The following is a 53,255-nucleotide window of genomic DNA, read 5'->3' on the forward strand; positions in this document are numbered from 1 at the left end:
CGTTGTCCCCGGATCGTAAGATCAACCCGCATTCGCGAGCAATGTTCTTGCGGCGGGCCGGCGCCGAAGTCAACGCCGCGCCCTGCCGTCGAACTGCCGAACCTCGCCTTCGCCACCCGAAAGGATGCGCTGCGGATTTCGGCTGAGATCCGTCACCGCCTCCTCGATGCGATTGATCGAGCGGCGGCTGTCCTGCACAAGCGCCTCGACATTCTGCAGCCCCTGACCGGAGAAGCGCGCCAGATTGTCGGTGATGACCCCAAGGCGGGCATTCAGCGTATCGGCGACCTGCTTGAACGATTTCAGCGTATCCCTTGCGTCGGCCAACACGCCGTCGGCCTGGCCCGAGCCGAGCAGCTTGTCGACCTTGGCGAGGATGCCGTCGACCCGCACCGAGGCGTCGTTGAGCCGTTGCGCCAGGTGCCTGGCGTCCTTGATCGTTTGGTCGATGTCGTCGGCCCGATTGGCGATCTTGCCGGTCACCTGCGCGATATCGGCTGCCGCCTTGTTGGCGCTGTCGCTGGCCTTCTGGATGTTGGCTAGGGCCGTGCGGACCTGCGCCGGGTCGATACCATCGAGCACGCCGTCAACCTTGGCCAGTGTGCCTTGCGTCTGCTTGGCGAAATCGTTGACCGATCCCACCGCCGTATCGACGTTCTTGATCACACCATCGAGCTGCCGCGAGGTTTCCTTGAGGTTCCCCGTCACCGTATCGACATTGGCAACGATGCTCTTGATCTTGTCCTTGTCGACCGCGTTGAGCAGGCCTTCCGCCGCCTTCAGCGTGCCGTCGAGCTTTCCTGAAACGCCTTTCAGCTCATCGGACAGCGCGCTGACGGCGGACAGGAATTTGTCGATACCGTCGGAATTCCTGGCCAGTGCATCGGAAAACGTCTGCACGTTGTGCACGGTCTGCGTCAGCGGCCCGCGGACGTCCTTGGTGAAGCCTTCCAGCTCCGTCAGCACCTTGTCGGCGCGGGTGAAGATGTTCTGCGCCGTCTGCAGCAAATTGGTCACCGCCGATGGATTGGCGACGATCTCGGCGACCTTGCCTTCCTTTTCGGCCTGGTCGAGCAGCTTCACTTCCTTGGGGTCGGCGCCCTTGAGCTCGATATTGGCCTGCCCTGTGAGGCCGGCAAGGCCGATATCGGCCTGCGTCGACTTGGTGATCGGCGTCATCCGGTCGATCTCGGTGTCGGCGATGGCGACAGTCGGATTGTCGACGTCGATATAGACGCGCTTGACGTCGCCGACCTTGACGCCGTTGAACAGCACGAAGCTGCCGCGGCCGAGACCGGAGGCCGAGCCCGGAATGCGCACCCGAAGCAGCGTCGTCTCACCCCTGTTGCCGATCGCGGCCGTCCAATAGACGAAGCCGAAAGCCGCCAGGATCGCAACCAGCGTGAAAATGCCGACAATGACGTAGTTGGCTCTGGTTTCCATTGCTTCACTTATGGCTATGCACGTGCGGCAAGATCAAGTTGCCGGGCGCGTTTTCCGCGGAAATAGGATTTCACCCACGGTTCCTCGCTCTTCAGCATGTCGTCGATAGTGCCTTCGACCAGCACCTTTTTCTTGCCGAGCACCGCCACGTGATCGCAGGCGGTAAACAGCGTGTCGAGGTCATGGGTCACCATGTAAACGGTCAGGTCCATGGTGTCGCGCAGCTTGACGACGAGTTCGTCGAACTCGGCCGCGCTGATCGGATCGAGGCCTGATGTCGGCTCGTCGAGAAAGACGATGTCCGGATCGAGCGCCAGCGCCCTGGCAAGGGCGGCACGCTTGATCATGCCGCCAGAGAGCTCGGAGGGGAATTTCAGGGCCGCGTCCGGCGGTAGCCCGACCAGTTCGACCTTGAGCAGCGCCAACTCGTCCATCAGCTTCCTGGGCAAATCGAGATATTCGCGCATCGGCACCTGCACGTTCTCCATCACGGTCAGCGACGAAAACAGCGCACCATGCTGGAACAGCACGCCAAGGCGCATGTCGATGCGCAGACGCTCCATATCGCTTGCCTTGTCGACATCGACGCCGAACAGTTTGATTGTTCCCGACTGCTTGGGCATCAACCCGAGAATGGTGCGCAACAGCACGGACTTGCCGGCGCCCGAGGCACCGACGAACCCCAGTATCTCGCCGCGCTTGATGTCGAGCGACAGCTTGTCGAGAATCAGCTTGTCATCGATGGCAACGGTGACGTCGCGCACCGAAAGCACGATCTCGCTCTCGTCCGGCACCTCAGTCGTGACTCCGTTGCCTTTTGCCATGTTACTAGAACTGGATCGCTGCGTAGAACATGGCAAAAAGCCCATCGAGGATGATGACGACGAAGATCGATTTCACCACCGAAGCGGTCACGTGCTGGCCGAGCGATTCGGCACTGCCGCCGACCTTCATGCCCTCGACGGAGGCAATCGTGCCGATGATCATGGCCATGAAGGGCGCCTTGATCAGGCCGGCGAAAATCGTGCTTAGATCGATTGCGACACGCAACCGGTCGATGAATGCGGCGGGCGGGATATCGGAGTAGAGCCAGGCAGCGACAATGCCGCCGCCGAGTGCCGCGAAATTGGCGATGATCGTCAGGCATGGCAAGGCGATCACCAGCGCCACAAGACGCGGAAAGACCAGGACGCCGATCGGGTTGAGGCCGATGACTTTCAGCGCATCGACCTCCTCGCGCATCTTCATCGAGCCGATTTCGGCGGTGATCGCGCTGCCGGAGCGGCCGGCGATCATGATTGCCGTCATCAGCACGCCGAGTTCGCGCAGGATCAGCACGCCGACGAGATCGACGACGAAGATGTCGGCGCCGAAATAGCTGAGCTGATAGGCGCCCTGCTGAGCAACGATGGCGCCGACTATCGCCGACATCAGCACCACCACGGGTATCGCGCCGACGCCCATGCGATCGATCTGGTTGAAGATCGCCGCCGGATTGACGGCATGACCGCGGCCGAGCTTCATTTGCGCGCCACGGATGGTGGCGCCCAATATATTCATCGAAGCGAGGAAATCGTCGCGCATCTCGTAGACGCGCCGGCCAACCGCCTCCAGCGCCCGAATGACGATGTTGGGCGGCCGCGCCGGTCCGGATTCGGGTTCGCGCCGGACAGCTTCGTTGACCGCGTCGAGCAGGATGGAAGCGATCTCGCTCTGGCCTTGCAGCCGGACCTCGACGTTCTTCTTCTCGAAGGCGCTGACCAGCCGGTCAATCAGCCAGGCGCCGGCGGTATCGATTTTTTCGATTTTCGAAAGATCGAGCGCCAAAGTCTTGAAACCGCTTCGTTTCTCGATTTTGCGCATGTCGGCGTCGATCAGCGCCACGGTCCGTGTCGTCCAGATACCTGAGAACGCGCAGCCGAGGACATCACCCTCCTCGCCGACCGCCACGCGCGGGTCGTGGTCAGCCCCTGAGGCGGCCGTGCCGCTTGCGTCGCGTTTGCCGATGGTCAACATGGCGTCCTGTTTAACCTGATGGGTCTGACCTTGTCGATTTGCCGACAACCCTTCTCGCATCGCCGGAGCAGAAAAATATGGCGCGTGTCATTTCGGTCGAGGCCGAGCGGTTTCCGATCGCCGGAACCTTCACCATTTCGCGCGGCTCCAAGACCGAGGCCGAGGTGATCACCTGCACGATCAGCCAGGGTAGTCATAGCGGGCGCGGCGAATGCGTTCCTTATAAGCGCTATGGTGAGACCATGGACGGTGTCCGTGACGCGATAGAGGCGATGCGCGACCGGATCGCCGGCGGCATGGACCGAACCGCCCTGCTTGACGCAATGCCTGCCGGAGCGGCGCGCAACGCCATAGACTGTGCCCTTTGGGACCTTGAAGCCAAGATCAGCGGCAATCCGGTGGCGGACGCAATCTGGCCGGCCCCGTTGCATCAACTCGAGACCGCCTACACGCTGTCGCTCGGCGAACCCGAAGCGATGGCGGCACAGGCTCGCGCCAATGCCGGCCGGCCGCTGCTCAAGGTCAAGATCGGCGGCGACGACGACATCGCCCGCATCCGGGCGGTGAGACAGGCCGCGCCTGAGAGCCGACTGATCCTCGATGCCAATGAAGGTTGGACCGACGACAACATTGTCGCCAACTTCGCCTTTGCCGCCGAACAGGGAATCTCCTTGATCGAGCAGCCGCTGCCGGCGGGCCGGGACGGCATTCTGCGCCACATAGCGCATCCGGTGCCGATCTGCGCCGACGAGAGCGTTCATGAAGCAAGCAACCTCGAAGCGCTTGTCGGTCTCTACGACGCCGTCAACATCAAGCTCGACAAGTCCGGCGGGCTGACGGCGGCGCTCACCTTGCGCGACCGCGCCCGTGAATTGGGCTTTGGTGTCATGGTCGGCTGCATGGTCGGCACGTCACTGGCAATGGCGCCGGCGGTGCTGCTCGCGCAAGGAGCCGATTTCGTCGACCTCGACGGTCCGCTGCTGCTTGCTCGCGACCGTGTGCCGGGCCTCGTTTACCAGGGATCGCTCGTCTCACCCCCGGGTCGGGCGTTGTGGGGCTGAGCGCGCGGCAAGCCCGATCAGCACGAGACCAATGATCGCGATCGGGATCATCGCCAGGAACCCGTCGACGCCAAGGCGGTCATAGAGCGGACCGGAAGCCAGCGTGACGGCGGCCATGAAGAAGCCGTTGAAGAAATAGGCAATGCCTTGCGCGGCACCCGTGCGCTCTTCGGAGACGGTCTCGGCGATCATCTTCTGCAGGCCGATCAGCACCATTGCGACAGACACCGAATGCAGCGACTGCACGGCGAAGAAGCCACTGACGCCAAGGCCGAGCGGCCACACCAGCGGAAAGGCGATCCAACGCACGATCGAACCGATTCCGGCAATGAGCATGACCCGGACGACGGGTACGGAGGCGAATATGCGATTGAAAAACAGGAACATGCAGACCTCGGACACCACGCCCCATGCCCATAGCAGACCGACGAGGGAATCGCTGATGCCGATCGATTTCCAGTAGATCGAGACGAAGCCGTAGAGGAAGGCATGGCTGGCGGTGATGATGCCGACGCCAAGCGTGAAATAGAGGAAATAAGCATTGAATAGCCCCGGCGCCGCGTGCTGGATTTCCGCCGCCGACAACGGCGAGGCTTTGCGCGGCCGCCCCATGCGCGGCGCCAGCAGGCCTGCGGCGAGTGCCGCGCCAAGGGCAAGGAATATGATCACCGGAACGGCTTGAGGGCCGCTGGCCGCCAGGATGAAGCCGCCCGCGACATTGGCCAGGAGATAGCAGATCGACCCCCATTTGCGCATGCTCGCATAATTGGAACCGAAGCGGCGCACGCCCGAAAGCGCCAGCGAATCGGCGATCGGCGAATGCGGCGTCCAGACAATGGTCAGCAACAACGACACTGCCAGCACAGTCGCATAGGTCGGTGTCAGGAAGTACCCCGCGGAGAGCAGCAGCGAGGCCGCGACCAGCACGACATAGACATCGGCGCGGTCCCTGGCTCGGTCGGCGAGCGTCGTCAGCAGCGGCGTCGTCACCACGCGCAGGAACATCGGCGCCGCCAGGATGACCGCGATCTGTTCGGCGTGAAATCCCTTGGCCTGCAGCCAAAGCGGGAAATAGGGCAAATGGGTGCCAAGTGATATGAACAACGTGCCGAAGATCAGACTCATGCGCAACTCAAAACGGCTCGGCTTCACGAGTTGTTCGGGCGAAAGCGGTGGCAGCGGCATGAATCGATCCAATGACGCTGCGCTCAACGACCGGCGAGCAGCGCAAACCGATCCTTAACATGAGGAAAAACCGGGCGAAACCGGCTGGACCAGTCGATTGGCACCAGAACGTTCAGGGCCGGCTTCCGCCTCAGGCGGCCTGCACTACCCTGTCCTCGATGAGCATCGGGATGAAGGGCTCGTCAGGCGCTTCAGGCAGGATATGCGCCCATGTCAGGATTTCCATTCGGCCGTCGAAATGCTCGACCACCGCGGTGCAGCTCTCCACCCAGTCACCGGTGTTGATATATTGCACGTCGCCATAGCTTTCGATGGCGGCATGGTGGATGTGCCCGCAGATGACGCCGTCGACATGCGAGCGTCGCGCTTCCTCGCTGAGCACCGTCTGGAACGAGCCGATGAAGTTCACCGCCTTCTTGACCTTGACCTTGGCCCAGGACGAAAACGACCAGTAAGGCAGGCCGAGCAGCTGTCGCAGCCGCGTGATCACCCGGTTGACCTGCATGGCGGCGTCATAGGCATGATCGCCGAGATAGGCGAGCCAACGCTGGTTGTGGACGACGGTGTCGAACTGGTCGCCATGGATGACCAGCAGCCGCCGGCCATCGGCGGTTTCGTGGATAGCACGGTCGGCAACGACGATGCCGCCGAAATGCACGCCCTGGAACTGGCGGGCGAATTCGTCGTGATTGCCGGCGATATAGGTGATCGAGGCTCCCTTGCGCGCCTTGCGCAGCAGTTTCTGCACGACGTCATTGTGGCTTTGCGGCCAGTGCCAGCTGCGCCTCAGGCGCCAGCCGTCGACGATATCGCCGACAAGGTAGATGATGTCGGCATCGTGGTAGCGCAGGAAATCGATCAGGAAATCGGCCTTTGCCGCTTTCGAGCCCAGATGGACATCGGAAATGAACATGCTGCGGAAAGTGCGGGGCTCTTGGCCTGGCATCGCGGATCACCCTTGCTTTCGAGCAGCCTATGCCCCGATTCATGCAACAACCGTATGACGGTTACACTGTTTTAAGCCGTCTCGACGTTGCGTTCTACCAGCTAAGTGACTGAAACTGCTTTGAAAAGTATTTCAATCAACGGCGCTCTACAAAATTGGTTTTGCAAGTCATTTGGTAGTCAACGGGTCATTAACGGGTCATAACGGACCGCAGCGGTTGTCGGTTCTGTCGAAAGTACTGGCCGACGTGATCAACCGTAGAGGCTGCCTAAATCACCAAATAGCTGCTGCCGCCGCGCGTGTTCGTTCGCTGCGGATTGCTCGCGCTGCTGGCGATTCTGCATGAACGACGCGACCGCGTCACCGATGCCCGGCAGGGCCGCCACAGCGGACGGAACGACGGGTGCCGGAGCGACGACATCGCCGAGCGCGGCCGGTGCCGGCCCGGCAGACGGCGCCATGGTTGCGGCGATCGACGGTCCTGGCTCGCCGCCGATGCCCATGCGACCGGTAATGCCCGCAGCCTTCGCGCCGTACCACTGGCTCCATCCGGCGCGCTTGGCCTCGTCGAGCGCGAAGTCGATGCCGCCCTGCCAGTTCTTGCGCGGGTCGATGCCAGCGGCCACCGCCCGATCGCCAAGACCGGCACCGGTGCCGCTGACGTAAAGCTGGAAGGGGCCGAATGAATTCTCCAAGGGGCCGAGCCCCGGCGCCTGGCTGCGCGGCGCCGGCCCCTCGCCGTGCCGGAACGGGTTTTTCACGCCGCCCTCGCCGTTCGCGACGCGAAGCGCCACGTTCGGATCGATGCCGCGGGATTGCGCGGCCCGGATGATATAGTCGGTTACAGGGTCATTCGACATACGGAAAACTTCCTGTTATCCTCGACCGATGAACTGGTTTGCCGCACTCATCGTCGTCTTCATCGCCGCCAACGCGGCCTATTTCCTGTTCGGGCCGCTGCTCGAGGAAACCCGCGACAAGCGCCGCGCGGCACGACTGCGCAAGAACATCAACGCGCGCCGGCAGGGTCATAATACGTCGAACCAGTCTCTGCCGCGGACCTGAGCGCCGCATTGCCGAAGCTTGGCCGCGCGCCGCGTTCCACCGCCTGACGAATCAATTCGACCGAATGCGGATCGGTGAACATTTCCGCCAGTGTTCCGAGATTGCCCCGGAGCGCCGCGCGTTTCGTCGCGTCGCCGGCCTGGTTGATGAGGCTGCCGCCGAGCGATTTGGCGAAGGCGAACGCCGCTGCAGCGGGAGACGCCGCGCCGAGCGCTTCCTGTGCGGCCGCGTTGAACGCCGTGCGGCTGCCGACGGCCTGGCGGTTGCCCGTGGCGTGCAACACGGTCAACAGGTCATCCATTGAGACGCCGGCCTGTGGCGCGACTTCGCGCAGCACCGCGTCGAGCACTTCCCTGCGGGCGTCGTTGCCGGCAACGTCCTTGTGGAACTTCGTGCCTGCGTTATCGCGGCTATTGCCCTGCGTCTCCGTAGACGCCTTGGTGTGCCGATCGGCGATGTTCTGCCGCACAAGACCGGCGGTCGTGGCCGGGTCTTCTGCGACAAGACGCCGCGCTGCGTCGCCAGCCTCGCCGCCAGAGCCGGTGAGCGGGTTCTGCGGTAGAAGCGCGTTGCCGGCGCCGGCGGTATCCGTGGCGGCGGCCACCTGACCGATCGGGCCGGCGCGAGCCGGTGCCATGTTCGCGTCGGCACCAACTATCTTCTGCAGCCGATCGGCCACCGCCGGGTACTGCGAAAGCATGTCCTGGTTGTCACGTAGGGCCACAGCCAACGTATCGGCGTTGACTCTGCCGGATGCGTCCGTGGCCTTGTCGAGAATTTGTGTCGCGAGATGGTTTTCGAATGCGACGCGCGCTTCGGTCGGAGCGACCGCGTTGAAGTTGCGCGCCTCAGACGGCGACGAGATCGCTGCCGGTACGTTTTCCGGTGCGGTCGTGAACTGCTTGTTGTGAACGTCGCGCTCGATCGCCTTTGACATTCCCGGCGATTCGAACGGCGCAAGCGGCGTGCTCGCGGCAGCGAAATTCTTCTTCGCCAGCCCGTACTCGGGGACCGCCGCAAGCGTTGCGTCGAGGCGTTCCTGGACTTGCTGAAGCACGGCGGCGGTGTGGTTCTCGCCGGACTGTTTCGCGACGTTGATCATGTCGCCGATCTGGTGGCGCGTGGCGTCCAAGCCGGTGACGCTGGTGTCGACGCCGCCCTTGTCGAACATCGACTGCCGGACCTGGCGCAACGCCTCGCGGGCCGAAGCCTTCGTCGTCGGGGCCAGATCGTCAATGAATTTCACGACATCGCGCGGATCCGCCTGGATGGCGTTCATCCCGGTCCTGCTGGTGAGCGCGGGCGTTTCAGTCTTCGCCGGCACCGCAACGGGTGTCATCGACGTCGCGACGTCCTCACCTTCGGCAGCCGTCGGCCGGATGCTGGTGTAAGCGGGCCGAACGGTCGTCGTCTCCGGGGCCAATTCGTCGACGGGGATCGTGGGCGCCGCTTTGCGCGCCGCTGCGTAGTCCTTGTCGCCGAGAGCCGCACGCATACCTTCGCGGCGGTCGAAGATGCCCCGAAGTGGTTCCTGAATAGCTGTGCCAGCATCGAGCGCGGTCGTGCGCGGGCCGGCGCCAGTGATCGCGTCGAGCAATTCCTGGCCCTGTGGAGTGGACGAAATAGCCTTCTGCGCCGCCTGCGCAGCGCTCGGGCCAAGCGTCGACGGCTGCGGGTGCTGCGGCGCGATCTGGTCCAGAACGTTGGTGACGGCGGTGTCGACCTGGCCGGGGCGCTGCGCGAAGAACGGCGCGGTGTTCGCGCGACCTTCGACGGAGCCTTCGACGACACGCAGCAGATCGGGTAGCGCGCTGGCGCCGCCACGGGCTTCCGCAATGCTCTCGGGGCCGGACAAGGCGATGCCAGTGCGATTGCCCTGAAGGCCGAGCGCGCGTTCCCAATCGGCGGGCGTCATGTCGGTCGTGGCGCGGCGGATGAAGCTTTCCGGCGCCGAGATCGAGCGGCCAGCGGCCACGCCCGCGTTACCGGCCAAAGCGCCGGCAAAACGCGCCGCGCCTTCGTAGGGTGTGCCTTCCGCCAACTGGCCGGCGCCTTCCGACGCCAGCGCGGGCAGCACGACGTTGCCGACGGCGTTCTCGACGCCGTTGCGGACGATCTCGCGGCCCGTCGTAGCCGCAGCGCCGGCCCTGCCCGCGAGCGAACCAGGCGTAAGGAATTCGCCGACGGTACGGCCATACTTGCCCGCCGTGGTGCGCGGCGCGTACAGGTTTTCGTCCATCTTGGACCGAATGGCGTCCTGGCCATCGTACATGCGCTGTAGGAAGGCGCCGAGATAGGAATTCTTGTCGTCGGCCGCGCGCTGCGCCTGTTCTTCCGGCGTCGTGCCGGCGAGCTTGTCATAGAGCGCCATGCCGCCTTGGTCGACGAGCCGGGCCGCCGTGACGGGCAACATGCCGTATTCGACCGCGCCGCGCGGCACGCCGGCAGCCGCCGAATACAGGAAATCCTTGACGGACGACGGCTGATCGGCGGGTGCTTTTTCCGTGCCGCGAATCAGGCTTTCGATGTTGTTGCCGGTCGGGGCGGCAGGAGCCGTTGCTGCGGGCGCGTCGAATTGGTCGAACACATTGCCGGCGGGCTGCGCCGCCTGCGCGCCATAGTGCTGGTCCTGGGCCTTGTGGAGCGCTTCGGCATACATGTCGGCGTGGGCCGGCGTGTCGAACTTGCCCAAATTCTGCCCGGTGCTGCCGTACAGGTCCGCAGCGGCGCCGTCGCTCATGATCTTGCCATCCGGCGATACGGTCGGCACCAGGATCTCGCGACCGCCGTTGTCTCCGAACGACATCGAGCGCACGGTGCTGTAGGAGCCGTCGGCGTTCTTGACGATCGGGCGTGCGTTCAGGTCGATGTTGCCCTGCTCCAGCATACCGGGAAACGGCCCCATGGGGCTGGCCGGCGGCACTTTCGCCGGAGCGTCGAACTGATCGAAAATGTTCGCCACTAGCGCGCTCCCAAAATAGCCGCTGACGCGCCCGCACCATACTTCGCGTCGAACTGTGCGGCGGCGCCGGGATTGGCTTTGAGAAAGTCGACGGCCTGCTGCGGCGGGCCGCCAGCGGCCGGCGCCGGGGCTGTGGCGGCATTTTGTGCAGGAGCGGTCACGTCCAGGTTATTCCCCGGAGGAACGCCGGCAGAGATGACGGCCTGTCCTACGGCTTTGATCTGTTCCGGCGTCATGCCGGCCTTAATGCCCTCCAGGGCCAGTTTTCGCGCGTACTTCTTCTGTTCGATCAAACCGGGCTTATCCATCGGTCGCGGCAAGAAAATGTCGCCGTAAGTCTCTTCTTCCGCTGGCGGAATCGCCGCGCCCGAATCAAGCCGCAGCACGCCAGTTAGGAATAGGCGTCCCGCGTTGCTGGCTTTCTGGTAGTTCTCCGACAGCATTCCGTTACCGAGTTTGATGGTTCCCACTCGCGGCAAAGCGTCTGCGCCTGCTTGCGGGAGATCAGTCAACTCGCTGCCGAGCGCATCGATGATGGGCGATGCGCCCTCCATGCGGGTTGTGTAGGCGTCCTGCTTGCCCTGAAATTCGGTCGGGCCTTTACCGGAACCGCCGACCTGAACGACGGTGCCGTCCGGCATCGTCATGGTCGTTCCGTTGCCTTTCGGCGCGGTGTAGGGCTCCTGCCCGATAGCGTCCAGTCGGGTGGCGATGCGCGGGCCGTTAGGCGTGACGACGCTTTCGACCGGCGTGCTGCCGAACGTGATCGCGCGCTGCATCTCCGGCGTCAGACCCTGATAAACCTGGGCTTCGGCCTGGTCTTTCGTGAGCGGCCGCACGTTGCCCTGTTCGGCCGGCAGCGAGCGGTCAACGCCGAACTGGCCAGCGATGTCGGCTGGAAGCTCGGGTCGCACCTGGCCCTCATTGAGCGGCTGGTAGAACTTGCCGAGTTCTGACAGCTTGGTCCGGTCCAAGGCGCCCGCGTTGTCGGCTGCGTTGTTGGCGCGAGATGTGGCCGCCGTGACGTCCTGGCCGCGCTGCGTCGTCGCGTTGCCCTGGTCGACCGAATAGTACGACTGATTCGGTTGGTAGGCTCCGGCGGCCACGCCCATGCGGTCGAATGTCTGCTGGTCGAAATTCGGGTTGTTCCGGTAGTCGAAGAAATCCTGCAGCCGCGTGGCTTCGGCCTTCTTCGCATTGGCGGCGGCCCAGCCGGCAGCGTCCGCGCCGCTCGGCGGCTCGAACAGCGTTGCGAGGTTCGACGCTGCTTGCGCGAACTGTGGGCTGTTGAAATAGCCGTTCGACCGGATCGGCATCGCTACACTCCGTAGATGCTGTAGGCGTTGCCGACGCTGCGCATTCCCGACCACGGGTCGGCGGAAGCGATTGCGGCGGGCGCCTTCGGAAATACCTTCAACGGATCCGCGCCGGCGCTCAGGCCCTTGCCGAGCGCCACGGTGCCGCCAAGGCCGAGAATATCGCCGAACAGCTTCAGGCCGTTGCCGGCGTTGTTGGCGCTGTCCAGTTCATACGGCACGACTGCCGACGAACCGCGTTCGAAACCGCCGATCTGGCCGATCTGGCCGGCGTCGCGGGCCTGCTGACGACCGATGCCGCCCAGCAGATCGCCGAACGACCGCAAATTGCCCAGCGCTTCGCCCTGCTGCTGGCCGTAGGCATCGGCCTTGCCGCGCTGCTTCTGTTCCTCGCGCGTGACCACGTTCGACGAGGACTGCGGGACGTTCAATTCCTGCGTCGCCGCGGCATTGGCGTTGCCGTCCTCGATCTTCTGGTCGGCGAAATACTTGCCGAGCTCGGTCGCCTTCGCGTCCTGCTGGCCGCTGAAGTCCTGGTAGCGGTCCTGCGACTGCGTGTTGAGCGCGTTCGCTTCCTGCTCGAGACCGTTCTGGCGGATGCGCTCGGCGGCCATGACGTTGCTGCGCGCCTTCGCGACCTGGCTCGATGCGATCGAGTTGGCGAGGGTCGAACCGGCTGTGAGCGCTACGCCGGCGATCGTGATCGGGTCGCAGATGTTCGCCTCCTACTGGTTCACGGCTACGCGACCGGCGTTCGAAAACAGGCCGGTGTTGTAGAGCGGCTTGGCGCCGCCGGCGGCATAGGACCGTTCCTGCGCCGCCTGGATGCCAAGCCCGTTGGTGAAATCGGTGAACAACTGGCCGAGCGGACTGTAAGCGTCCGGCTGCGTCAGGGCCGACGATCGGGCGAGCGCGCTCTTGGCCGCTCCCTCCGCATCGCCGGTGGCGTTCAGCGTCGAGATAAGGTTGGAGCGGGCGTCTTCGACCGAATTGCGCGCGCCCGTCTCGTATGACAGCGCCTTGTCGGCCACGGCCTGCTTCTGCGTGTCGTAGAGCTTCTGGAGATCGCCCAGCTTGTCGCCGCGAACGGAACTGTCCAGCAGGCCGCCGCGCGCCAGCGAGAACGTCAATTGCTTGTTGGCGTCGCCGTACTGACTTTCAAGCTGCGGGTCGGCATAGTCGAGATACGCCTGCTTGCGGCCGTTGTAGAAATTATCGTCGAAGCCGGTTGTCGTGGTCTTGTTCGAAAACAGGCCGCCATTCTTCTGCGCCGCCGCGAACTGCTGCTCCGGCGTGAGCAATCGCGTGATGGAACGTCCGATGGCTCCCAATCCTGCGTTACCGCCGCGCTCGCCGCCCCAGCCGCTGACGCCGCCGCTGGCACCGCCGCTGCTGCCGCCGCTGCGAAGATCATTGCCGAAGTCCTTCAGCCCCTGGAGTGGGTTGGCTGGTGCTGCCGTCGGCGTCCAGATCGAACCGTCGGCGTTGTAATACGTCTTCGTCGGATCGTAGGCGCCAGACACGGCACCGCTGGTCGTGGTCCCGCCATCGAAAATGGTGTTGATGCGGCTGGTGCCCTGGCGAATGCGCGCTTGGCGCGCTTCTTCGTCCGCGCGGGCCTGTTTGGCCTCGTCTGCGCCGTCGTTTTTACCGCCCATCGCCGCTCTCGCCTACAAAAGCTTTTCGAGATAGTGACCAACACGCCTGAAGCCAAAGTGCTCCAAAAATGCCGCTGTCCGATCCGATTTGAAGCTGTTGTCGTTACCGCCTTCGATCTTGGCTGCGCCTATGGACTGGCTCCAGCGAACAAGCTCTTTGACGAGAAGAACGGCTGCCCGAGTTCCGCGGTGTTCCGGCGACACATAAATTACCCGCTGCGTCGTATAATGTCCATCCCGGTAGTCGAAGGCGAACATATACGCCATGGCGAAGCCGATCACCTTGCGACGATGCTCGACGACGAAGATCGTCGGCTGCGCCCTGGTGATCGAGTTGTGGAAAAGCGTGCTCAACTTGCCGACGTTGTACGGCTCGCCGGGCATCGTTTCTTCAAGGTTGGCGACGGCCATCTGCAGGAAGGCCGCTTCATCGTAATCCATGGCGAGCCTAATGTGCATCGGCCACCCACGCGAACTGGTGGAACGTCTCGCCGCGCTTGCCGAAGCCGCGAAACACCCCTTCCTCGCTCATGCCGCAAAGCCGGATCCAGCGGTGCGCCTCCTCGTATCCGGCGATCGAGATGCATTCGATCCGGTGAACGCCCGTTTCGATGTAGCCGGGGAACAGCCGGCGCTTCGTGAACCGGGCGATCGGCAGCGCCAGCTTGTTGAACAGTGGCGTCGCGAAGAACATCAGCGTGATCACGTTCGGGCGGCCTTCGACCATGGCGCCGACGCCGACCGGCGTATCGTCATCATCGCTGAAGCCGAAGGCGTGCTGGTGCGCGCCGTAGCGCTCGACCAGGCTGTCGGCCAGTTCGCCGCGGTTGCGGGCGAACGACACGGCCAGGAATTCCTCGACGTCTTTCTCGCGCATATTGTCGGCGACGTAGCGGACGTGCGCCACTGTCGGCACGTCAATCTTCATCGCCATTGGCCTCGAAATGGATTACGCACGAACCGAGCTTGGCGTAGCCGTCGTTCTGCGACTTGAAGATCAGGCTGAAATGCGTCGACTTGCCGGAGGCCGGAATGCGGCCCTCATTGAACGTGGTGTCGGCGATGACATCTGCGATCGTCCCGACTGCGTCCTGCGCCTCGAGGTTGTTCGGGTTCATGGCGACGAAGATTTTCCATTCGCCCTGCGCCGCCGCGTCGATGCCGGTCAGGTCTTTCGCCTTCCACGGCTCGTCAGCATCCAGATAGGGAATTTGCGCGACGGCTTCCGTGGCGTCGTATGTGAGGTCGTTTCCGAGCCCGCCATAAACGTAGATCGTATTGCCGGAGCGCAGATAAACGCGCCGCCCAAAGACGACCGCTTCGTCCACGGTGAAGCCCGGAAAATATTCCGACCATGCGCTGACCTTCGATCCGCTGAAGAAGGAAAAGACGAAAATCCGATCACCCATGATCAGCCAGAACCGGCCGTCTCGCGGCTCGATCAGGCCGATGATGTTCTGGCGCTGATCGCTGCTCATTCCCGACAGGACGCTCGTGATCAGCGTGTCGACGGGAACGCCGATATCGGTCGTCGACGCGGCGTTCGACGCATCGCGCGCACGCAGCGAGCGCAGCCCGCTTTCATTGAGGTAGAACAGATCATTGTCGCCGAACTGCGTGACCGACTTCGGGCTGCCCGTGCCGGTATTGTTGAGCACCTGACTTTGCCGGTTGAGCGAGGGGTCGGGATCGACATACCAAATCTGAATGACCGTCTCGGCGAACACCGCGACGGAATCCTGGTATTTCGCCAGCGACGTCAGTTGCTCCGAACCCGAAGATTCGCTCGACATGTCGATGAAGCCGGCGCCGACATTGTCGGTCGTCCAGCCGGTCGGGATCTTGATGCCCGAGAAATGCATGTTCGGGCCGCTGGTCGAATAGACCTTCGAACCGATCGTCTTGACGAACTCGCCCGGTTCGAACGTGTCCGTTTCCTCCGCGCCGCCGGCCATCGTGACGCCGCTGCTCGGCGTGACGCCGAAGCCGGACGTGACGACGACAACGACGACCTTGCCGTTCGCCGCGGTGCCCGGATCGTCAGCCAGGATCGTCACCTGGTCGTCCACGGCGATGGCCGTGTATTCCGGCGTCGTCGTGGCGCTGTTGATGGCCGCAGCGACGGTCGTTGCCGTGGCTGCGTTGCTGGTTGTCCAATTGACCGCGCCGGAAATGATCGCAACGCCGTCCACGGTGATGCCCGAGATGGTCGACGGCCCGGTGCCGTCGCCGGCGGTCACTCGGAACGACGCCCGCGCGCGGCCGTCGAACCAGTCGTCGACACGCACGCCGTCGTAGAAATGCTGGCGGCTGCCGTCGGAGAAGACGCCGACCGCGTAAATCTTGCCGGCGTAGAGATCGAACGACGGGACGCTGAGTAGGGTCGATACGCCGTCGGGGTGCTGCAGGCGCTGGTAGGTCACGCCGGCGGGCACGCCAGGATCGACGCCGCTGCCGAAGACGGCAAGGCCCGTGCGCGTGAACGCCAGACCCTTTGTGTTGGCTGGAAGGGAGTAGGCCGAAACGAACGCGGCGCGTTTCTCGAATTCACCGCCGCGCGTGATGTGGCCGTCGCTGCCCTGAATGAGGACGCCGCCGGGCGTGGTTTCGACCATGCGTCGGGCGTCAAGGCCGCCAGTAAATTCCTTGATCCATATTTGGCCCATGGATCACCGCTTGTTCCAGGGTCGAAATGCCGTGATCGTTTCGATCGCCGGCCACGTCCCGTTGAAGGTAATGGCGCGGTCGTCGATAGTGATGAACGCGGGCGGCTTCTCTTTCGGCCACAGAATCTCGTAGAAAATGTCATCAGCCCGCGTGCGATCTGCGGCCCAATGCCTTCGGAAATTGAGGCGCAGCCAACGGACCATGGCGTTGAGCCCGCCTGGCTGATTTGATCGCGATGAAAAAATGGCGATCGTGAAATGCTCACTCGCGTCCCAAATGAATCGCATCGCGCCCGGTACCGGCTCATCGGGGATAACCGCCGCGCCTTTCCACCCGCTCGTGTAGCTGTGGATGACGCCGTCAAAATCGAGGCAAAGGATTGGTTTACTCATGTCAGGATCTCGGCGGGCGGTATCGCGTGATGACGATCTCGCGCGTGCGTGCGGGCGCACCGATGCCGAACATCTTGAACTCGCGGCGCGGTGTTAGCCGACCGCGCAGCTTCGCGTAGCGGGCATTCGCCGCGTCGAGCGTCAGCTTGGCGTCCTTGGCCCCGGAAGCGGCGAGGATCTTGGCGGCGCAGTAGCCGACGAGCATGATGTCGTCGAGATCGGCCCTGTCATCGTCGGCGACGAGCGGGTTCAGATCGCGGATGCCCGTGAAGCGCAGATAACCGTCACGCGATGTCGCGTCCGCGTTCGTGTCGGGAATCGGCCACAGTTCGATATCGCCGTCTTCGTTGAACTGCCAGCGGCGCGGCGGCCAACTGCGGGCGTCTAGATCGCTGTTCCAGATGGAATAGTGTTGTGCGTCGATGCCGGGTGACAGCTTGACCCAATCGCCGTTCAGGAAGATTTCGATGCGCTCGATGCGCTCGATGTTCATGTTTTCCGGCGTCTCATAATAGCGCTGGCCTGCCTGGACCTGGGCCTGCGGATAGATGCGCAGATGCGGCCAATCGAAGTCTTCCCACAGCCGCTCTTGCTCGCGCTGTAGCGCCTTGACCTGAAGTGGCCGGTTCTGCGCGTTGTGCGCGGGATTGAGCGACAAGCGGGCTTCCGCCCGCAAGTCGTCCAGCAGCTTTACGAGCGTGGTTCCGCGCATGAGTTACCTTCAGTCGAACAGCTTGTCTTCCGCGGCCAATGCGGCCTCGACGTCGGCGGGATTCGGCTCGGGATCAGCGTCGTCCTTGTCGGATTTCTTCGCCTTGGCCGCCTTTGGTGCGGCCTTCGCAGGCTCCGGCTTCACGCGGCCGGTTGCCTTGTAGAAGTCTTCTTCGATGTAGAGTTCGTCGAGCGTCTGGAAGGCGCGCGCTGCGGCGCCAGGGAACAGCGAGGCGACGATGCCGACATCGCCGTTCGGGCCTTGCGTCTTGGCGCGGCCGTAAATTTCGTTGAGCCGGACGATCTCGTCGCGGTCGCTCCGTTTGACGTCTTCTGTCGGCTCGATCTCCGTGATCGATTCGGCGCCGTGGATGGCGCGCAGAACGGCGATTTCGGATGCGGTAATGGCGTACTTCGGGACGATGGTCCCGCTGTCGCCGCCAATGTGAACCATAACGTTTGCAGTTTGCACAGGTCGTCTCCTGGTTTGAAGATGATCGGCGGGGTCGAAACCCCGCCGGAATCGATTACGAAAGGGCGACCGAGCCGACGTTGACGATGACCGAACCGCGGCCCGCGCTGTCGAAGGCGATCATGATGAAGTCGTCACGGAGGTTGAACGTGGCGATCGTGTGAGTGCCATCGAACGTGCCGCCCGTCAGCGTGACGGTGTGCGCCGCGGTGCCGGTGGCCGACGTGTCCTTGAAGATGCGGACGGTGTTCGGCTCGACCGCGTAGGTCGCGGCGATGATCACCGACGCATGGTTCAGTTCAGTCGCCTGGGTGCCAGCGGGAATGGCACCGGTCGCGGTCAGTTCGACCGTGCGGAGCGACGGCCCGTTTGCCTGGCCGTCGGCGCCGCCAACCGTCAGGTTGTAGGAGCCGTTGCGCGGCACGGTGCCGAGCGACAGCCGCAAGGTCGCGCCCGACGGCCATGTCAGGCCGGACAGGTTGGTGATGGTGATCGTCGACGCGCCGTAGCTGACCGAGAAGCCGGGATCGGCCTGTTCGAAGATGCCGCCGGCGCCGTCGTTGATGGTCAGATCGCCCCCGACGCTACCAGTGAGCGTGAGCTTGGTCTGGCCGGTCGGATAAGCGACTGCGACGGTGCCGTCATCGGCCACGTCGGATGCGAGAACCGCAGTAACAATTCCGAGAGAGCTCATTTCCGTATCTCCATGAGAGTGCGGCGAGGACGGGGCGTTTCAGCGCCCCGTCCAGCCGGATCAGTTGATTTCGTAGACGCCCGAAGTGTTAAGCTGGCGGGCGACCATCACTCCGGTCATGGAGATGCCGTTGTACATGACCATGCGGTCATACGGCCGTGCCGGGTTGTGCTTCTTGTACTTGTTGCCGTCGGCGTAGAGCAGGCGCAGGCCGCGCTTGCCGACGTCGAGGGCGTAGCAGAACTTCGACCGGCCGAGATCGTCCATCGTCGGATCCCATTCGAGATCGACGCCGGCATGGGCCGGGGACAGCATCGCGCCGTCGGGGCGTTCCGACTTCCAGCCGGTCTGCGTGTAGTAGCCGTTGGCGCGCATCTCGGCCTTGTAGGCGTCCTGGAAGTCCGAGCCGCAGAAGTAGCGGGTCTTGGTCTGGCCGTTGGCGTACTTCTGCCGACGGCGCAGCGCCGTATCCAGCGCCGTGATCAGCACGCCGCCGCCAGTCGAGGCCGACGTGATCTTGTTCAGACCGCCGGAGCCCGCCGCAGCCGCCGTCATGGCGTCATTGCGCCACCACGTATTCGCGACGCGGTTGATGCCGCCGGTCGTGCCGATGAACGGGTTGTCGAGGATGAAGGCGCGGATGCCGGCCAACGCTTTCACGTCGGTCGTGCCGTCGCCGTGAATCAGGCGATCGAGCGAGAAGTTGTAGTCGGCGCCGAGCTTTTCGTTCTTCTCGTCGAAGATGTTGGCGAGTGCCTGGGCTTCGCGGCCCGACATGTCGCTCGGGGTCTGCTTCGAACCGGTTTCGACGATGTCGATACCGTCGTATTTGAGCTCGGTCTGCGTCACGACCATGCCGAGATAGTGTTCCTTCCACGGCATACGGAAGCGCACCGACCCGGTCGGGTTGTAGTGGGAAAGCTGATCGTCGCCGGTGAAACCGGCGAGCGTGCCGCCGCCATAGCCGGAACCGACGAGGAAGGAGACGTTATCCTTGCCCGTGGTGAAGCTGCCGGCGGCGTCCTGGAACGCCTGCAGCATCGGCTTGTTGGCTACGTCCTGCTTGAAGACCATACCTTTGTCGAGGTAGGTTTCCAGAGCCATGTTGTTGATGTCAGAGAGTTCGTCAGCCGTGAAAGGCATGGCAATATTCCTTGTCAGCCCGCCCTACGAGCGATCACCGCCTGGACAGCGTCCAAGGTGTTCTTGATCTCGGGGCGAACACTTCCGTTGACTTGCCCGCCCGTGACAGGGCGGATCGCCGGACGCTGCTGACGAACGGGAGCCGGTGCGACATAGGCCGCCGACACGGTGTCGTAGGCTTTCTGAAGCTGCGCCTTCACGCCGTCGGGCGTGTTGGGGCGGCCATCCTTCGTCTGCAGCCAAGCGATCTCGCGCTGGAGGGCAGGCTGTTTCGCGTCGAAGTTCGGGTCGCGAAGTTTCCGCTCTGCTTCCCACGACGAAACGGTTCCAAGGATCGAGTTGCGGGCTTCGATCTGCCGGCTGCTTTCGCTGCGCTGCTGGTCGAAGGCTACTCGGGCCTGCGTCGATTGAACGGCTGCACGGGAGCGGCTGACTTCCAGTGCGACTTCGGGCTTCATCTCGCCCGCCGCCACCATGGCTTTCAGATCCTCCGGCAGCAGTTCGCCCGCCGCGATCAGAACCTTTTCCACCACCGGCTTCATCGCCTTCCAGGCTTCGGCGGGGTTCGTCTTGATCAGCCCGCCAATGCGCAGGAGGCCGGCGGCTTCGTCGCCATCCAATCCCTGCTCGGCGAGGTAGTTCTCGACGTTCCGATACCGCTGCTGGTCGATCTGCGCCGTCTTCAGTTCGGAGACGACGTGTTGAAACCGTGGGTGCTTGTGGAACGGGACATCGGTGAAATTCTCGTTGTCCGGTTCCTTCGTGGAAGCAGCGCCGGTCTTCGGATCGGCTTCTGCGCTGTCGGCTGACGAGGCCGCCGGGGCGTCGGACCTGGCGTCGACCACATCGCGGACGACGGACAGGGTGTCCTTGCTATCGGCTGTTTTGGCGTCGGTCGCGGTGGACGAACTCGCGTCTGCGGATTGTTCGACCTCTTTCGAGGCATCCGCTGCGTCCAGTGCCGGTTCGACCTTGTCGATCTCTGCGGCGTTTGTGTCCAGATCGGGCACGAAGTTTCTCCTGTGTTCGACCGTAAATTACACGTTGTTGATTTTGTTGACAATAGGAGCCAACAAAATCTACGTCTGGTTGCTGCCAAAAGCCGGGCCGCTGCCTGCGGTCTGGCTCCCTTGCTTCGGGGCATTGTTCACACCCTGCCCGCCCTGCGCGTTCGGGTCGGTGGCCGGATTGCCCGTCGAAATCTGCGCAAGACCGTTCTGCGCCATGATCGACGGCATGTCGGCCGACAGCGCTTCCGTGAGATCCGCGTTGTCGTCGAGCCGGCGAACCGTCTCCCTGGCGAGCCAGTTCGGCGAGATGCCGGGCATCTGGATCAGGAAGGGCAGCATTTCCTTCCAGTTGTTGATCTCGACGGCCTGGTTTGGTTTGCCCGTCGAACCCGCTTCGACCTCGAGGTAGATTTCGTCGGCGATCTCGGCGAGCGTCATATGCGGCCAGACGGCGCCGGGGCCGCAGATCGCCATGACCTGTTCCTGTGACATCTCTTTGAGCAGGATCTGGCCGGATGCCCGCGCAACGACCGTCAGGAATGCGTCGAGATCGTCGATGCTGGACCCGTCGGATGATGCCGACGCATTCGCGGCGATGGAGCTCTCCGTCGCGGTGGCCTTGGCCGTGCCGCCGAACTGCGCTTCGGACGACCCGACAACCATCTGAATGTCGGTGAAAAGCTGGTTCGTCTCGTAGAGATTCGGGTCGACGCCGGGGACCGGGATCGGCTCCAGCACGTCGGCCAGCTTTTGCCCGGCTTGGAGATTGAATCCGGTGGCGTCGAAGGGTTCCATCGTCGCCAGTTTCTTGGCGTCTTCTTCCTCGATCGCGCCGTTCGCATAGCCCCAGCGTGGCCGCGCCGCCTTGCGGTGCTCGCGCATACCCTGGCGGGAGCGGTTGTAATCCATCTGCTGGTCGCGCATCAGCCGCACGTCGGACGGCGGGAACAGTTCTTCCTCGCTCTCGACTTCGTTGAAGGTCAGCGCGTAGAGCGGCCAGAAATCCTCGACGAAAACGTCGGGCGCGGCCGGCGGGCGCAGCCAGTTCGGGTAGCCGTCGGCGATGTAGTAGACGAGGCCAGCGGCCTTGTCGTAGTGCTTCCAGACGCAGACGAGGCCGTTGCCTTTACCGGCCGGCGCGTAGCTTGACCCTTCTTCCGGCTCGACGCGGGTCGCCGGGCGGTCTTCCTGCTCGCTCGACTTGCCGTCCTGCTGATAGCCGGTGTAACCCTTTTCCAGATCGACGCCGAACACTTCCTCGACCTCGTCACAGGTGTACATGTACTGAATGGTGACGTGGCGAGCGCCGACGAAGCCGACGAGGTTCTGGCACAGCTTGTCGGGGATGACCTTCGTGGACTGCGGGAAATCGACGATCAGGCCCTCGCGAATCACCACTTCCGGCTCGCTCTGGAGCGCCGCGATCGAGGCCGCCAGTTCGGCGATTTCGGGATCGTCGGGGAAAATCTGGTCTTCAGGGTCTGTCGTTTCTTCCGCCAAGCGCCGCAGATGATCGAGCCGGGCGCGGAAGTCGGCCAGCTTCTCCATCATAGCCGGGCGCGGCCCGTACTCGCGCTGAAAGCCGAGTTCGACGTAGCCGACGCCGGTAACGGTCGTGCGACGCACAAGCTGCTTGGCTCCGGTCTTGAAATCTACCGGCTTCTGCTCGCGCAGCGCCTGGGCGAACAGGATTTCGAGCGTCTTGCCCAGCTTCTGGATCTGCGTGCGCTTCTGCATTCCCTGCTGAAAATCGGCGAGCGTCGCCTGCGCCGTGGCGAACGCCTGCTGGTATTCGGGCGGCATCTGCGGCTGCACCGGGCCGCCCGTCGTCGGATCGATCGCGGGCTGGCCGGTCGCCGGATCGGTCGGCGGCGCCAGCATCGTCGTCGCGGTCTGGATCGTCTGCATCGCCAGTTGCAGCGACTTCGGGTTTTCGTCCCACACGGTGAAATCGATCGTCTCACGGCGGCGCGCGACGGCCTTCGGGTTCTTGGCGTAGAGTGAGGCCGTTTTCTGCTTGACGTGCCGCCCGCAGAGATTGGCCGTGTAGTTGGCGTCGGTGTACTCTTTCGTGCGGCCATGACGCGCCATGTACATGTCTTCGCGCATCTTCTCGAAAGCCTTCTCGTGATACTTCCGATCGGCTTTGACCTTGGACTGGATTTTCTTCACCAGCGCCTTGTCGGCGTCGGTCATCGGCACCTGTGCATCGGCGTTCGCCGCCGCGGGATCGGTGCCGTTCGGGTCGGGATTGTCGATTTGTTGACTGCCGTAATCCGCCATAATCAACCAAAGCCTCCTGCCGAAGCGGCGCGTTTCCGCGCTTCGGCCCATTCATCATTTCGCTTTAGCCAACCGAAGGTGCCTTCGGCGGGTTTTGGCTTGGCCGGCGCTGCCGACGGGCCGAACTGGCTCTGCAAACCAAGGCCAATATACGCGAGCGCATCGACAAAGTCATCTCGCGTGCCATTCGGAAACGCCATCAGTTCGTTGATGGACTTTTCCGTCCACCAGGACACTTTCGGCCAGTAGACCTTGCCCATGGCGACACGGGCGGCGATCGACTGCGCGCGTTGCGCCTTATCTTCCTTAGGCGTCACTTCAACGATGTTGATGTACGTGCGCGTCTCCTGCATTCGCTTGCGCAGAAATGGTCCTATCGACCCTGAGATGTGGCCGTTTTCCGCCCACCACAGCAGGGGACGCATATTCCCGCCGCCCATCGCCAGCATCGCTTCAACCGCCTTGTCGGTGGCCATGCGGCGCCAGATGCAGTCGATAATGTAGATGTTATCCTGCCTGTCGACGCCGACCTTCAGGAAACACGAGGGGTCATTGCGTTGCTTCTCTTTGACCGCGTGATCGCTGGCGCAATAGAACCGCAATTGGTCCGGCAATTGGTCAGGCGAGTAATACTGGATGGTTTCGCGCTGGAACAGAACGCCGTCGGCCACGGTAGGGCTCTGCTGGTAGAGCGCCGAGAAGCCGAGCGGATCGAGCCGCTGCTGGCTTTGCAGGAAATCGAGATCGAATTTGTCGGGGCCGTTCGGCCACAACGGTTCGCCGGGCTCGCGGCCGAGCGGATCATCTTCCTCCGCAATCGCCGGCAGGCGTATGATCTTCCATTTTGAAGATTCGATTGCGTTGTAATGCGGGTTTTCCGGGTCCGTCAGGCGCCCGATCACGTCGTCGGAATGCCAGCGGGTCATCGTCACGACAACCAATTTGCGGCCCATCCTTCGGGTCATCGCGACTTTGGTGAACCAATTCCACGCCTGATCTCGGATTGTCGACGAACGTGCTTCTTCATGATCCTTGAAGATGTCGTCTATTAAGAGCAGATGGGCGCCACGGCCGGTCAGAGCCCCGCCGCGGCCAACGAAGACAAGTCGCCCACCCTGTTCCGTCTGAATATTGGATTTCGCAGACCCGCCTCGCCGGAGGCGGTATGTTGGGAAGACCTGTTTATGCTGCGCCGTGGTTAGAATCGCCCGTGTATCCGCGCCCATGTCTTCAGCCATGGTGTCGGAATAGGACGCGACCGCCACATTGTGGCTCGGATTGTTGCCGCTGTATTTTGCTGCGGCGCGTTTCGTTGCCATCTCGGTCTTGCCGTGGCGGGGCGGCATCACAAAAATCAACTGCGTGCAAGGTGCTCCGCTGTCCAACCGCAGCGTGCCGCCGTAGAACTCGTCGAAAACTTCAGCGATAAGTTCGTGAAACCGTGCAGCTTGATATCTGGACCGATGCACGTCATTCGGAGCTTCGGGGTCCGGCATCGTGAAGTGCGTGTACGTCAAGAGGTTGTCGCGGGCCTCCAGCGCCATCTTCTGCCGCTCCAGAAGGGCGATGTCCTTCTCGATTGCGTGCAGATCGCGTTCTTCCTGGCGCGGGTCGACGAAGTTATACCGCTTGCCTGTTTTTGGATTGATGCTGCCGGCGTGAGGCATCAGGTCGCGAACCCGCCCTTCACCAGAAAGGCTACGATGGCCAGAATTATGCCGGAGAGGATCAGCCACATGATTCGCGACAGATCGCTCGAAATCTTGTCGACCTTTACGCTTACGCCGCTGATCTTGTCTTCCATGTGCTTCCACTTCTCATCGTGGCGAGCGCTCTCGATGTCGCGTTGTACGCGCCAATTTTCGAGAGCCACCACACGCGCGCGAAGATCGCCGCTATCCATGTTTTCATCCACCATCGTCTGCCGCCCTGCGCCCTGCTATTTCCAGCAATTGCGGCGCTGACCGTTACGGTCATTGCCGATAACGCGCTCGTAGCCGGGCCGGTCGACGCCGATCAGCGCGACGGTGCCGGCCGGGCTAAGGCTGCTTTGCAGGAAGCCCGCGCAGCTGGTCGCAGGCGTCGACTGGCATCCCGTTGCCGCGAAGGCCAGCAACGCACAGATCAAAATCGGACATGCCCTGAAGTTTCGCATTGTCGCCTTTCCTTTCCAGTTCGGCTTTGACATCGGCCGCCGCTACTTCAGCGACGCGGCGGCTGTAACCTTGGGAATCACCGTTCCAATGCCCGAGCAGATAGCCGGCCGGCACGGCTGCGATGAGCGCGGCGAGCGCGACCACCTTCCAGTTCTTCAGGGCGATGGCTAGGAGCTCGAGCATCAGCATGACCTCCAGATGCCGACGGTAAGGTAGCCGTGCCAGTGCGGCTTTCCATTTGTCGCGAGCGCCACCGATTCCCTGACTGTCGGTTTGTCACGCGAGCCGTTCCAGAACGTCCATGCCCCGGGACCGGCCACTTTGACAGCGCCGATGTCTCCGCACCCGCAAGGGCACTGGAAATGAAAGCCAGACGGCGAATTCCCCTCGGCATCGTAGAATTTGATGCTGCCGGCAGGACCGTCGAGGATGCTGTCTACCAATTGCGCCGCAACCGGCTCTGTCTTGACCTCGCTCATGCCGGCACCGTGCCGAGCGCTGCAGCGAGGTGCTTGGCCTTCCGGTTGGCGTACCAGCGGTAGCCAGCGCCGCCGAGTAACAGCACGGCGCTGATGACGGCAAGCACGAGAACCACCCGCATGATGAATTCGCTGCCGTAGGACATCGGGGAAAGCTGGTTCTGGAGATCCTGCAGCGTGCCGGCGATGCCGCCGCTGCCAATGCCGGCGCCGATCGCCGCGTCGGCCGGCGCGGTCGAGGGCGGCGCCTCGGCATCTTCGACAAAGGCCTTCGCCTGGCCGCCGTCATAGAAGCTGGCGGTTTGCGGCACCTGACCGGTTGCCCATGCCTGACCGATCGAGCGGACTTCGGCGACACGAGCGGTCCAGCCACGGCCAAAAGTGGCGAAAGTGCTGAGACGCTTGAGGAAGGCCATGCGCGCGTTGCAGATGCGATCGATCAGCGCGTCATTGTTGTTGTCGGCCTTGAGAGCGGCCAGGGTGCCGACGCCAAGCACGCCGTCGATGCGACCGGTGTAGGCCGGGCGCAGGGCCTGTTGCAGCCACATGATGGAGCGTCCGGGACCGGAATTGACAGCGCCGTCGAAGACCACATAATCGACGCCGTCGGGCAACAGATCGCCCTTCACGGCGTCCCAATACTGACGATCGTAGATGTCGGCCACTTCGTCGGGCGTGATACTCTTGACCGACCGCGTTGCGAGGCCCTTGCCCTTCCGATAGGCGTCGTAGACGCGCTGCGTCACGCCCTTCATCGTGGCCCCGCCGGGGTCTGCCGGGTGGTTACTATATCCGCCTTCATGCACGAGCACTTTGGCGAGAGAGGCTTTTTCGCGAGAGATTGCCATGATTTTCCTACCTGAATGCCGCGGCGACGATCGGCCCGGTGAAGACAGATCCTGCCCCGCCGACCCTAGTGATGCTGACGGCGTGATTTAGCTCGCTCGTCGCCACATTGAGCGACGCGCCCACTGACTGAATGTTGCCGCTGATGGTGCTGGCGTAGTCTTCGGTCGCACCGCCCACGGAGTAGCTGGAGGCGTCCGAATACAGCGTGCCGGCAAGCAGAAGTATCCCCTGCCCCGATACGTTTATCGTGCCGCTGTAGGGGTTGACCGCACTTGCGTATGTTGAAATCGCGCCGCCGGGTGTGCTGGAAACAACGCCAATGGCGCGATATGTCGCTATCCACGGAGTTGTTCCCGACGAGAACGTGAGCGTCACATTCGCTGTCGTCCCGGTCGGGACCAATGCCGAGATGATGGCAACCCCGACGCCAAGCGAGCCGACGGCGCCCTTATTCTGCGCGTGGATGTCCGCCGCGACGCCGCCTATCGTCGCTGAATTGAGCGTCGCCGCTGGCGAACTCGATTTGAGCCAGTGGACGATCATGTAGACGCGGCGGTTTGCTGCCGCTGCTCCGATCGACACACCCGAGACGGAACAATTTCCGCCGGAATTGAACGAAATTGATGTGAAGCCGATGTAGCTCACGGTCGCCGGATTAATGGTGGTGGCGAGCAACGCCTGTTGCGCAACGTTAGCCACGTCAGGTCAGCCCCGTGCCGGAGATGATCCATTCCGTGCTTGTAAGCTTCAGCGCCGTCGCGATGCCGTTGGCCGCAAGCGTGCGGCTGCCGGTCGTGCCCGCGCCGGCCAGACGCATCGTGTCGCTCGTGATGGCGATCGTGATGACGCCCGCGCCATTCTGGTTGACGAAGGTAATGGCCGTGCCGACCGGATACGCCACGCTGGCGTTCGCCGGGATCGTCCATGTGCGCGCCGTCGTATCGGCCGATGGGTGGAAGATGTGCTGGCCGGCGTCGCCGATAACCAGCGTGTAGTCGGCACTTTTGGAATTCTGAGGGATTGTCGTCGGACCTGTCGGACCCGTTGCGCCGGTGACGCCGGTCGGTCCCGTTGCGCCGGTGACGCCGGTAGCACCGGTTGCGCCGACACCGCCGGTTACGCCCGTCGGGCCGGTTGCGCCGGTAACGCCGGTCGGTCCCGTTGCGCCTGTCAGACCGGTTGGGCCGGTCGCGCCGGCACCGCCGGTGACGCCGGTCGGCCCCGTTACGCCCGTGGCGCCGGCTACGCCAGCGCCGGTTGGACCCGTAGCGCCGGTCGCGCCCGTCGGGCCGGTGAAGACGCCGAGATCGATCCACGCGGATCCGCTCCAGACGTAGAGATGGTTGTCGGCAATGACCTTGTAGGCGTCGCCGGCCGTCGCACCGCCCGGCAGCGCGCCGACGGTGGCAACCGTGCCCTTGATGTTGATGCTCGCCCCTGATGGGCCTGTGGCGCCGGTGACGCCCGTCGGTCCCGTGGGTCCTGTCGGCCCCGTGACGCCCGCACCTGTCGGTCCCGTCGGGCCGGTCGGACCCGTGGGGCCGGCGACAAACGATGCGGCGCCTGTCGGGCCGGTTGGACCCGTGGCGCCGGTTGGCCCCGTGGCGCCAAGCTTGGCCGTGACTTCCGGTGCGAGACTGAGCAGCGTGACCTTGCCGTTCGGCAGCGCGCCATCGGCGCGGCGAACGTCCTTGATGGCGTTGGCGAGTTCAGTCGTGGATTCGGCCACGTTGGCGAAGTCGTTGTCGACCTGTGCGGCCGGTAGCGGCGAGGCCGGATCGGTGGCCTGGAAACCCGAGTAACTGAAACCGGGCACGAATGGATTCGGATCGCTCATGCGGATTACGCCCGATTTGTTGATCGACGTAATCTACACAATCAACAGTTCAGCGTCTAGTAAGGCAGCCCTCATACCAACCGCCGCTGAAAAGATGCGTCAGCCGCTCGAAATAGCGCTCGTATTTGGCACCGACGACGTCGAGCGAATAGTTGCTGACGGCGTGATCGCGGATGGTCTGCGGATCCAGCGTGGGGGCGTTCTCGACGCCCCGCCGGAACTCGCCGAACGTGCAGCAGCGGAACCCGGTGACGCCGTCAATCACGGTTTCCGTCATGGCGCCCCAATCGGTCGACAACACGGGCGTTCCGCACGCCATGGCTTCGACAGCGACGTTTCCGAACGGTTCGACGTAGATCGTCGGCACGAAGACCGCCCGAGCTCCGGCCATCAGCCTGCCGCGTTCCTCCGGGCCGACGACGCCGGCATATTCGCCATAGCCGGTGTGCGCGCCCGGCCCGGCCAGAATCAGCCGCACGCCCATGTCTTCGCAAACGTCCTGGGCGATCTTGTAGCCTTTGCGGTCGATCAGCCGGCCGACATAGAGGCAGTAATCGTCCTTGTCGTCGCTGAACGGGAACTTTTCCGGCTCGAGGTAGCCCGGAATGACCGTGTCGAACCAGCGGCCATCCGCCGCGCAGGGGTCGCCGCCGCTCGCCGCGCCGTAGTGCATGTGCCGCCAGGCGTGGCTTTCGAAGACGCGGAACTGCGCGAACGTGCCGCCGTAGCCGACGCCGAACTCGACCGTCAGCATGTCGGGCAGCGCGTCGGCGATCGGCTTGTGCGCCAGCCCGCCGATGACGCAGACGAAATCCGTCTTTTCGGCCCGTTGCCGGATGGCGGCGGCGGCGTTGCCGTTGAACATCCGCCAAGCCGGAGACGCGATGTCCCATGCCGGCGCAGTGTAGTGCCCTACCCCGACATGGGCGGCGCGCGTGGCCTCGTCGATGCAGACGATGTGTTCGTCGCACGGCGCGGTGTTCTGCTCGCCGGCGTAGAGAAAAACCGTGTGCCCGCGGCCTTTCATCATCCGGCAGAAATTAGCGACCTTATTTGTAAAAGCACAAGAACTGAAGGCGTCGGTGACGTGCGTGTGCGGCAAGCCGATTACGTGAAAGCGCATTTTGGTCGTCCTTGTTGATCGACGTAATCTACAGGATCGGCACGAAGCCGTCACGCTGAAGTTGAAGCGCTCCGCGCTGCTGTGCTAAAGCCGACAGGATCAAAGGGGCGACCAATGAACAATGGGTATTGGGAGGGCATCGAACCGCCGATGCTAGTCGGGGTGATTTCCAACACGAGCGCAACCACGGCCCTTTGCTTTGACGGTTTGTCTGGGCTTGATCCGAAAATCACCTTCCGGTTCATCGACCCGTATAAGCGCGACGCATCCGCGATGGACGACTGCGACGTTCTTATTTTCGTGAGGCATCTGTTCATGCCCGCGTACAAGGAGGCGTTCGAACAGGCCCAAATCAGAGGCAAGCCGGTCTATCTTCTGATTGACGACAACTTCGTTACTCTCGCCGGAGAGAAGCAGGCCAATCCCGTCGACAACGAAATATTCAGGCCCTACGCCCAGCCAATATTCAAGGAAACGCTGGCAAAGATTGATGGCATCTTATCCGCCTCACGGGCGTTGACGGAGTTCTTTCGGCCCTATCACCCTACAATCCTGCCCTTTAGCGCGGTATCCGACCGGACGATCACCCCGATCCGTTCTGCTCCTACTGATGATCTTCGCGTCGGTTTCTTTGGCGGTGCGTTCCGTGCCGAAGCATTCAAGGACGATGTACTGCCGGCGCTCAAGAGCATTGCCGAGAGATGGCCTGTCACACTATTCGCCGCGCCGCATGTCGAAAAGATCCGTGAGCAGATCGATTGTGACGGGCTCCGACTTGTCACCGTTCCTTTCCACCACGATTTTCGGGAATTCATCGCCGAATGGCAAGCGCTTGAACTTCATGCCGCCGTGCATCCGAAGGGAAACAGCCAAAACGTAAAATACAAGACCGCCAACGCGGTTTTAGTTTCGCACTACCTTGGCGCGGTTCCGGTCCTTCCAGACGAGGCGGCTTATGCCGGGCTTGGCGAAACCGACGGAGTGTTGAAAATTGGCGGCGCTCGCAATTTATCAAAAGTCATGGCGAGGATCGAGACTGCGTCTCAACGGGATTTACTCTTGGCCGGACTGGCGCGCTTTTGCGAGACGGCTTTCGATCCAACGGCCAACATGGAAACGGTCCGAAGACTGCGGCGCGATTTCAGTCCAGTATCTCAATTTCAAGTCCGTTACAGGTGATGTCGCCGGCGCTCGCCGTGCCGTTCTGCCCCTGGAACTTCGCGACGATCGCGCCGCTGGTCGCCTCAGTTGCGGTGCCGCTAGCTACCTGAATACTGGTTGTGAGTGATCGGCGAATGTAAGACTCGGCCGAAGCTCCGGTTATGTCTATTTCGGCGCTTACCTCCCACCCGGTCGCGTTCAACGTCCCAGTCCAGCCTCCCATATTGGTCGAGCCGAAGAACAGCCGCCCGGTCTTGGTATTGGCGTTGGCGGCGGTCGTGCCCCACGCCCGCACACGAACGCGCTGGCCGACCTGAAGCGCCGCAGCGGGAATGCTGTAGGTCATCAGGTCTTCAGCCGTCGTCACCGCAGTCGTTGATGCGGGCGTGTTGTTGAGCGACACTGCGGGCGACGTGACGCCATTGATCAGCCGCTGGCCTGTCGCGGCAACGCCGGCCGAACCAATGACGTTCTTCCCGAACAGTTTGACGTCCGTAAACGAGCAAGCGTTAAGCTGGACTTCCTTGTTGCTGCCGGCGATCTGGTTGTTGTTTTCTGAACAAAGCCCGGAGATGCGCACCTTCTTCGCACCGGTGTCGACCAGCAGGCCATCGTTGTTCATATAGGCGATGAGAGCGCCATTCACGCTGATGTCGGTTGCCGTGGCCCGCAAGCGCATACCAGCCCCGGTGCTGCTGCGGTCCCGGCCGTTCGTGGCGTTGATGTTGGACATCAGCCATGTTCGGCCGTTGATATCATAGCCGGCGCCGGTCGGCTGATCCATGCCACAGTTAGTGATGTAGACGTAGGCCGGGATAAGCGTGTCCGTTCCGACCTGAGCAAGTACCCCAGTCGTTGGGAAACCGATGATCACGTTGTCGATGAAAACGCCCTGACAATCGCCAGCCATGGAGACGCCGATAGCCTGCCCGTCAAGCGACGCGGCGTTGATGTTGTTGAGCAGGACGCTGACCGCACGGGTCAGCGAGAACAACTGGCTGACCGCCCATGTCGCCGCGCCCGTACCTTGCTGGTTGAAGTTGCTGACGTTCACATTGAAGATGTAGTGACTGTCGTCAACGCCCCGGAACAACCATGTCGCCGCGCCGCGCTGGTGAATGTCGTCGATATTGATCCAGCCTGTCTGACTGCCCGAGCCGCCAGTGAAGATGACCGCGTAGGACAGGTCGCCCGTAAAGATTAGGCCGCTCAATGACGTGAAGTAGGGCGCAGTCTCACGAATACAGGTGATGCCTGTCTTGCTGTTGGCTGCGAAGTGAATGCCCTTGACCGAGAACGGGATCGGCGATGCGGCAGAGATCACCGCCCCGGTGATGTCGATCATGACGAGGCTGTTGGCTGTCGGGATGAACTTGCACTCCCCGACACCGCGCCAACCGCCGCCGTTGGCGCGGTTGATCGCCTGACCGCCGTAAAGGTATGTGCCTGGAGGGAATATCAATTCGCCGCCGACCGACGCTCGATACGTCTCGGCCAAAGCTATAGCCGCGCTATCGTCGGTTGTGCCGTCGCCGGTTGCGCCAAAGTCCTTGACGCTGATGATCTCCCGCGCCTTGGTCTGCCAGGTCCGCGTTACCGCACTGGTGCCGGCTTGCAGAAAACCGGCCCATGCCGGGTCGGCGCCCGCGCCGTTGGTCTGGAGCAGATAGCCGGCCGTTGACGCGGCCAGCCTTGCGGCCGTGGTGGCGTTGCGGAACAGAACGTCGCCGCGCGTCGTGAGCACGGTGTTGACGGTGTCGGGTCCGGTCGCGCCGGTCGGTCCCGTGATGCCAGTCGGCCCTGTGGCCCCGGTGATGCCGGTCGGTCCCGTGACGCCCGTCGCGCCGACGCCCGTCGGGCCTGTTGGACCCGTGACACCGGTCGGCCCCGTGGCGCCGACCGCACCGTTGCTGCCGTTCGTTCCCGCCGGACCAGTTGCGCCCGTCGCTCCGGCCGCGCCCGCGACGCCAGACGGCCCCGTGGCGCCGGTCAGGCCCGTCGGGCCGGTCGCACCGACGCCTGTAGGCCCGGTCGGCCCCGTGGGGCCAGTTGGGCCGTCGCCGCGCAGCAGCGCCAGCACGTCGGGCGACAGGCTATCGACCGTGACCTTCGCATTCGGCAGCGCGCCGTCAGACCGCCGCACGTCGGCCAGCGCGTCGATCGTTTCGTCGATGCTGGTGACGAGATTCTGGAGATCGTTGTCAAGCTGGGTGCCCGGGAACGGGAAATCCTGCTGTTCCTGCTGAAAGCCGGTGTAGCTGTAGTCGATGACGGGTTTGTCGGGATTCGCCACGGCGTCGGCCTCGTTGATTTTGTAGATCGACTATAATCAACAACCGGCCCATACGCAAACCGCCGGAAGCGAGGAACTTCCGGCGGTCAGAAGGCGACGACCAAGTGCGCCTGGGGTGCAGCAAGTCGGGGAGGACGATCTGCACGCTGATTTACGTTGATCGCGCGTTGATTGTCAAGCGATCTGGTCAACACCGGGCGATTTGGCCGTGAAATCGGCCACTTCAAACGGGCCGCGGCAATGCCGCTCCGCAAAATGTGTCGCCGCAGTCTTCGAACACCATTTTTCGGCGTCTTCGGGCTTGCTGGTCCACGAATAGGGCCGCCAGCCATACGCTTCAGCGCCGATTCGAGCCAATTTCGACATTTTCAGCCACATTTTGCCGTGAAAACGGATGCCGTAGGCGGCGAGCGGGGAGAAAGTGATCACGGCGGACTACCAGTTCAGGCCGCGGCCGATGGCGTCGGCAATCGCTTCGCTGATGAGCCAGGCAGCCAGTGCCGCGCCGACGATGATGCCAAGAATGATTCCGATGACGAGCCACATGGCGTCGGCCTTCCCTCAGATCGTGGCCGCGAGCTTCGACCGCAGCAGATAGCCCTCGAGCGCCCAAATCTTGTTCCGGGCGTTGTCGCGGGCGATCTTCCGGCCGAGCCCGGCGTCGAAGTTCGCGGGACTGACCGCTGCGCTCTCGCCGACGACCTGGAACCCGTTGCGCAGCGTAAGCGCGCAGACGGTCAGAGTGGTTCCGGGAAAGACATGGAAGGCTTCGTTGACGATCTGCTCGTCGATCAGGGCGGGCGTGAGCCGCGGGGCGTTGAGGTTCTTGGCCTGGATCTCGGCTTCGACTTCGCTTTCGTTGCGCATGAAAATCTTCCTCTGCGGGGTTATGCGATTTGTTGATCATACGTTGACCGATCAACAAACGCAACAGCCGGTGCGGTCGATACGGACAGGACGTCCGAAATGGTTTTTGGGCTGAAAATTTGGAGCAGCGTCCGCCGGGCTCTCGGCCCGCGCGTTCGGAGTGTGCCGGGGGCCGGCCCCTGCCCCGCGCCACCCTCGATCCAGGGCGCTGCCACGTCGACGAGGCCGCTCCGAGCGCGCCAACTGCAATACTTATACTGTTGTTTCGCCAATGCTATCAACGAGTTATCGTGCGCCGATGGTAGCGTCTTGCAAGCTTGCTAGTCAAAAGCGCCTGTTTTGGGCTGCTCGACCGGCTCGACGTCGACGATCGGCTTCGCTCTCGCCGACGCTTCCCGGCGCAGGCGATCGATGGCGGTTTGGAGCTCGTCGCCGGTCATCTCGCTTGCATCCTTGCCGGCGCCGGCCTCGCCTGGCGCGTAGACGCGGTCCAGGACGATCTTTGACGCCACCATTTTGCTGCCCCATGGGACGACAGGATCGGTTAGCGCCGTCTCGAGCGTGTTGATCGCCAGCGGCAACAGGTCATTGTGCAACCTAGCAAGCTGCAGGGCGCGGATCTCGGCCTGTACCGCCGGTCGGCGTAGCATCTCATGCGCCCGAGACAGCGGCTGCTTGGCGCCGACCTTGGCGGCCGCATAGCCGGCATCGCCGGTCGCGGCCATGGCGGCCGAAAAGCCGATTTCCTTCCTCGTCATTCTACCGTTTTTGAGAGGCATACGAATTAACCATTTTTGAGTTAAGCGCCCAAACACATACGCGCCGTATCTACTTCGAACAATAGCGCCCTTTTCGCACGATGTCGATTTTGTTGATTTTGCGTGTTGACAGCTTGTCGATCGAAGCGCAATATTCCGACATACAGAGAAAACGGAGTAACGGAAATGACCGCAGAAGAACGCATTGCCGCCGCGCTGGCAAAGCCCTTCACGCATACCGTGATAACGACCTATGCCGACGGCACGCAGAAGCGCCACGACACGCGCAGCGCTGCAGCCGCCGAAAACTGGGCAATCGGCGAGGAACGCAAAATCGGTCGCGACTTGATCGACCGTGCGACGGGAAAAACCGTTCGTGTCGTTTCCGTCGACGTCGAACCAATCACCAAACCGGAGTAACGACCATGCTTCTCAATGACCCTCGCTTCATCGGCTCCAAAGCATTCTTCGAATTGGCCTGCGCAGCGTCTCGCGCTCATTCTGCCCTCGCTGCCGAATCTCTCGCAGCCTTCGGCGACCATGGCGCACAGATCAGCGGCTGCGTCCGCGACCACTTTCCCGAGAATGTGAAAAACGAGCTTCGTTACTGGGCTCGCGAAGTGTCGCGCCTTTCCGATCTGGCGCACAAGAACCGCCCGACGCGCACCCATCGCTCGACGATCATTCGTCTCGGTCGCGAAGTCGCGACCCGCAACGGCTCCGGCTTCTACGGACCTCAGCCCATTCGCGCCTGAACCGTTGATTTCAGCCACCCGCACCACACGACACAACCGACAAACCATCGAAAAGGATACGACCATGACCACCTACCAGGGCTGGAAAAACTACGAGACGTGGAACATTTCGTTGTGGATCAGCAACGACTACGGCATCTACACCGCAATGCGCGCCGCGCGCCCGTTCACGCCGCAGACCGCAGAAACCTTCTGTCGCGAAGTCTTCCCGCATGGAACGCCGGATATGGCTATCGGCCAGCACGGCGAGACGCTTTCGCAGACCGCCGCCCGCGAGTGCCTGAACCTGGTCGACTGGCAAGAGATAGCCGACGACTTCAACGCGGAATAGCACGCCGGCGCCGTTGATTCTGTCGACGGCGCCCGATCAACCGACAAACACGCACCGGAGAAAACGACCATGACAACCGCTCAAACGCTTCCCGTCATCTTCCGCAAGTTCAGGGGCGAGCTTTGCGCCTATTTCCCGACCGAGACGTGGGACGATCGCGGAACGATCACTTGCTATGCCCCCGTCGGCCAGCATGGCGGCGCTAACCGCTCCTGGCTGCAGCGAGGCCGTCTTGCGAAGCCGGACGAATACGCGAGCCTGCTGATCGAACTGCGCGGTATCTACGAAAGCCACGACGCGGACCATATCGACCTGAAAGTCTACAAGCGCGCACCGCGCGCAAAGGCGGTGCGGTGATGGCCTGGCATTGGACCGACGCACAGGCGTCCGCAACAATCGAGCACGATGACTATGCAATCCGCCCTGCACCCTACGCCAAGGGCAAGATGATCATCAAAGGCAAGCCGAACGGCACCGGGTTCAAAACTCGCGCTGACCGCCTTGCCGAAGCGAAAGGCATTGGCGGCAAGTACGTTCACCGTAGCGGAGGCTACACCGTCTCTGTCGCCGCAGCGAAACGCTTCGCCAAACTCTACGCCGACGGATGGGACGCAAGTTCGTTCAGCGGCGAGATGGAGGCACCGCAATGATCGCCGCCGGGATTGTCGTCGGCCTCTTCCTGCTCGCGCTGCTGGCTTTGCCTGTTCGTTGCGGCCGCATCGCCGCCTTTCTGTATGACAGAATAAAGCCGCCCCCGTAGAAGTTGCGTTCGGCCCTTCATTCGACTTGGAATGTCGGGCATTGGGTCCATGGGTCCAACTATAGAGTGTTGGACCCATGGACCCATTCATTGCCTTTTCGGCGGACCCATTTGGACCCATTTGGACCCATTCACTTAACACATTGATTTCTAATCGAAAATGTTCGGACCCATTGCCGGACCTATCTGGACCGAAGTCGATTTCCACCGTCCGCGTGACAATCTGTCCATTAAGCCCTTTGCGGCAAGCTTTTTGATCATCACGCGCACCGCATTGTCGGACATATCGTCCGCCCGGCTGCTGAAATAATCGACCAGTTCCGCAACCGAAACGCCGCCCGCCGCATCGGCAGACAATGCCGACAAGACCTCAACGGCCTTCAATACGTCTGCCTCCTTCGGGGTCGCCACCCCGACCGAAACGCCCGCACCTTTAACCAGCTTCACGGTACACGACGTGATCGGATCGCCGTCAGCGTCGACGCCAAGCGTTCGGACCTCGAGCGTAAAACCCGTCGACCAGGATCCGTCCATCTCGCGTTGCTTCGTTACTTCGATCGAACCGGCGGCGATCTCGATTTCAGTATCGGTCGCAGCGCGCAACAGCGAATGGCCGCGGGCACCCTGCGCGGCGTTCTTTCCCGAGTGATGCACGACGAGCAGATGGGCCGACGTATGGGCGCGCAACGCGTCGAAATGGTTGACGATGTAGCCCATGTCGACCGACGAGTTTTCATCACCGCCGGCCATGGCGCGCGACAGCGTATCCACCACGATCAGCAGCACCGGCACGCCTAAAGCCTGAATGGCCGACACCAAGGGCTTCAGGTCCGCGTCAGGGCGCCGTAGATCGACGCTGGAGGGCAGCAGCAGGAATTGAACGTCCTCGCCGCGGTACTTGTCGCGCAGCGCCCTGACACGACGCCTGGCGCCCCTGCCGCCTTCCGCCGCGACGTAGATCACGCAGCCCTTGACCGTCTTCCTGCCGTCGTATGGCAGCCCGGCGGCGATGTGATAGGCGATGTCCATTGCGACGAAGGTTTTGCCGACGTTGGATGGGCCGTAGAGCACCGTCATCGCGCCTTGATCCAGTATGCCCTTGATCAGCGCGGCGCGCGTGTCGTTCAGCGCCGCGTCGGCTGCATCGCTGAAGCGTTCGAACTCGAACTTGCGTTTCGGCGTGGCCGGTTCGATCTGGAAGATGCCGGCCTCGTCGGCGACGGCCTCAAACCACTTCGACGAAATCGCAGCACCGGAAAAATCCTGGTTGGAATGCTGCGTCGCCAGTTCGAAGATCCAGTTCGCGCCGCGCCGGAACGGCGGTTTCATCCGGTTCCAATCGGCCTCGACGACGTCGGGATCATTGTCGCCGTCGGTCCAGCGCGCGCACCAGTCCTGATAGATCGCCAAGCCATCGGCCGGGGTGTCGATCGTCGCGGCCTTGATCGCGTAGCCGAAGTCACGATACGCCTCGCGCGTCGGGAACAGCGCCGATGTGTTGGGCGTGGCCGCGACGGCCTGTCGGATCAGTTCCAGATCGGCCTTCAGCGTCGATTGCTCGACATCGGTCGGCGCGCCTTCCTGGACAATGGCCGATGCCGCGGGCAAGCGGGCGCTGCACGCATCAAGGAAAGCGCGGACCACTTCCGGTGCGAAGTAGGGCAGATCGGCCGCTGCGGGCGTGCCCTGCGGCCAGCGATATGGCTTCTGCGTGCTCGGGTGGATACCGTGCGTGACGAACTGGCGGCCTTCGCTCAATACCTCGACGCGATCGCGGAGCCGGCCCTTGGCGTCACGCTCGCCGAACTCGATCCGGCAATAGCGAAACTCGGGATCCGTGCGCAGCGGGAAACCCCACTTCGGATCGCGACCGATGCGCGGGCTGTAGACCAGGCCGAAGAACCGTTCGGCTTCTTCCTTGACGATGCGGGCGTGCTCGATCTGCGATGTGTCGCAGTCCACGAAGATCAGACCGCGACCGGTCTTCACGCCGACACCGGCGCCCATGTCGTGCCACCGCAGCAGATCGGCTTCGGTCGATTCGTGGTTGACGAAGTCGAAGCCGCTCCACGTCCCGTCGCCCCATTTGATGCCCGGTGCCTTGCCACGGGCGTCGTCGCCGGCGGCAATGCGCTTGTGGAACGATGATCGTTCGGAGACTGTGCAGCCGGGCGGCGTGATCGGCGCGAGCCTGGTGTAGCCGAGCGCCCACAGGCGCAGGAAATGATTTTCGCTCATGATCATAGGAACGCATTCTTTGTGGGCCCAGCGACCCGGATGAATTTGTGCTTGCGGAAAGACCCGATCATCTCGGCGCCGAGCGCCAGCATCTCGGCATGGGTGCGCGTCTTGCTGGCTGTCTTGCGTGACGTCATTCTGCCCTTGACGATGTAAGTTCGTTCCGGCTGCGTCAGACCGACATACTGCCAGTTGTCCGCCTTGTAGATCGCGCCAGTGTGCCCGCGCCATTGGTCGGCGTAGGTGACAAGGCACGGCCAGCGAAGCGGATCGATCAGCTTGCGCGACCGGGCGAGCAGGAACGTGGCGGCGTTCTTCGGCACGTCGGGCGCAATGACCAAACGCGACAGGGCCAGCACCTTCGTCCAATCGAATAGGAAGCTCGCTTTGGCCGCCGATTTGGTTGGCGGGATCCACCAGGCAACGCCAAGGCAACAGGCCGGGTCGGCGGCGTTGAACAGGCCGTGAAGGTACGTGGCCGTATTCGAGGCGCCAGCCGCGTAGTGATGCGCCTCGACGAGTGCTCGAGCCGTAGCGATGTCGACCGATTTGACAAGCCACTCGGATTTGATCAGGCGTGGCTCGTCAGCCAATGTCGTCCCCTTGGTCGTCGGAAGTGGAGCCGGCTATTTAGCCCCGTTTGTTGATTGTTGTCCATCGTCGCGGTCTACACAATCAACACCGCGCGCAACGGGACGCCACACCAGTTCAAGACCCAGCACGGCGCCCAGGTCGCGTAGCGTGCTGACGCGCGTCGAGTGATGACCGTGTTTCAGATCGGTCAGCGTCTTGCGGTCGTAGCCGGCGCGGGCGGCAAGCTCGACGGCGCTGATATGCTGCGCCTTCATCGTGTCGAGCAGATGCTGCGTGATGGCGTCAGTCACAACGTCACGTCTTTTTGCAGGGGTAGACGACCATTAGAGGTTCAATCGGCCCAATGATCCTGTGACCGACATCGGCTTCTCTCAGCGCGCTTCGCAGGAGGTTTTCGCACTCTCGCGCTACGGTCGTGTAGATGTCAGCAGCCGTAGCTTTCTGGTCGAACGAATGTGGCCAGTCGATTTCCAGAGTGACTTTTATTCTTCCTGTGGTCGTCATCTTGTCGGTCATGGCCGTTCTCCGCACAGCAGAAGCGCGTCCATCGCGTAGCCGCAGTTGCGGGCGTATTCGTGGTTGTCGCGCGACCCGTGGCCGGTGCTGGTGCAGCCGGCGGCCAGCACGGCGAGTAGCAGAAGCGTGATCGTCTTCATCGGTCGTCTCCCATGAGTTTGGTCCAGAAATCATCGTCGGGCAGGACGGCATCGAGGATGCCCAACGCGGCGATGCAGATCAGCGCGCAACTGACGCAGAACAGGGCCATCACAGCGCACCCCACTGATCTTCACGGTCTAGGAAGTCATCCGTGTCGGGCAGCGGCTCGGGACGGACGTGACTGCTCCACAGCGCCCACGCCATCAGCGCGACGGGCGGGACCAGTGCAATGGCGGTGATCAGCAAGATCTTGATCATAGCTTCGCCTCCGTGGCTTCCTTGCGAGCGATCTGCGCCAGAGCGTTCAGCATCGTCTTCCACGCTGCGCGCGGCACCACGACGATCTCTGCCCGGTACGACATGGCGCGTTCGTTGAACGGCGCTTCGGTCTGAGAAAGCGCCCGCGCCACGACTTCCTTCTTCATCATCTCGTAAGCCATGTCGTGGGCGAGGCGGTCAGTGACGATGCGGCTCTCCGTCGATTCATCGAGTGTCGACAATTCCAGGAAGGTCAGGAGCATTTGAGCGCCGAGAATGGTCGCTTCCTGCGAGGCTTCCAGTGCGGTCTTCGCTGGCTGGTTGAACGTCATGAACATGGTCGTCTCCCTCAATCGAAATAGGCGAAGCGGGCGGCGTCATCGCCGCGCCGGCAGAACAGATCGACGGGCTCGAGCGCTTCGCGCTGCGCGGCCCGGAAGGCCATGAACTTCTTCGCCAGGGCCTTGATCGTTTTGGGTCGCTGGATGAACTCGTGGCCCAGGTAGCGAACGCTGCGCTTGTGCGGTGTCGCGTTGAAGGTGACTGATCGCATTGTCGTTCTCCGTTGATTGTCCAGATTCTACAAAATCAACAACTCAGTCAAAAGCATTGCCGACGGGCTGCGTGACGATCGGCTCCGGCGGGAACGCCAGATCCACCGCGGCTTGCACTGTCGGCGCCGTGAAGGGGAACACCGCGCCGTCAGGTGCGTAAATTTCCAAGGTCACGGGCTCGCCCGGCGACATGGCGTAGACGGCGATGCCAAGTGTCGGGAAGCGCTCTCTGACATCGTCGAGCGTCATTCGAACGCACTCTGCGTCACTTCATCGGCAGGATCGAGAGCGGCCGTCAGAATATCGACGGCCATCTCCGACTTCGGCTTGCCGTGCCGGGCGGCTGTGGTCTTCAGCGCGTCGTGCAGATCGGCGGGCACGCGCACCGCCAGCATCTCGGTCGGCTTGCCGTACTTCGGTTTCGCGCCGGTGCGGTGGCCCGGCTTGTGCTTCGATCCCATGCGTATTTCCTCGTTCAAATTCTTTGTATGTCGGAATTGTCGGACTGTCAATCAACAATCGACAAACGGCCAACAATTCTCGCGCGGCTAATCCTTCCGATATCTCTTTCCGCGCCAGCCGCCGGCCGTCAGCGGCAGCCCGGCGGCCCACGGCGGAAGTTCGCAGATCAGCTTTTCGAACGTCTTCAGATCACCCCAGCCGCGCGGCACTTCAGCAATGATCTCGTCGTAGACATGGCCAATGATCGGATAGCCGGCCGCTTCGGCTTTGCGCATACCGTTGACCAACAGATCGCGTTCCATCGCCATGGCGTCGTTCTCGGCAAAGAGCCCGCCATAGAGATGCGACCGCTCCCATTTCTTCGTCACGCTGTTGACGCCAAGCGCCGAGATGGAAGGCGACGTCGCGCCGTCGATCTTCACAGTGCCGCGCAGCGCCTTCTTTTCGGCGATCTCGCGATCCATCACTTCGGCATCGGACCATGTCAGGTCGGCCAGCAGTTCCCTCGCCCACACCTGGTCGCGCAGCTTAGGCGAGCCGTAGGCGATGCATCGGCCCGACGGCAGCCGGCACCACAGGAAGCCGCGCTTGACCAGATAGGAACACTTCAGCGCCGAGACGACAGTGCCGGGGTTCTGGATGGCTTCACGCACGGCTGCCTCGCGCAGCCGCCAGCCGGCAGCAATGGCCGGGTTCGTGGCTCGCCAGCCGACCTTGATAATCTCGCACGCCAGCCACGCTTCGCGCGACAACACGTCGGTCTTCTCGCGCCCGCGCTTCAGGTTGCTCTCGTAGCGCTTGACGGCTTTCTCGCGGCGTTCCTCGTCGGCAGTCTCCCACACCGGCCCGTATAGCGGATCCAGTTTCACACCATAGCCCTTTGACATGGAGTGGAACGCGGCGACACCACCGCCGAATCCGAGCGCGAGCTCGCTCACCTTGCCGACGGCCTGACGCGCCCAATGTTTCTTCGTCACCGTCTCGACGGGCAGATTCAGGATGCCCGCAGCAGTGCGACGATACATGTCGGGCAACGACGGATCGGTGATGATCTCGTGCATCGCCTGCACCTTCCAGTCCTCGCCCGCGGTCCACGCCGCAAGGGCGCCCTGCACGCCGCTGTAATCGGCTTGCATCAGATCATTGCCGGGCGCCGCCCAAACGAAGCCGCGCACCGCATCGGAGATCAGATGCAGCGGACGCCCTAGCTTCTCTCCGTAGAGTAGCTTCAGCAGATCGGGATCTTCCGACCGGAACGCCTCAAACAGCGCTTCGCGGTCCAGATGCGCGTCGTCGAACTCGCGGCGGGGCCGCGGCATGTTCGCGAACCCAACGCCGACAGAGGACCAGCGCCCCGGCCCCGCCCCGTACATGAGAAATGCGCCGCGCACGCGGCCATCGACCGATGCCCGGTCAAGCATGGCCTGCAGCTTTGACACCGACGTCTTGGCCGCTTCCTGGCGGATCTCAATCGCGCGCCGCACATGCGCAGGCAGATCGTCCAGTTCCAGCAATTCCTCGATCTCGGCCTTCGCCGCCGATCCCATGGCTACGCCTTGCGACCGCACCCATTCGACCAGCTTGCCCGGCTGCGAGCACGCCGGCACATAGCCGCCGGTCACGAGCCGCATTTCGCGATCGAGCAGCTTTTTGGCTTTGTCTGCCAGTCGCAGCGCGGCAACCGCCGATCGACGATCGATGCGGATGCCGCGTGAATTGATCGTTTGGTCGAGCGTGTAGATTTCCTGTTCTTCGTCGGACAGCCGGACCAGGCGGTTGAACGCCTCGCTCTCCGTTTCGACGTCGCGCCGGCAATACGCCATGAACAGCGCGAAGTCGTCGGGGTGATCCTCCGGCTCATTCCAGTACAGCCCGTCGGGGTCTTCGCCCTTCTTCGGCCGGCGCGGGATTGAGAATTTGCGGATCAGCCGCGTCCCGTCCTTGTCCTTGGTGACAGCGAGGCCGAGCGCATCGCCTACGCCATCCAGGCTGCGGGGCAGTGACATGGCTGCCGCTTCGATCGCGGTGCATTTGTAGGCGGCCACGGCGGGCCGTGGCCAGCCGCAACGCCTGGCGAGTTCGTCGAAGCATTGCCGCTCAAACGAAGCGTTGAACGCGCGGATGAAGCCGCCGCTTTCAATATGGGCGCGAAGATCGGGCGGGCAAGGCTGCGTGTAGATCCATTCGCGTAGCGGCCCGCCGTCGATCGAATAGGCCGCCAGCAGCGCCTTGAAGTGCGGCGACGCGAAATAGGGGCCGGCACCACACTTGCGCAGATCAACGTCGGAACGGGTTTCAAAATCGATACGACATTCGGTCATGCGAACGCACCCATGTTTGGCTTGCGGAGCGGGACCGGCGGCAGCCCGCGCGGAACGGCCGAGTCCCACGCAAACCAGGTGCAGTCCATCGTCGGCGCACCGCCGCCGGTGAAATCGAGCCGCCACGTCAGCGGCATCGTCAGCCGTGGCGGCTCGCGATCGAGCAGATCGGCGCGGGCGTTGGCATTCCAGAACGACGCTTTCAACAGCACGGCAAAGAAGGACGGTTGCTGCGCCAGTGCGTGTTCGATGAAGCGCGCCGCCAGCTTGAACGGCGGATTGGTGATGACGTTCTTCGCCAGTGACGGCCCCGACAGATAGTCGACGCCGCCCTGCCCGTAGCCGCGATAGACGAGATCGGTCGCGATGACGTCGTAGCCGTTCATCTGCAGCACGCGCGCCATGGCGCCGTCACCACAAGCCGGCTCGTGGATGACATGGCCGATGTACGGCCACGCGACTTGAATCAGCGCCAGCGTGGCTTCAGGCGGCGTCGGGTAGAAATCGTCGGCGCGGCGGTTGCCTGCGCCGCCAGCGAGAGCGACGCCAAGGTTCATTTGTGGTTCCGCCTGCGTTTCATCGACTGCCACGTCGGTTTGTCAGCGCCGGTGCCGCGCCCGTTGATGGTGCCGCCGTCGTGCCGGCGGGTCTGCGATGCCGGCGGTTTCTGCGGCGTCACCGTGACCAGTATCTCGCCGTTGAAGACGAACCAGACGCCGCCGATCTCGACGTGCGCGACCTTCAGCGCCGCGTAGGGCGCGGCCAACACCGCCAGCTTGCGGCGGAAGTCTTCCATGTCGATGCCGTGGGCGCGCTCCAGCCACCGCACCAGTGCGTGATCGGTGATCTTGACGGTCATGCGAACGCTCCCGTCAGTCGAAGGCGTTCGGCGTCGAGGGTCTCGCGGAGCGCGGCGATGACTTCGACCGCGGCCTCCGGTACGATCGCATTGCCTCCAACGCGCCAGAGATCCACTCGTCCGGGAAGCCCATCAACCAGAAGGCGAAGACCGGGTTTGGCGCGCCGCGCTTTGCCGTCGTGGCAGATGATCCATTCGGCGTCGGACCAGTAGGTTCCGTTTCGACCGTGATCATCTGGCCGAGCGTCAGCCCGAAACCGTTGTTCCCGTACTTCTCCGCGTATTTCTGTCGCCGCTCCGGCAGGCGCGGAACGTCCGACGTCCCGAAGGCTCCCGCCTCCGCTGTCGGCCACATTGCTTGCGGTTCCTGCATCATCTGACGAGGCAATTGATCGACCCGGTTCCGATCGCCCGCCGTCGTCGCCATGCCCGGGCTGTCCTTCCAATCCCGCGCGCTCGGCGTCACCCAGGGTGACGCTTGATGCATCTGCGCCGGCAACGGCTGGCCTCCCGCCGTGAACGACTGGTTCGGGCCGCCCTTCTCCCCGTCCGATGCGCGAGGCGTCGACCAGGTCGGCGCCTCCGCTTCCCGCATCAGCCCCGAAAGAAGCATCTCGCCCTTGCGGTCGCCGCTCCGTGACGATTGACCGCCCGTCGCGTTCGCCACCGATGGCGTCGGCCACTGCACACCAGTAAAGCCGGTTCCGTTGGTGTGGCGCGTCGACGGCGCAAGCCGGAAAATCGCGTGCCCGGCTGGCGTAGTCTTCCGCCGCCAGATCAGCGCGAACTCCGTCGAACCAACCGTAGCCAGCCGCGCCGCTAACCTGTTCTCCCACAAGGACAACAGGTCCGTCTCCGGCAGCACGGGCGGCGCGGATAAGTCGAAGTAGGTCCGGCCACAGATGCCTTGGATCATCTGTTCCGGCGCCTTTGCCCGCCGCGCTGAACGGCTGGCAGGGGCAGGAAGCGGACCAGATCGGCCGATCGTCGTGCCATCCGGCGCGGCGGGCCGCGACGCTCCAGAGCCCACCGCCTGCGAACCAGTGATATTGGGTGTAGCCTCTGATGTCATCGAACTGGACTTCCTTGATTGAGCGGGTGTCGACGACGCCGGGCGCGATCACGCCGTCGTCGATCTGTTGCTGGAGGATGGCCGCAGCCGCGGCGTCGTATTCGTTGTAATATGCGGTCATTGGCGATCAACAGAATCAACAACACCGCCGAGCAAACGCTGCTGCGTGTCGCCGGCCAACAGCTTCGCGCCGGCAACGTCGGGCGAGCACAGCCGCCCGAGCCCGTCTTTCGCCAGCGGGCCGGACCAGGACATGAAATCAAGCCGTAGCTTGGCCTTGGTCGTGGCGCCGTCGGCCATGATGCGGACGAAACCCCCGCCGATTTTGGCGTACAGAAACCCGTCCCTGACGTAGATCGGCACCTGTTTGTAGACGCCGTTTTCGACGAGCACGGCGGCCTCGCCTTCGACTTCCTGAAAGAAGCTCATGACAGCGAAAACTCCTTCTTCGCCGGAACCAGGGCGCCGCTCTCGATCATCTGCGCGGTCGCGAGATTTTCCTTTGCCCGGTCGAGAGTGTTCGCCGCGTGCTGCATCTGCCGCTGCTTGCGGATGATGTAGCTTTTCAGCGCCAGTTCCTTGGTAGGGTAGGCGTAGCGCCGGCCGTTCGGGTCTTTCAGAACGAACCGATCAAAGGCGCCGTAGTTGTCGAACACGACGCATTTTGCGGTGTGCCGCGCGACAGGCAATTCCTGGCAGAACGGCGCTTCGCCTGCCGTCCATGGATCGTCGTAGCGATACCAAATTTCGTTCATTCGAAGGCGCTCCCGGTTGGGGCAGCCGCAGCGGCCACCCACAGTTGACCCGATGCGCCCGGCACGATGCCGAGCGCCTTTTGCAATGCGAGATCGGGCGTGGCGGCCATCTCGACGCGCCACGCCTTGCCGCCGTCATCGCTGACGCTGGCCTGGTAGCCCGTCGAGATCGGATAGACCGACACGCGCAACCGTTCGTTGGCGCGTGCCCGCAGCATGTCGTCGATGGTCACGAGAAACACCCGAGCGCCGAGCCATAGAGATCGCGCAGGGCTTCGCGCTCGTCGCGTTCGGCCTTGTCGAGCTTCCGCAGCTTGACCATCTCGTTGAAGGTGCGGAGATCAAATCCGGCGGATTTTACCTCCTTGTGCAGTTCCTTCGTGTCGTCGCTGATCGCCTGCTTGTCCTCGTCGAGCCGTTCCCGGCGCTCGATCAGCGCGCGTAGCTGACCGGCGGCGACGGTCTGCGCGTTGTCGCCGCCCTTGATGTCGGGGCCGCTCATGAGAGTGCCCCGAAACGCGAGTAAGCATCGGCCTCGCTCAGACCGCGCATCATCAGCCCGGCGGCCTTCGTCTCCTGCGCGGCGAATTCCTTGGCGACGGCAGCGGCACGAGCCGCGCGCTTTCGCTCGCCTCGCGTCTTGCCGTCGGGGTAGACGCGCGGTTCGGTCGCGTGGACGCGAAAGCCGCGTCCACCGGTCATCAGATACATGCGCTGCGCGCGGGCCAGCATTTCGTTGCCGTCACGGGCGGGCATACCGAGACGGGTTTCCCGCTCGGCGGCGTTGCCAAGGATCTTGCCGAAGATGCTCATGGCAGGCGATCCCGAACGGCCGCATTGGCGTCCTCGATCCGGTCGCAGATGCGGTGGATAGTGGCCGCGATGTCGTCGACCGCGCCGAACACGCCAGCGTTGGCCGGAGCGTCCTTGCCGTTCGACTGGACGGGTTGCGAAGGCCAACCGCCGGTCAGCGTCATCGCGTTGTTGGCCGTCCCGTCTGCTGCCCGGTCCAGCCGGCTCAATGCGTTTTCGAGCCGGCCGAGAAATGTGGCCTTCGACACTTCGCTGCCGTAGCTCGCAGGGCCGTTCGCTCCGGTAGGGGAATTTCCGAATGAACTCATGATCGTCTTCCTTGTGTTGTGCGGCGGCCACCATTGACCGCCGCGTTGATCTACAAAATCAACAACTCAGCCGAAAAGGCCGGAGGCCCCGGCGCCCTGTTGCGTCTCCTGCGGTGCATCGCCCTCGTCGGCGATCTTCTCGTGCCACTTGTTGGCGTCGATCGGGCCGCCGCCACTAAGCTGCTCGTCGTCGGCCGTCTTCTGGAAATAAGACAGATTGAACGACACGCCGTCGCCGTTGGTCGCATGGTTCCAGGCAAAGGCACTCAGGACCGCGAAGCCACGGCAGCCCGAATAGACTTCAGCTTCGGTCGCCGGGATGTTCGGGTTCTTGTAGCGGATGACCGGCGGGTGATCGGCATTCGCCCACGGGCGGATGAAGAACAGGCCGGGGCCGAAGCCGGGGTTGATCTCGCCGGATTCCTTGTTGCGGGCTCCCTTGCCATCGCCGGCCAGGAACGGCGACTTGATCAGGCCGGCCTTGGCGCGCTCCAATCCCTTGTCGCCCCACTGCGCAATGATCACCGAAGCGACTTGCTTTTCCAGAGCGGGCCGGTGCTCGTTGGCGAACACAAGCGTCGACTGGTAGGTTTCCTTGCCGCTGTCGCTCTTGCGCAGCTTGAACATGCCGAAGGCGTACAGCACGCGGCACGGCGGGGTCTTGAAGTCTTCGGATCTTGCGAATTTCTGTTTCGTCGCCACGATGGTTCTCCGTTTCTAGGGTTGAGCTTCGAAATACGTCTCGGCCTTGCTCTTGGCGGCCGGGCGGGTGGTCTTGGCGCGCGAGACGAGATTCGTTCCTGTGATCTCGCGCACCACGAAAGGCTCGATCAGAGCCTTGCGTTTCGAGCCGAGCAGCTTTTCGAGTGCTGCAGGGGAGAGCAGTTTCGGTTCGGCGAACGGGTCGACGCCGCCGGCTTTCACCGCTTCGACCATGGCCGCCGTGTCGTCGACCCACTTGCGGTTCCCGATCTTGTCGACGAGTTGATGATCGACAAAATCAACACCCTGTTCAGCCATGGAGTGCGCAAGGGCGCGAACGGCCTTCACCCAATCCTCGAGCATCGGCAGCATGTTGAGCGTGTCGTTCATCTTCTCCGGCGACATCTCGCCGGGAAGGTTCCCGATGCGCGGCTGGTCCAAGTCATCGAACCACACTTCGGCAACGGCCTGTGCCCGCTTGCGCAGCGTCGGACAATCACCTTCCCGCTTGCAGAACGTGCAGTTGCCCGGCGTCAGCCATTTTTCCGACCATTCGTCGAACAGGACGGAGTTATCCTTGGCCACCTCGAATTCGTCTTCGGCCTGCTTTGCCAGGTGCATCTTCTTCAGCAAGTCGGCGGTCCAATCGATCAGATCGGCGACGGGCAGCTTTTCCTCGCGGACAGGCTTCCCGCCAATGATGCGCGGCTGCACGATCGTCGATTGAACCTCGTCGACGTCTCGCTCCTGGTTGCCGAGCAGCGCGCCGACGGCGTAGCTGCGAAGCTGCATGTTGTTCTTCTCGGAAACGTAGCCTTGCCCGTTTTTGAGATCGACGATTTCAAGCAACTTCCACAGCCGGAAATAGAGCACCGCGTCACCGGTGCCACCAGCATCGAAAGGTGTGCCGAGCGGGCCAAGATCGAACTGTTGCTCGACGAGCAAAATCGCGTCGTCGCCAGTCTCGGCCTTGTATTCGGCCATTCTGCCGCGAACATAGTCGACGTAGGTCTGTGCGGAGATCGCCAGTTCCTCGTCAATCTCGATCTTGTGGTTTTTCGTGGCGATGACGTCGCCGAGAAAACTGATCGCGTCGGCGCCGGTTGTCAGGCATTTTTCAGCAATCGTGTGACAAGCCGTGCCGCGAGCCGCATGAATGCTCTCTTTCGGCTCCGGCACCAGGGCCTCTAGCGTCAGCGAGCCAAGACAGTTGACCCGCCGAGACGTGGCCGACGCCGACCATTTGCTGTGTGCGCGTGATGCGTGGTCGTTCAAGACGATCTCCTAGCGTTTGAACGGGTTTTTGGCGGCGGCCTCGTCGAAGGCCGCGATAGTCTTCGCGTAGCCATCGGCGGGCACCTGGGACAGCTTCACGACGCCCTCGCCGAACAGCAGCGTGAAGATTTTCGGCGCATCTTCCATCGTCTTCGGCATGGCGTTCATGTCCTTGTCCTGGCCGTCGAACTTCAGCGCGTAGCGCAGCATCGCCGCCATGACGTCTTCCTTGGTCGCGGGCTTCTCGACCGGCTTTTCCGCAGCGGCCTTGTCGGTTTCCACCGGACCCGGCGCATCGCCGGCAACGGCGTTGTCGATCTTGGCGATGGCGGCGGCCAGATCGGCTTCCGGCACGTCGATCAGCGCGCAGCCCAGCAGCGCGGGCACGCCGGCAACAGCGGCGGCCATGCCGAACTTCTTCTGGTAGCGTCCGACGGCCTGGCGCAGATCGTCATGCGTCAAACCCTTCGAATTCGCCGCGGCTTCCGCAGCCTCGTCGGCGGCGTCCTGCAGCGTTGCCGCTTCCTCGTCGGCCATCAGTTCGCGTTCCGTGGCGTCGATCCGGGCGCTCGCCAGCACATCGGCCTTGACGGCGGCGACACGCTGCGCTGCCGCCAGCTTCTCGGCTGCCTCGTCTTCGGCGATCTCGGCTTTGGTGCGACGCTTGGCACCCGGCGACGGTTGGCCGGGCGTGCGGGTCGCGGTGGCGTTTGCGCCGACTTCCGTTCCGCGATGATCGCCGTTGTTGACGGGCTCCGTGCCCAGGACGGGAATCTTGTCGGTTTCGTTGATCGACGAAATCAACACCCCGGTCCGCTCAAAACCGAGAGCGGCCATTGCGTCGGTGATCTGTGCCTTCATATCGCCCCGGTCAGGGTGCGCTTCAATGTGGATAGAAATGCTCATGATTTAAGTACCTCTCTGATAGCGCTCCATTTGCGGAGCAGGATGGATTGCAGGCTGTCGTCGATCGACCCCTCCAGCGTTGCGACGCGCACGAGCGGCTTCGTCGCCTGGGTGTGGTTGCAGACGCGCATCGCCATCTGAGCCATGTCCTTCGGGACGAAGCTGCTTTCGGCGAACACGAGATTGGAGGCCGACGACAGATCGATCGCCTCGCCGGCGGCCTGTATCTGCGCCAGGAACACGCGGCATTTCTTGTCGTGAAGGAACCGCTGTTCGTTCTCGGCGCGGCGCTTCGGCGGCGTCGAGCCGTCGATGCCGGTGACGCCATACTTCGCGAAACCGTCCATCAGCAGCGCGCCGACGTCCTTGTGCCAGTAGGCGATCACGACCTTGCCGAGCGCGCCGTCGAGTTCTTCGCTGATGGCCTCGACGACCAGCCCGGCCTTGATCTCGCCGGTCAGCCGGCGCAGCGGCCCCATGTGCATTTCGAGCGACGAGCGGTCGCCGGTGCGCGCCGCTTCCAGGATCTGCGCACCGCGCTTCTGGTCGCGAAGCTCCGGCGGCAGCGCCTTCGGGGCGATCAGCGGCATCGTCTCGTAATCCGGTTCCAGAATGCCGACGTCGCGCTGTGTGCGCTGCAGGAAGATGCCGGCGATCCGGGCGTTCAGTTCCTCGAGGTTGCGACCTTCCACGAACACGTCGATGTAGCGCGACATGAAGCCGTGGCCGATTTTCATCGGGCGCATCTTGCAATAGCGCTCAATGAACTTGCTTTGCTCGGTCACGTCGGTCGGGCCGAAGTTCGTCGTCAGCCGTTCGCGGAACAGCGCCCGCAGCATCGGGTAGGCATCGGCGGGACTGTTCGGCAGCGGCGTGCCTGACAGCGGCCACATGCGCTCCGTGGTGTTCGTGAGCGCGCTCGTCTTGTTGAGCACGGCGCCGTCGTCGATCAGCGTGCCGTAAAGGGCCTGCGTGCGCTTGGCGCTAAAGGCTTTCGCAAAATGTACCTCGTCGGGCACAACTAAATCCCACTTGCGCTTCAGGAGCTCGACACGGAGCGCGGCCTGCGAAATGCCGTTCCAGCTAACGATGGCCGACGGGATTTTCGGGTCCAGCTTCGCGCCGCCCATCATGACCTGGACGGACCGATCGTAGGCCGACCAGGCCGGGAAACCACGCTTCCACACGCCACGGCCGGATGCGGTCGTGACGACGAGAATCGTCTCGGCCATCACATAGTCGGCGGCGATGATGGTTGACCCGGTCTTGCCGACGCGAGGTAGATCCGCCAGCAGCGCGTAAGGCCGACTGGCGAGAAATTTCGCACCGCTCAACTGAGTGGGTTTTGGCGTCATGGTCGTCAAGGTGGCGCTCCGGCCGAGTCGGTTCGTCAGGTTCTGTTGATCGTCTATGGTCTACAAAATCAACAAAATGGTCAAGCAGAATTCGCGAGAGCCCGTGCCAATTCGGCTATCAAGCTGGCCGCGACGTGCTTGCGGATGGTGAACTTTTCGATCTTCCCGCCCACAGTCAGCGAGAGCAGCATTATCCCGTCAGGTGCCGGCAACGAGGCCACGGCGAGATCGATCTGCGGTGTCGTGATGATGTTCGGCTGCGGCGCGTCGAGCGGCCATTCTGGCGCGGCGTCGAAGTCGGCGCGCGTGACAGGCGACAGCGGCGCTTCGTCGGCCCACTCGGCGACGAGATCGCCGGTGTGGTCTACGGTCATGCCGATCAGCCGACCCTCTTGCGTGTAGCTGCCGGCTGCCGCGCTCTGGAAAGGGTAGTCGCGATTGTCGTGACTAATGATCGGCCCGACCCGAATGCCTTCGCGGTCAACGTAGTGTTTCCCGACTTCAAGCCTCATGAGAATGCCCCTTCGTTCTGCTTGACCGGGCGCACGACCACGACCATGCGAGGCCGCGCGCTATACCATTTGACGACACGGCCATCGACGATCTGCGCGTCGTCGGCCCACACAATGAGATTCATGGAATCCAAAATTTTGCCGAAATTGTCCCAATCGGGCTTCTTAGTCGGGCGGATTTGACCGCTCAACGCAGCGTCTTTCCACTTTTTCGGCTTGCTTTCCGGCACCGGCATGTACGTCTCGACGAGAACTTCAAGCGGGCCGTCGAGCAGCGGCCGACCGTTCATCACGATCTGCGCGGCGTGTGCCAGGCGCGCCTCGTAGTTGACCGTGCGCTCCGGCGTGTAGGCGTGTCCGGTCTTGGTGACGCGGACCCGTTCCTTCGCCATCGGAGCGCCGGCCAGTTCGACGATGATGCTGTCGGTCATCAAAATCAACACTCCAGCCGCGCGAGATCCGCGCTAACCCGTGTTTCCTGCTTTTGCGACGCCATGCTGCCGCAGCAGCGCATGACAGCGCTCGCGGATCATTGGGCTGGCGCTATAGCGCAGCATCGTATCGACCTCGTCGATCAGCAGCGCGACCTCGATGGCGTCGGCGCCCTCGCGTTCGGCGTGCCGAAGCTCCGACGCGATCTGGAAAAATGTCTTGCCTTCATTCTGATATGCACTAGCCGCCCGCATCACCCGTTTCTCCGTTTTCCAAAATACTGTGCAAGTTTGAACGGTTCTCCGCGCTCCAATTCCAGGATGCAGAGCATTACCGGCCAATATTCGCCGGGCACGCTCTGGCGCGTGAACCACTTTTCGACCGCGGAAAGTGACGGGCATTCTACACCGTAGGCACGGAACAGAACAAGAACATTCTGCGCGTTGGTGAACTGCTCGGTTAAAAATGCCTTGGTGTCGAACACCAGTTTTTCCTCGTTCTTTTTGCTTCTTGGCCGGCTTGAGTTGTCGGCTGTTTGTCGATTGTTGATTCACTATGCCGGACAATTTGTCGGCTGTCAACGACTGCTATTAGGAAATCTGTCGCTCATTTGTTGATTTGTACGCTCACGGACGGACAAATTGTCTTGACGATCAACGGATTCCAGCCTACATTACGACATACGGGATATGCACTATCCGTTAACAAATGTTAATAAATCGTGATGAAACAGAGAAACAGGAGAGCCAGATGGCTAAAGATGTTAAGCCCAGTTCGCTCGGCGGCACA

General features: G+C 62.8%; 70 protein-coding genes (2 of these 70 cut by a window edge). 9 read left to right on the top strand and 61 right to left on the bottom strand.

The features are described 5' to 3' along the window. The 4 genes in view from LB543_RS04865 to LB543_RS04880 are tightly spaced (at most 37 nt apart) and all read right to left on the bottom strand, a layout consistent with a single transcriptional unit that may run on beyond the window. Positions 1 to 32, bottom strand: the beginning of a protein-coding gene (locus LB543_RS04865; protein WP_224590188.1) for an ABC-type transport auxiliary lipoprotein family protein. The gene continues 619 nt to the left of window position 1, outside the view; the window shows 32 of its 651 coding nt (coding positions 1-32); the start codon lies at positions 30 to 32; its stop codon lies off the left edge, out of view. Positions 33 to 69: 37 nt separating this feature from the next. Further along, positions 70 to 1,443: an MCE family protein gene (locus tag LB543_RS04870; RefSeq protein WP_140757564.1), complete on the bottom strand. Its 1,374-nt coding sequence runs from the start codon at positions 1,441 to 1,443 to the stop codon at positions 70 to 72. Positions 1,444 to 1,457: 14 nt separating this feature from the next. Beyond that, positions 1,458 to 2,267, bottom strand: coding sequence for an ABC transporter ATP-binding protein (locus LB543_RS04875; RefSeq protein ID WP_224590186.1), 810 nt, complete (start codon positions 2,265 to 2,267; stop codon positions 1,458 to 1,460). Positions 2,268 to 2,271: 4 nt separating this feature from the next. Beyond that, the gene (locus LB543_RS04880; RefSeq protein ID WP_224613234.1) at positions 2,272 to 3,459 is read right to left on the bottom strand and encodes an ABC transporter permease; all 1,188 of its coding nucleotides are present in this window, start codon (positions 3,457 to 3,459) and stop codon (positions 2,272 to 2,274) included. Between the two features lie 77 nt (positions 3,460 to 3,536). Between LB543_RS04880 and dgcA the strand changes: the two genes are divergently transcribed. Beyond that, positions 3,537 to 4,520, top strand: coding sequence for an N-acetyl-D-Glu racemase DgcA (dgcA, locus tag LB543_RS04885; protein WP_224613235.1), 984 nt, complete (start codon positions 3,537 to 3,539; stop codon positions 4,518 to 4,520). Here the strand turns inward: dgcA and LB543_RS04890 are convergent. The 3 genes from LB543_RS04890 to LB543_RS04900 form a co-directional block, all read right to left on the bottom strand. Next, a complete protein-coding gene (locus LB543_RS04890) occupies positions 4,491 to 5,705 on the bottom strand; it encodes an MFS transporter (protein ID WP_224613236.1) in 1,215 nt (404 codons plus the stop codon). The genes dgcA and LB543_RS04890 overlap by 30 nt on opposite strands. Positions 5,706 to 5,835: 130 nt before the next feature. Continuing rightward, a complete protein-coding gene (locus tag LB543_RS04895; protein WP_032936358.1) occupies positions 5,836 to 6,618 on the bottom strand; it encodes a UDP-2,3-diacylglucosamine diphosphatase in 783 nt (260 codons plus the stop codon). Positions 6,619 to 6,902: 284 nt separating this feature from the next. Continuing rightward, positions 6,903 to 7,511 (bottom strand): hypothetical protein, encoded by a 609-nt coding sequence (locus LB543_RS04900; protein WP_224613237.1) that lies wholly within the window; start codon positions 7,509 to 7,511, stop codon positions 6,903 to 6,905. Between the two features lie 28 nt (positions 7,512 to 7,539). Between LB543_RS04900 and LB543_RS04905 the strand changes: the two genes are divergently transcribed. Continuing rightward, positions 7,540 to 7,716 (top strand): hypothetical protein, encoded by a 177-nt coding sequence (locus LB543_RS04905; RefSeq protein WP_224613238.1) that lies wholly within the window; start codon positions 7,540 to 7,542, stop codon positions 7,714 to 7,716. Here the strand turns inward: LB543_RS04905 and LB543_RS04910 are convergent. The 22 genes from LB543_RS04910 to LB543_RS05015 all read right to left on the bottom strand — a co-directional run bounded on the left by LB543_RS04910 (position 7,661) and on the right by LB543_RS05015 (position 29,468). Then, complete coding sequence (locus LB543_RS04910) at positions 7,661 to 10,678, bottom strand: hypothetical protein (protein ID WP_224613239.1); 3,018 nt, start codon at positions 10,676 to 10,678, stop codon at positions 7,661 to 7,663. The two genes, LB543_RS04905 and LB543_RS04910, sit on opposite strands and share 56 nt — an antisense overlap. After that, entirely contained in the window at positions 10,678 to 11,994 is a 1,317-nt protein-coding gene (locus tag LB543_RS04915; RefSeq protein ID WP_224613240.1) for a hypothetical protein, read from the bottom strand. The genes LB543_RS04910 and LB543_RS04915 overlap by 1 nt, the downstream gene beginning before the upstream one ends. Before the next feature lie 2 nt (positions 11,995 to 11,996). Continuing rightward, positions 11,997 to 12,608: a hypothetical protein gene (locus LB543_RS04920; RefSeq protein WP_224613241.1), complete on the bottom strand. Its 612-nt coding sequence runs from the start codon at positions 12,606 to 12,608 to the stop codon at positions 11,997 to 11,999. Between the two features lie 111 nt (positions 12,609 to 12,719). Continuing rightward, positions 12,720 to 13,652, bottom strand: a complete 933-nt coding sequence (locus LB543_RS04925; RefSeq protein WP_224613242.1) for a hypothetical protein — start codon at positions 13,650 to 13,652, stop codon at positions 12,720 to 12,722. A gap of 12 nt (positions 13,653 to 13,664) precedes the next feature. Then, positions 13,665 to 14,093 (bottom strand): GNAT family N-acetyltransferase, encoded by a 429-nt coding sequence (locus tag LB543_RS04930; protein ID WP_224613243.1) that lies wholly within the window; start codon positions 14,091 to 14,093, stop codon positions 13,665 to 13,667. Between the two features lie 7 nt (positions 14,094 to 14,100). Continuing rightward, the gene (locus LB543_RS04935; RefSeq protein ID WP_224613244.1) at positions 14,101 to 14,559 is read right to left on the bottom strand and encodes a hypothetical protein; all 459 of its coding nucleotides are present in this window, start codon (positions 14,557 to 14,559) and stop codon (positions 14,101 to 14,103) included. A gap of 10 nt (positions 14,560 to 14,569) precedes the next feature. Beyond that, a complete protein-coding gene (locus tag LB543_RS04940) occupies positions 14,570 to 16,267 on the bottom strand; it encodes a hypothetical protein (protein WP_224613245.1) in 1,698 nt (565 codons plus the stop codon). A 54-nt stretch (positions 16,268 to 16,321) separates the two neighbouring features. Beyond that, positions 16,322 to 16,711 carry a hypothetical protein gene (locus LB543_RS04945; RefSeq protein ID WP_224613246.1) on the bottom strand — a complete coding sequence of 130 codons (390 nt, stop codon included), beginning with the start codon at positions 16,709 to 16,711 and terminating at the stop codon, positions 16,322 to 16,324. 1 nt (position 16,712) lies between these two features. Then, a complete protein-coding gene (locus tag LB543_RS04950) occupies positions 16,713 to 17,423 on the bottom strand; it encodes a hypothetical protein (protein ID WP_224613247.1) in 711 nt (236 codons plus the stop codon). 9 nt (positions 17,424 to 17,432) lie between these two features. Further along, entirely contained in the window at positions 17,433 to 17,894 is a 462-nt protein-coding gene (locus tag LB543_RS04955; protein WP_224613248.1) for a hypothetical protein, read from the bottom strand. Positions 17,895 to 17,949: 55 nt separating this feature from the next. Further along, positions 17,950 to 18,588, bottom strand: a complete 639-nt coding sequence (locus tag LB543_RS04960; protein WP_224613249.1) for a hypothetical protein — start codon at positions 18,586 to 18,588, stop codon at positions 17,950 to 17,952. 60 nt (positions 18,589 to 18,648) lie between these two features. Continuing rightward, positions 18,649 to 19,731, bottom strand: coding sequence for a phage major capsid protein (locus tag LB543_RS04965; protein WP_224613250.1), 1,083 nt, complete (start codon positions 19,729 to 19,731; stop codon positions 18,649 to 18,651). Between the two features lie 14 nt (positions 19,732 to 19,745). Next, on the bottom strand, positions 19,746 to 20,741 hold the full coding sequence (locus tag LB543_RS04970; RefSeq protein WP_224613251.1) for a hypothetical protein: 996 nt from the start codon (positions 20,739 to 20,741) through the stop codon (positions 19,746 to 19,748). A 69-nt stretch (positions 20,742 to 20,810) separates the two neighbouring features. Further along, positions 20,811 to 23,030 (bottom strand): hypothetical protein, encoded by a 2,220-nt coding sequence (locus LB543_RS04975; RefSeq protein WP_224613252.1) that lies wholly within the window; start codon positions 23,028 to 23,030, stop codon positions 20,811 to 20,813. Further along, the gene (terL, locus tag LB543_RS04980) at positions 23,027 to 24,691 is read right to left on the bottom strand and encodes a phage terminase large subunit (protein ID WP_224613253.1); all 1,665 of its coding nucleotides are present in this window, start codon (positions 24,689 to 24,691) and stop codon (positions 23,027 to 23,029) included. Before terL ends, LB543_RS04975 begins: the two co-directional genes overlap by 4 nt. Further along, positions 24,691 to 24,942 carry a hypothetical protein gene (locus LB543_RS04985; protein ID WP_224613254.1) on the bottom strand — a complete coding sequence of 84 codons (252 nt, stop codon included), beginning with the start codon at positions 24,940 to 24,942 and terminating at the stop codon, positions 24,691 to 24,693. The genes terL and LB543_RS04985 overlap by 1 nt, the downstream gene beginning before the upstream one ends. Before the next feature lie 121 nt (positions 24,943 to 25,063). Then, complete coding sequence (locus LB543_RS04990) at positions 25,064 to 25,369, bottom strand: hypothetical protein (protein WP_224613255.1); 306 nt, start codon at positions 25,367 to 25,369, stop codon at positions 25,064 to 25,066. Further along, positions 25,363 to 25,659 carry a DUF6527 family protein gene (locus LB543_RS04995; protein ID WP_224613256.1) on the bottom strand — a complete coding sequence of 99 codons (297 nt, stop codon included), beginning with the start codon at positions 25,657 to 25,659 and terminating at the stop codon, positions 25,363 to 25,365. Before LB543_RS04995 ends, LB543_RS04990 begins: the two co-directional genes overlap by 7 nt. Further along, a complete protein-coding gene (locus LB543_RS05000) occupies positions 25,656 to 26,507 on the bottom strand; it encodes a glycoside hydrolase family 108 protein (RefSeq protein WP_224613257.1) in 852 nt (283 codons plus the stop codon). Before LB543_RS05000 ends, LB543_RS04995 begins: the two co-directional genes overlap by 4 nt. A gap of 7 nt (positions 26,508 to 26,514) precedes the next feature. Then, positions 26,515 to 27,207 (bottom strand): hypothetical protein, encoded by a 693-nt coding sequence (locus tag LB543_RS05005; RefSeq protein WP_224613258.1) that lies wholly within the window; start codon positions 27,205 to 27,207, stop codon positions 26,515 to 26,517. 1 nt (position 27,208) lies between these two features. Beyond that, entirely contained in the window at positions 27,209 to 28,345 is a 1,137-nt protein-coding gene (locus LB543_RS05010; RefSeq protein ID WP_224613259.1) for a hypothetical protein, read from the bottom strand. Positions 28,346 to 28,394: 49 nt separating this feature from the next. Then, on the bottom strand, positions 28,395 to 29,468 hold the full coding sequence (locus tag LB543_RS05015; protein ID WP_224613260.1) for a glycosyltransferase: 1,074 nt from the start codon (positions 29,466 to 29,468) through the stop codon (positions 28,395 to 28,397). Positions 29,469 to 29,582: 114 nt separating this feature from the next. Between LB543_RS05015 and LB543_RS05020 the strand changes: the two genes are divergently transcribed. After that, entirely contained in the window at positions 29,583 to 30,647 is a 1,065-nt protein-coding gene (locus tag LB543_RS05020) for a hypothetical protein (RefSeq protein ID WP_224613261.1), read from the top strand. Here the strand turns inward: LB543_RS05020 and LB543_RS05025 are convergent. From LB543_RS05025 to LB543_RS05045, 4 genes are all read right to left on the bottom strand, one after another. Further along, positions 30,610 to 32,922: a glycosyl hydrolase family 28-related protein gene (locus LB543_RS05025; protein ID WP_318012950.1), complete on the bottom strand. Its 2,313-nt coding sequence runs from the start codon at positions 32,920 to 32,922 to the stop codon at positions 30,610 to 30,612. The genes LB543_RS05020 and LB543_RS05025 overlap by 38 nt on opposite strands. A gap of 174 nt (positions 32,923 to 33,096) precedes the next feature. After that, positions 33,097 to 33,351 (bottom strand): hypothetical protein, encoded by a 255-nt coding sequence (locus LB543_RS05035; RefSeq protein WP_224613262.1) that lies wholly within the window; start codon positions 33,349 to 33,351, stop codon positions 33,097 to 33,099. A gap of 132 nt (positions 33,352 to 33,483) precedes the next feature. Further along, the gene (locus LB543_RS05040) at positions 33,484 to 33,789 is read right to left on the bottom strand and encodes a Gp49 family protein (protein ID WP_224613263.1); all 306 of its coding nucleotides are present in this window, start codon (positions 33,787 to 33,789) and stop codon (positions 33,484 to 33,486) included. A gap of 320 nt (positions 33,790 to 34,109) precedes the next feature. Next, positions 34,110 to 34,547, bottom strand: a complete 438-nt coding sequence (locus LB543_RS05045) for a hypothetical protein (protein WP_224613264.1) — start codon at positions 34,545 to 34,547, stop codon at positions 34,110 to 34,112. Positions 34,548 to 34,733: 186 nt separating this feature from the next. On the opposite strand from LB543_RS05045, the gene LB543_RS05050 reads away from it, so the two are divergent. The 5 genes from LB543_RS05050 to LB543_RS05070 all read left to right on the top strand — a co-directional run bounded on the left by LB543_RS05050 (position 34,734) and on the right by LB543_RS05070 (position 36,283). Beyond that, complete coding sequence (locus tag LB543_RS05050) at positions 34,734 to 34,967, top strand: hypothetical protein (RefSeq protein WP_224613265.1); 234 nt, start codon at positions 34,734 to 34,736, stop codon at positions 34,965 to 34,967. Positions 34,968 to 34,972: 5 nt separating this feature from the next. Then, positions 34,973 to 35,302 carry a hypothetical protein gene (locus tag LB543_RS05055; protein WP_224613266.1) on the top strand — a complete coding sequence of 110 codons (330 nt, stop codon included), beginning with the start codon at positions 34,973 to 34,975 and terminating at the stop codon, positions 35,300 to 35,302. 64 nt (positions 35,303 to 35,366) lie between these two features. Next, entirely contained in the window at positions 35,367 to 35,633 is a 267-nt protein-coding gene (locus LB543_RS05060; RefSeq protein ID WP_224613267.1) for a hypothetical protein, read from the top strand. 69 nt (positions 35,634 to 35,702) lie between these two features. Then, on the top strand, positions 35,703 to 35,990 hold the full coding sequence (locus LB543_RS05065; RefSeq protein WP_224613268.1) for a hypothetical protein: 288 nt from the start codon (positions 35,703 to 35,705) through the stop codon (positions 35,988 to 35,990). After that, entirely contained in the window at positions 35,990 to 36,283 is a 294-nt protein-coding gene (locus tag LB543_RS05070; RefSeq protein WP_224613269.1) for a hypothetical protein, read from the top strand. Before LB543_RS05065 ends, LB543_RS05070 begins: the two co-directional genes overlap by 1 nt. A 260-nt stretch (positions 36,284 to 36,543) precedes the next feature. On the opposite strand, the gene LB543_RS34045 is transcribed toward LB543_RS05070, so the two are convergent. The 28 genes from LB543_RS34045 to LB543_RS05210 form a co-directional block, all read right to left on the bottom strand. Next, entirely contained in the window at positions 36,544 to 38,637 is a 2,094-nt protein-coding gene (locus tag LB543_RS34045) for an AAA family ATPase (RefSeq protein WP_318012952.1), read from the bottom strand. Next, positions 38,634 to 39,224: a hypothetical protein gene (locus LB543_RS05080; RefSeq protein WP_224613270.1), complete on the bottom strand. Its 591-nt coding sequence runs from the start codon at positions 39,222 to 39,224 to the stop codon at positions 38,634 to 38,636. Before LB543_RS05080 ends, LB543_RS34045 begins: the two co-directional genes overlap by 4 nt. A gap of 33 nt (positions 39,225 to 39,257) precedes the next feature. Further along, positions 39,258 to 39,515 (bottom strand): helix-turn-helix domain-containing protein, encoded by a 258-nt coding sequence (locus tag LB543_RS05085; RefSeq protein WP_224613271.1) that lies wholly within the window; start codon positions 39,513 to 39,515, stop codon positions 39,258 to 39,260. A 4-nt stretch (positions 39,516 to 39,519) separates the two neighbouring features. After that, entirely contained in the window at positions 39,520 to 39,741 is a 222-nt protein-coding gene (locus LB543_RS05090; protein WP_224613272.1) for a hypothetical protein, read from the bottom strand. After that, positions 39,738 to 39,881 (bottom strand): hypothetical protein, encoded by a 144-nt coding sequence (locus tag LB543_RS05095; RefSeq protein ID WP_224613273.1) that lies wholly within the window; start codon positions 39,879 to 39,881, stop codon positions 39,738 to 39,740. The genes LB543_RS05090 and LB543_RS05095 overlap by 4 nt, the downstream gene beginning before the upstream one ends. Positions 39,882 to 39,990: 109 nt before the next feature. Further along, complete coding sequence (locus tag LB543_RS05100; RefSeq protein WP_224613274.1) at positions 39,991 to 40,140, bottom strand: hypothetical protein; 150 nt, start codon at positions 40,138 to 40,140, stop codon at positions 39,991 to 39,993. Next, positions 40,137 to 40,478, bottom strand: coding sequence for a hypothetical protein (locus LB543_RS05105; RefSeq protein ID WP_224613275.1), 342 nt, complete (start codon positions 40,476 to 40,478; stop codon positions 40,137 to 40,139). Before LB543_RS05105 ends, LB543_RS05100 begins: the two co-directional genes overlap by 4 nt. A gap of 11 nt (positions 40,479 to 40,489) precedes the next feature. After that, positions 40,490 to 40,693: a hypothetical protein gene (locus LB543_RS05110; RefSeq protein ID WP_224613276.1), complete on the bottom strand. Its 204-nt coding sequence runs from the start codon at positions 40,691 to 40,693 to the stop codon at positions 40,490 to 40,492. A gap of 43 nt (positions 40,694 to 40,736) precedes the next feature. Next, positions 40,737 to 40,943: a hypothetical protein gene (locus LB543_RS05115; protein ID WP_224613277.1), complete on the bottom strand. Its 207-nt coding sequence runs from the start codon at positions 40,941 to 40,943 to the stop codon at positions 40,737 to 40,739. After that, complete coding sequence (locus LB543_RS05120; RefSeq protein WP_224613278.1) at positions 40,940 to 41,155, bottom strand: hypothetical protein; 216 nt, start codon at positions 41,153 to 41,155, stop codon at positions 40,940 to 40,942. The genes LB543_RS05115 and LB543_RS05120 overlap by 4 nt, the downstream gene beginning before the upstream one ends. Before the next feature lie 87 nt (positions 41,156 to 41,242). Further along, positions 41,243 to 43,546: a hypothetical protein gene (locus tag LB543_RS05125; RefSeq protein ID WP_224613279.1), complete on the bottom strand. Its 2,304-nt coding sequence runs from the start codon at positions 43,544 to 43,546 to the stop codon at positions 41,243 to 41,245. Then, a complete protein-coding gene (locus LB543_RS05130; RefSeq protein ID WP_224613280.1) occupies positions 43,474 to 44,034 on the bottom strand; it encodes an SAM-dependent methyltransferase in 561 nt (186 codons plus the stop codon). The genes LB543_RS05125 and LB543_RS05130 overlap by 73 nt, the downstream gene beginning before the upstream one ends. Next, a complete protein-coding gene (locus LB543_RS05135) occupies positions 44,031 to 44,336 on the bottom strand; it encodes a hypothetical protein (RefSeq protein WP_224613281.1) in 306 nt (101 codons plus the stop codon). The genes LB543_RS05130 and LB543_RS05135 overlap by 4 nt, the downstream gene beginning before the upstream one ends. Then, on the bottom strand, positions 44,333 to 45,529 hold the full coding sequence (locus tag LB543_RS05140; RefSeq protein ID WP_224613282.1) for a DNA cytosine methyltransferase: 1,197 nt from the start codon (positions 45,527 to 45,529) through the stop codon (positions 44,333 to 44,335). The genes LB543_RS05135 and LB543_RS05140 overlap by 4 nt, the downstream gene beginning before the upstream one ends. Next, entirely contained in the window at positions 45,526 to 45,837 is a 312-nt protein-coding gene (locus LB543_RS05145; RefSeq protein ID WP_224613283.1) for a hypothetical protein, read from the bottom strand. The genes LB543_RS05140 and LB543_RS05145 overlap by 4 nt, the downstream gene beginning before the upstream one ends. Beyond that, the gene (locus LB543_RS05150; protein WP_224613284.1) at positions 45,834 to 46,163 is read right to left on the bottom strand and encodes a hypothetical protein; all 330 of its coding nucleotides are present in this window, start codon (positions 46,161 to 46,163) and stop codon (positions 45,834 to 45,836) included. Before LB543_RS05150 ends, LB543_RS05145 begins: the two co-directional genes overlap by 4 nt. Then, on the bottom strand, positions 46,160 to 46,396 hold the full coding sequence (locus LB543_RS05155) for a hypothetical protein (RefSeq protein WP_224613285.1): 237 nt from the start codon (positions 46,394 to 46,396) through the stop codon (positions 46,160 to 46,162). The genes LB543_RS05150 and LB543_RS05155 overlap by 4 nt, the downstream gene beginning before the upstream one ends. After that, the gene (locus tag LB543_RS05160; protein ID WP_224613286.1) at positions 46,393 to 46,665 is read right to left on the bottom strand and encodes a DUF2312 domain-containing protein; all 273 of its coding nucleotides are present in this window, start codon (positions 46,663 to 46,665) and stop codon (positions 46,393 to 46,395) included. Before LB543_RS05160 ends, LB543_RS05155 begins: the two co-directional genes overlap by 4 nt. Next, entirely contained in the window at positions 46,662 to 46,976 is a 315-nt protein-coding gene (locus LB543_RS05165) for a hypothetical protein (protein WP_224613287.1), read from the bottom strand. The genes LB543_RS05160 and LB543_RS05165 overlap by 4 nt, the downstream gene beginning before the upstream one ends. Beyond that, complete coding sequence (locus LB543_RS05170) at positions 46,973 to 47,284, bottom strand: hypothetical protein (protein ID WP_224613288.1); 312 nt, start codon at positions 47,282 to 47,284, stop codon at positions 46,973 to 46,975. Before LB543_RS05170 ends, LB543_RS05165 begins: the two co-directional genes overlap by 4 nt. Positions 47,285 to 47,350: 66 nt before the next feature. Continuing rightward, on the bottom strand, positions 47,351 to 47,986 hold the full coding sequence (locus tag LB543_RS05175) for an ssDNA-binding protein (RefSeq protein WP_224613289.1): 636 nt from the start codon (positions 47,984 to 47,986) through the stop codon (positions 47,351 to 47,353). 15 nt (positions 47,987 to 48,001) lie between these two features. Further along, positions 48,002 to 49,261: a DUF2800 domain-containing protein gene (locus tag LB543_RS05180; protein WP_224613290.1), complete on the bottom strand. Its 1,260-nt coding sequence runs from the start codon at positions 49,259 to 49,261 to the stop codon at positions 48,002 to 48,004. 9 nt (positions 49,262 to 49,270) lie between these two features. Beyond that, positions 49,271 to 50,167: a hypothetical protein gene (locus tag LB543_RS05185; RefSeq protein ID WP_224613291.1), complete on the bottom strand. Its 897-nt coding sequence runs from the start codon at positions 50,165 to 50,167 to the stop codon at positions 49,271 to 49,273. Then, positions 50,164 to 51,522 (bottom strand): helicase-related protein, encoded by a 1,359-nt coding sequence (locus tag LB543_RS05190; protein ID WP_411908739.1) that lies wholly within the window; start codon positions 51,520 to 51,522, stop codon positions 50,164 to 50,166. The genes LB543_RS05185 and LB543_RS05190 overlap by 4 nt, the downstream gene beginning before the upstream one ends. An 80-nt stretch (positions 51,523 to 51,602) precedes the next feature. After that, a complete protein-coding gene (locus LB543_RS05195) occupies positions 51,603 to 52,034 on the bottom strand; it encodes a hypothetical protein (protein ID WP_224613293.1) in 432 nt (143 codons plus the stop codon). Further along, on the bottom strand, positions 52,031 to 52,465 hold the full coding sequence (locus tag LB543_RS05200; RefSeq protein WP_224613294.1) for a RusA family crossover junction endodeoxyribonuclease: 435 nt from the start codon (positions 52,463 to 52,465) through the stop codon (positions 52,031 to 52,033). Before LB543_RS05200 ends, LB543_RS05195 begins: the two co-directional genes overlap by 4 nt. A gap of 33 nt (positions 52,466 to 52,498) precedes the next feature. Further along, positions 52,499 to 52,720, bottom strand: coding sequence for a hypothetical protein (locus LB543_RS05205; RefSeq protein WP_224613295.1), 222 nt, complete (start codon positions 52,718 to 52,720; stop codon positions 52,499 to 52,501). After that, complete coding sequence (locus tag LB543_RS05210) at positions 52,720 to 52,950, bottom strand: hypothetical protein (protein ID WP_224613296.1); 231 nt, start codon at positions 52,948 to 52,950, stop codon at positions 52,720 to 52,722. The genes LB543_RS05205 and LB543_RS05210 overlap by 1 nt, the downstream gene beginning before the upstream one ends. A 224-nt stretch (positions 52,951 to 53,174) precedes the next feature. Here LB543_RS05210 and LB543_RS05215 point away from each other — a divergent pair, with 224 nt between their 5' ends. After that, on the top strand, positions 53,175 to 53,255 hold the start of the coding sequence (locus tag LB543_RS05215) for a helix-turn-helix domain-containing protein (RefSeq protein ID WP_224613297.1). 381 nt of this gene lie beyond the right edge of the window; the window shows 81 of its 462 coding nt (coding positions 1-81); the start codon lies at positions 53,175 to 53,177; its stop codon lies off the right edge, out of view.

This window comes from Mesorhizobium sp. ESP7-2 (assembly GCF_020164715.1).
Classification (GTDB): Bacteria; Pseudomonadota; Alphaproteobacteria; order Rhizobiales; family Rhizobiaceae; genus Mesorhizobium.

What these genes read in the sequence shown, in the direction of transcription:
- LB543_RS04870 (WP_140757564.1), bottom strand. Translation starts at nt 1,443, where the DNA reads ATGGAAACCAGAGCCAACTACGTCATTGTCGGCATTTTCACGCTGGTT.
- LB543_RS04875 (WP_224590186.1), bottom strand. Translation starts at nt 2,267, where the DNA reads ATGGCAAAAGGCAACGGAGTCACGACTGAGGTGCCGGACGAGAGCGAG.
- LB543_RS04880 (WP_224613234.1), bottom strand. Translation starts at nt 3,459, where the DNA reads ATGTTGACCATCGGCAAACGCGACGCAAGCGGCACGGCCGCCTCAGGG.
- dgcA (WP_224613235.1), top strand. Translation starts at nt 3,537, where the DNA reads ATGGCGCGTGTCATTTCGGTCGAGGCCGAGCGGTTTCCGATCGCCGGA.
- LB543_RS04890 (WP_224613236.1), bottom strand. Translation starts at nt 5,705, where the DNA reads ATGCCGCTGCCACCGCTTTCGCCCGAACAACTCGTGAAGCCGAGCCGT.
- LB543_RS04895 (WP_032936358.1), bottom strand. Translation starts at nt 6,618, where the DNA reads ATGTTCATTTCCGATGTCCATCTGGGCTCGAAAGCGGCAAAGGCCGAT.
- LB543_RS04900 (WP_224613237.1), bottom strand. Translation starts at nt 7,511, where the DNA reads ATGTCGAATGACCCTGTAACCGACTATATCATCCGGGCCGCGCAATCC.
- LB543_RS04905 (WP_224613238.1), top strand. Translation starts at nt 7,540, where the DNA reads ATGAACTGGTTTGCCGCACTCATCGTCGTCTTCATCGCCGCCAACGCG.
- LB543_RS04915 (WP_224613240.1), bottom strand. Translation starts at nt 11,994, where the DNA reads ATGCCGATCCGGTCGAACGGCTATTTCAACAGCCCACAGTTCGCGCAA.
- LB543_RS04920 (WP_224613241.1), bottom strand. Translation starts at nt 12,608, where the DNA reads ATGGCCGCCGAGCGCATCCGCCAGAACGGTCTCGAGCAGGAAGCGAAC.
- LB543_RS04925 (WP_224613242.1), bottom strand. Translation starts at nt 13,652, where the DNA reads ATGGGCGGTAAAAACGACGGCGCAGACGAGGCCAAACAGGCCCGCGCG.
- LB543_RS04930 (WP_224613243.1), bottom strand. Translation starts at nt 14,093, where the DNA reads ATGGATTACGATGAAGCGGCCTTCCTGCAGATGGCCGTCGCCAACCTT.
- LB543_RS04940 (WP_224613245.1), bottom strand. Translation starts at nt 16,267, where the DNA reads ATGGTCGAAACCACGCCCGGCGGCGTCCTCATTCAGGGCAGCGACGGC.
- LB543_RS04945 (WP_224613246.1), bottom strand. Translation starts at nt 16,711, where the DNA reads ATGAGTAAACCAATCCTTTGCCTCGATTTTGACGGCGTCATCCACAGC.
- LB543_RS04950 (WP_224613247.1), bottom strand. Translation starts at nt 17,423, where the DNA reads ATGCGCGGAACCACGCTCGTAAAGCTGCTGGACGACTTGCGGGCGGAA.
- LB543_RS04960 (WP_224613249.1), bottom strand. Translation starts at nt 18,588, where the DNA reads ATGAGCTCTCTCGGAATTGTTACTGCGGTTCTCGCATCCGACGTGGCC.
- LB543_RS04965 (WP_224613250.1), bottom strand. Translation starts at nt 19,731, where the DNA reads ATGCCTTTCACGGCTGACGAACTCTCTGACATCAACAACATGGCTCTG.
- terL (WP_224613253.1), bottom strand. Translation starts at nt 24,691, where the DNA reads ATGCCTCACGCCGGCAGCATCAATCCAAAAACAGGCAAGCGGTATAAC.
- LB543_RS04985 (WP_224613254.1), bottom strand. Translation starts at nt 24,942, where the DNA reads ATGGTGGATGAAAACATGGATAGCGGCGATCTTCGCGCGCGTGTGGTG.
- LB543_RS04990 (WP_224613255.1), bottom strand. Translation starts at nt 25,369, where the DNA reads ATGCTGATGCTCGAGCTCCTAGCCATCGCCCTGAAGAACTGGAAGGTG.
- LB543_RS04995 (WP_224613256.1), bottom strand. Translation starts at nt 25,659, where the DNA reads ATGAGCGAGGTCAAGACAGAGCCGGTTGCGGCGCAATTGGTAGACAGC.
- LB543_RS05000 (WP_224613257.1), bottom strand. Translation starts at nt 26,507, where the DNA reads ATGGCAATCTCTCGCGAAAAAGCCTCTCTCGCCAAAGTGCTCGTGCAT.
- LB543_RS05010 (WP_224613259.1), bottom strand. Translation starts at nt 28,345, where the DNA reads ATGAGCGATCCGAATCCATTCGTGCCCGGTTTCAGTTACTCGGGTTTC.
- LB543_RS05015 (WP_224613260.1), bottom strand. Translation starts at nt 29,468, where the DNA reads ATGCGCTTTCACGTAATCGGCTTGCCGCACACGCACGTCACCGACGCC.
- LB543_RS05020 (WP_224613261.1), top strand. Translation starts at nt 29,583, where the DNA reads ATGAACAATGGGTATTGGGAGGGCATCGAACCGCCGATGCTAGTCGGG.
- LB543_RS05040 (WP_224613263.1), bottom strand. Translation starts at nt 33,789, where the DNA reads ATGCGCAACGAAAGCGAAGTCGAAGCCGAGATCCAGGCCAAGAACCTC.
- LB543_RS05045 (WP_224613264.1), bottom strand. Translation starts at nt 34,547, where the DNA reads ATGACGAGGAAGGAAATCGGCTTTTCGGCCGCCATGGCCGCGACCGGC.
- LB543_RS05050 (WP_224613265.1), top strand. Translation starts at nt 34,734, where the DNA reads ATGACCGCAGAAGAACGCATTGCCGCCGCGCTGGCAAAGCCCTTCACG.
- LB543_RS05055 (WP_224613266.1), top strand. Translation starts at nt 34,973, where the DNA reads ATGCTTCTCAATGACCCTCGCTTCATCGGCTCCAAAGCATTCTTCGAA.
- LB543_RS05060 (WP_224613267.1), top strand. Translation starts at nt 35,367, where the DNA reads ATGACCACCTACCAGGGCTGGAAAAACTACGAGACGTGGAACATTTCG.
- LB543_RS05065 (WP_224613268.1), top strand. Translation starts at nt 35,703, where the DNA reads ATGACAACCGCTCAAACGCTTCCCGTCATCTTCCGCAAGTTCAGGGGC.
- LB543_RS05070 (WP_224613269.1), top strand. Translation starts at nt 35,990, where the DNA reads ATGGCCTGGCATTGGACCGACGCACAGGCGTCCGCAACAATCGAGCAC.
- LB543_RS34045 (WP_318012952.1), bottom strand. Translation starts at nt 38,637, where the DNA reads ATGATCATGAGCGAAAATCATTTCCTGCGCCTGTGGGCGCTCGGCTAC.
- LB543_RS05090 (WP_224613272.1), bottom strand. Translation starts at nt 39,741, where the DNA reads ATGACCGACAAGATGACGACCACAGGAAGAATAAAAGTCACTCTGGAA.
- LB543_RS05095 (WP_224613273.1), bottom strand. Translation starts at nt 39,881, where the DNA reads ATGAAGACGATCACGCTTCTGCTACTCGCCGTGCTGGCCGCCGGCTGC.
- LB543_RS05100 (WP_224613274.1), bottom strand. Translation starts at nt 40,140, where the DNA reads ATGATCAAGATCTTGCTGATCACCGCCATTGCACTGGTCCCGCCCGTC.
- LB543_RS05105 (WP_224613275.1), bottom strand. Translation starts at nt 40,478, where the DNA reads ATGTTCATGACGTTCAACCAGCCAGCGAAGACCGCACTGGAAGCCTCG.
- LB543_RS05110 (WP_224613276.1), bottom strand. Translation starts at nt 40,693, where the DNA reads ATGCGATCAGTCACCTTCAACGCGACACCGCACAAGCGCAGCGTTCGC.
- LB543_RS05115 (WP_224613277.1), bottom strand. Translation starts at nt 40,943, where the DNA reads ATGACGCTCGACGATGTCAGAGAGCGCTTCCCGACACTTGGCATCGCC.
- LB543_RS05120 (WP_224613278.1), bottom strand. Translation starts at nt 41,155, where the DNA reads ATGGGATCGAAGCACAAGCCGGGCCACCGCACCGGCGCGAAACCGAAG.
- LB543_RS05130 (WP_224613280.1), bottom strand. Translation starts at nt 44,034, where the DNA reads ATGAACCTTGGCGTCGCTCTCGCTGGCGGCGCAGGCAACCGCCGCGCC.
- LB543_RS05135 (WP_224613281.1), bottom strand. Translation starts at nt 44,336, where the DNA reads ATGACCGTCAAGATCACCGATCACGCACTGGTGCGGTGGCTGGAGCGC.
- LB543_RS05140 (WP_224613282.1), bottom strand. Translation starts at nt 45,529, where the DNA reads ATGACCGCATATTACAACGAATACGACGCCGCGGCTGCGGCCATCCTC.
- LB543_RS05145 (WP_224613283.1), bottom strand. Translation starts at nt 45,837, where the DNA reads ATGAGCTTCTTTCAGGAAGTCGAAGGCGAGGCCGCCGTGCTCGTCGAA.
- LB543_RS05150 (WP_224613284.1), bottom strand. Translation starts at nt 46,163, where the DNA reads ATGAACGAAATTTGGTATCGCTACGACGATCCATGGACGGCAGGCGAA.
- LB543_RS05160 (WP_224613286.1), bottom strand. Translation starts at nt 46,665, where the DNA reads ATGAGCGGCCCCGACATCAAGGGCGGCGACAACGCGCAGACCGTCGCC.
- LB543_RS05165 (WP_224613287.1), bottom strand. Translation starts at nt 46,976, where the DNA reads ATGAGCATCTTCGGCAAGATCCTTGGCAACGCCGCCGAGCGGGAAACC.
- LB543_RS05170 (WP_224613288.1), bottom strand. Translation starts at nt 47,284, where the DNA reads ATGAGTTCATTCGGAAATTCCCCTACCGGAGCGAACGGCCCTGCGAGC.
- LB543_RS05185 (WP_224613291.1), bottom strand. Translation starts at nt 50,167, where the DNA reads ATGAGCATTTCTATCCACATTGAAGCGCACCCTGACCGGGGCGATATG.
- LB543_RS05190 (WP_411908739.1), bottom strand. Translation starts at nt 51,522, where the DNA reads ATGACGCCAAAACCCACTCAGTTGAGCGGTGCGAAATTTCTCGCCAGT.
- LB543_RS05195 (WP_224613293.1), bottom strand. Translation starts at nt 52,034, where the DNA reads ATGAGGCTTGAAGTCGGGAAACACTACGTTGACCGCGAAGGCATTCGG.
- LB543_RS05200 (WP_224613294.1), bottom strand. Translation starts at nt 52,465, where the DNA reads ATGACCGACAGCATCATCGTCGAACTGGCCGGCGCTCCGATGGCGAAG.
- LB543_RS05205 (WP_224613295.1), bottom strand. Translation starts at nt 52,720, where the DNA reads ATGCGGGCGGCTAGTGCATATCAGAATGAAGGCAAGACATTTTTCCAG.